Annotated in this window: 52 protein-coding genes (2 of these 52 cut by a window edge); 22 read left to right on the top strand and 30 right to left on the bottom strand. The window is 69.8% G+C overall.

What is annotated here, in order from left to right:
* The 5 genes in view from fxsT to G7043_RS37105 are tightly spaced (at most 55 nt apart) and all read right to left on the bottom strand, a layout consistent with a single transcriptional unit that may run on beyond the window.
* Positions 1–999 carry the 5' portion of an FxSxx-COOH system tetratricopeptide repeat protein gene (gene fxsT, locus G7043_RS37125; RefSeq protein ID WP_166053366.1) on the bottom strand. Its footprint begins 3,264 nt before the window's first position, so only the first 999 of its 4,263 coding nucleotides appear in the window; its start codon is at positions 997–999; its stop codon lies beyond the left edge, outside the window.
* A complete protein-coding gene (locus tag G7043_RS37120; protein ID WP_313888257.1) occupies positions 996–2,024 on the bottom strand; it encodes an AAA family ATPase in 1,029 nt (342 codons plus the stop codon). Before G7043_RS37120 ends, fxsT begins: the two co-directional genes overlap by 4 nt.
* On the bottom strand, positions 2,021–3,520 hold the full coding sequence (locus G7043_RS37115) for a VMAP-C domain-containing protein (protein WP_166053365.1): 1,500 nt from the start codon (positions 3,518–3,520) through the stop codon (positions 2,021–2,023). Before G7043_RS37115 ends, G7043_RS37120 begins: the two co-directional genes overlap by 4 nt.
* Before the next feature lie 55 nt (positions 3,521–3,575).
* Positions 3,576–3,995, bottom strand: coding sequence for an effector-associated domain 2-containing protein (locus G7043_RS37110; RefSeq protein ID WP_166053364.1), 420 nt, complete (start codon positions 3,993–3,995; stop codon positions 3,576–3,578).
* A gap of 5 nt (positions 3,996–4,000) precedes the next feature.
* The gene (locus G7043_RS37105; protein ID WP_166053363.1) at positions 4,001–4,864 is read right to left on the bottom strand and encodes a LysR family transcriptional regulator; all 864 of its coding nucleotides are present in this window, start codon (positions 4,862–4,864) and stop codon (positions 4,001–4,003) included.
* A gap of 74 nt (positions 4,865–4,938) precedes the next feature.
* On the opposite strand from G7043_RS37105, the gene G7043_RS37100 reads away from it, so the two are divergent.
* Positions 4,939–5,556: a dihydrofolate reductase family protein gene (locus G7043_RS37100; RefSeq protein ID WP_166053362.1), complete on the top strand. Its 618-nt coding sequence runs from the start codon at positions 4,939–4,941 to the stop codon at positions 5,554–5,556.
* 84 nt (positions 5,557–5,640) lie between these two features.
* The gene (locus G7043_RS37095) at positions 5,641–8,619 is read left to right on the top strand and encodes a TIM-barrel domain-containing protein (protein ID WP_166053361.1); all 2,979 of its coding nucleotides are present in this window, start codon (positions 5,641–5,643) and stop codon (positions 8,617–8,619) included.
* Here the strand turns inward: G7043_RS37095 and G7043_RS37090 are convergent.
* Entirely contained in the window at positions 8,597–9,298 is a 702-nt protein-coding gene (locus G7043_RS37090) for a FadR/GntR family transcriptional regulator (protein ID WP_166053360.1), read from the bottom strand. The two genes, G7043_RS37095 and G7043_RS37090, sit on opposite strands and share 23 nt — an antisense overlap.
* A 135-nt stretch (positions 9,299–9,433) precedes the next feature.
* Here G7043_RS37090 and G7043_RS37085 point away from each other — a divergent pair, with 135 nt between their 5' ends.
* Genes G7043_RS37085 through G7043_RS37075 form a run of 3 tightly spaced genes read left to right on the top strand, consistent with a single transcriptional unit; the run spans position 9,434 to position 13,436 of the window.
* Positions 9,434–10,714 (top strand): SLC13 family permease, encoded by a 1,281-nt coding sequence (locus tag G7043_RS37085; RefSeq protein WP_166053359.1) that lies wholly within the window; start codon positions 9,434–9,436, stop codon positions 10,712–10,714.
* A 3-nt stretch (positions 10,715–10,717) separates the two neighbouring features.
* A complete protein-coding gene (locus tag G7043_RS37080) occupies positions 10,718–12,121 on the top strand; it encodes an acyl-CoA synthetase (protein ID WP_166053358.1) in 1,404 nt (467 codons plus the stop codon).
* Entirely contained in the window at positions 12,105–13,436 is a 1,332-nt protein-coding gene (locus G7043_RS37075; protein ID WP_166053357.1) for a carboxyl transferase domain-containing protein, read from the top strand. The genes G7043_RS37080 and G7043_RS37075 overlap by 17 nt, the downstream gene beginning before the upstream one ends.
* Here G7043_RS37075 and G7043_RS37070 read toward each other — a convergent pair.
* From G7043_RS37070 to G7043_RS37045, 6 genes are read right to left on the bottom strand one after another with little or no spacing between them, the layout of a single operon-like run.
* On the bottom strand, positions 13,418–13,582 hold the full coding sequence (locus G7043_RS37070) for a hypothetical protein (RefSeq protein WP_166053356.1): 165 nt from the start codon (positions 13,580–13,582) through the stop codon (positions 13,418–13,420). The genes G7043_RS37075 and G7043_RS37070 overlap by 19 nt on opposite strands.
* 15 nt (positions 13,583–13,597) lie before the next feature.
* Entirely contained in the window at positions 13,598–13,900 is a 303-nt protein-coding gene (locus tag G7043_RS37065) for a hypothetical protein (RefSeq protein WP_166053355.1), read from the bottom strand.
* The gene (locus G7043_RS37060; RefSeq protein ID WP_166053354.1) at positions 13,897–15,072 is read right to left on the bottom strand and encodes a cation:proton antiporter; all 1,176 of its coding nucleotides are present in this window, start codon (positions 15,070–15,072) and stop codon (positions 13,897–13,899) included. Before G7043_RS37060 ends, G7043_RS37065 begins: the two co-directional genes overlap by 4 nt.
* Before the next feature lie 5 nt (positions 15,073–15,077).
* On the bottom strand, positions 15,078–15,551 hold the full coding sequence (locus G7043_RS37055; RefSeq protein ID WP_166053353.1) for a cation:proton antiporter regulatory subunit: 474 nt from the start codon (positions 15,549–15,551) through the stop codon (positions 15,078–15,080).
* A 9-nt stretch (positions 15,552–15,560) separates the two neighbouring features.
* The gene (locus G7043_RS37050; protein ID WP_166053352.1) at positions 15,561–16,208 is read right to left on the bottom strand and encodes a response regulator; all 648 of its coding nucleotides are present in this window, start codon (positions 16,206–16,208) and stop codon (positions 15,561–15,563) included.
* Positions 16,205–17,170 carry a HAMP domain-containing sensor histidine kinase gene (locus G7043_RS37045; protein WP_313888256.1) on the bottom strand — a complete coding sequence of 322 codons (966 nt, stop codon included), beginning with the start codon at positions 17,168–17,170 and terminating at the stop codon, positions 16,205–16,207. The genes G7043_RS37050 and G7043_RS37045 overlap by 4 nt, the downstream gene beginning before the upstream one ends.
* A gap of 164 nt (positions 17,171–17,334) precedes the next feature.
* On the opposite strand from G7043_RS37045, the gene G7043_RS37040 reads away from it, so the two are divergent.
* On the top strand, positions 17,335–17,472 hold the full coding sequence (locus G7043_RS37040; protein WP_166053351.1) for a hypothetical protein: 138 nt from the start codon (positions 17,335–17,337) through the stop codon (positions 17,470–17,472).
* Here the strand turns inward: G7043_RS37040 and G7043_RS37035 are convergent.
* Positions 17,450–18,103 carry a winged helix-turn-helix transcriptional regulator gene (locus G7043_RS37035; protein WP_166053350.1) on the bottom strand — a complete coding sequence of 218 codons (654 nt, stop codon included), beginning with the start codon at positions 18,101–18,103 and terminating at the stop codon, positions 17,450–17,452. The two genes, G7043_RS37040 and G7043_RS37035, sit on opposite strands and share 23 nt — an antisense overlap.
* Positions 18,104–18,223: 120 nt before the next feature.
* Between G7043_RS37035 and G7043_RS37030 the strand changes: the two genes are divergently transcribed.
* On the top strand, positions 18,224–19,438 hold the full coding sequence (locus G7043_RS37030; protein WP_166053349.1) for an MFS transporter: 1,215 nt from the start codon (positions 18,224–18,226) through the stop codon (positions 19,436–19,438).
* Positions 19,439–19,740: 302 nt separating this feature from the next.
* On the opposite strand, the gene G7043_RS37025 is transcribed toward G7043_RS37030, so the two are convergent.
* On the bottom strand, positions 19,741–21,213 hold the full coding sequence (locus G7043_RS37025; RefSeq protein WP_166053348.1) for an amidase: 1,473 nt from the start codon (positions 21,211–21,213) through the stop codon (positions 19,741–19,743).
* 3 nt (positions 21,214–21,216) lie between these two features.
* Entirely contained in the window at positions 21,217–22,152 is a 936-nt protein-coding gene (locus G7043_RS37020; protein WP_166053347.1) for a patatin-like phospholipase family protein, read from the bottom strand.
* A gap of 215 nt (positions 22,153–22,367) precedes the next feature.
* On the opposite strand from G7043_RS37020, the gene abc-f reads away from it, so the two are divergent.
* From abc-f to G7043_RS37000, 4 genes are all read left to right on the top strand, one after another.
* A complete protein-coding gene (abc-f, locus tag G7043_RS37015) occupies positions 22,368–23,966 on the top strand; it encodes a ribosomal protection-like ABC-F family protein (RefSeq protein WP_166053346.1) in 1,599 nt (532 codons plus the stop codon).
* A gap of 40 nt (positions 23,967–24,006) precedes the next feature.
* Positions 24,007–24,894 carry a hypothetical protein gene (locus G7043_RS37010; RefSeq protein WP_166053345.1) on the top strand — a complete coding sequence of 296 codons (888 nt, stop codon included), beginning with the start codon at positions 24,007–24,009 and terminating at the stop codon, positions 24,892–24,894.
* 78 nt (positions 24,895–24,972) lie between these two features.
* Complete coding sequence (locus G7043_RS37005; RefSeq protein WP_166053344.1) at positions 24,973–25,722, top strand: DUF899 family protein; 750 nt, start codon at positions 24,973–24,975, stop codon at positions 25,720–25,722.
* Between the two features lie 423 nt (positions 25,723–26,145).
* A complete protein-coding gene (locus G7043_RS37000; protein ID WP_166053343.1) occupies positions 26,146–27,462 on the top strand; it encodes a cytochrome P450 in 1,317 nt (438 codons plus the stop codon).
* Between the two features lie 55 nt (positions 27,463–27,517).
* Here the strand turns inward: G7043_RS37000 and G7043_RS36995 are convergent, their stop codons facing one another.
* Positions 27,518–30,013, bottom strand: a complete 2,496-nt coding sequence (locus G7043_RS36995; RefSeq protein ID WP_166053342.1) for an FtsX-like permease family protein — start codon at positions 30,011–30,013, stop codon at positions 27,518–27,520.
* 3 nt (positions 30,014–30,016) lie between these two features.
* The gene (locus tag G7043_RS36990; RefSeq protein ID WP_166053341.1) at positions 30,017–30,748 is read right to left on the bottom strand and encodes an ABC transporter ATP-binding protein; all 732 of its coding nucleotides are present in this window, start codon (positions 30,746–30,748) and stop codon (positions 30,017–30,019) included.
* Positions 30,749–30,973: 225 nt separating this feature from the next.
* On the opposite strand from G7043_RS36990, the gene G7043_RS36985 reads away from it, so the two are divergent.
* From G7043_RS36985 to menC, 4 genes are read left to right on the top strand one after another with little or no spacing between them, the layout of a single operon-like run.
* A complete protein-coding gene (locus G7043_RS36985) occupies positions 30,974–34,210 on the top strand; it encodes a serine hydrolase (RefSeq protein ID WP_313888255.1) in 3,237 nt (1,078 codons plus the stop codon).
* Between the two features lies 1 nt (position 34,211).
* Entirely contained in the window at positions 34,212–35,288 is a 1,077-nt protein-coding gene (locus G7043_RS36980) for a M20 family metallopeptidase (RefSeq protein WP_166053340.1), read from the top strand.
* A complete protein-coding gene (locus G7043_RS36975) occupies positions 35,285–36,067 on the top strand; it encodes a GNAT family N-acetyltransferase (protein ID WP_166053339.1) in 783 nt (260 codons plus the stop codon). Before G7043_RS36980 ends, G7043_RS36975 begins: the two co-directional genes overlap by 4 nt.
* Positions 36,064–37,161 carry an o-succinylbenzoate synthase gene (gene menC, locus G7043_RS36970; protein WP_166053338.1) on the top strand — a complete coding sequence of 366 codons (1,098 nt, stop codon included), beginning with the start codon at positions 36,064–36,066 and terminating at the stop codon, positions 37,159–37,161. The genes G7043_RS36975 and menC overlap by 4 nt, the downstream gene beginning before the upstream one ends.
* Positions 37,162–37,202: 41 nt before the next feature.
* On the opposite strand, the gene G7043_RS36965 is transcribed toward menC, so the two are convergent.
* Together G7043_RS36965 and G7043_RS36960 are read right to left on the bottom strand one after the other, a co-directional pair.
* Positions 37,203–39,203, bottom strand: coding sequence for a neutral/alkaline ceramidase (locus G7043_RS36965; protein WP_166053337.1), 2,001 nt, complete (start codon positions 39,201–39,203; stop codon positions 37,203–37,205).
* A 25-nt stretch (positions 39,204–39,228) separates the two neighbouring features.
* Positions 39,229–40,089 carry an EamA family transporter gene (locus tag G7043_RS36960; RefSeq protein ID WP_242643102.1) on the bottom strand — a complete coding sequence of 287 codons (861 nt, stop codon included), beginning with the start codon at positions 40,087–40,089 and terminating at the stop codon, positions 39,229–39,231.
* A 69-nt stretch (positions 40,090–40,158) separates the two neighbouring features.
* Here G7043_RS36960 and G7043_RS36955 point away from each other — a divergent pair, with 69 nt between their 5' ends.
* Positions 40,159–41,013, top strand: coding sequence for a LysR family transcriptional regulator (locus G7043_RS36955; RefSeq protein WP_166053336.1), 855 nt, complete (start codon positions 40,159–40,161; stop codon positions 41,011–41,013).
* Here the strand turns inward: G7043_RS36955 and G7043_RS36950 are convergent.
* The 4 genes from G7043_RS36950 to G7043_RS36935 form a co-directional block, all read right to left on the bottom strand.
* Positions 40,976–41,818, bottom strand: coding sequence for a phosphotransferase (locus G7043_RS36950; RefSeq protein ID WP_166053335.1), 843 nt, complete (start codon positions 41,816–41,818; stop codon positions 40,976–40,978). The two genes, G7043_RS36955 and G7043_RS36950, sit on opposite strands and share 38 nt — an antisense overlap.
* A complete protein-coding gene (locus G7043_RS36945) occupies positions 41,811–42,485 on the bottom strand; it encodes a DUF1963 domain-containing protein (protein WP_166053334.1) in 675 nt (224 codons plus the stop codon). Before G7043_RS36945 ends, G7043_RS36950 begins: the two co-directional genes overlap by 8 nt.
* 209 nt (positions 42,486–42,694) lie before the next feature.
* A complete protein-coding gene (gene argG, locus G7043_RS36940) occupies positions 42,695–44,140 on the bottom strand; it encodes an argininosuccinate synthase (protein ID WP_166053333.1) in 1,446 nt (481 codons plus the stop codon).
* Between the two features lie 60 nt (positions 44,141–44,200).
* Positions 44,201–44,680, bottom strand: a complete 480-nt coding sequence (locus G7043_RS36935) for a hypothetical protein (RefSeq protein ID WP_166053332.1) — start codon at positions 44,678–44,680, stop codon at positions 44,201–44,203.
* A 77-nt stretch (positions 44,681–44,757) separates the two neighbouring features.
* On the opposite strand from G7043_RS36935, the gene G7043_RS36930 reads away from it, so the two are divergent.
* Positions 44,758–45,579, top strand: coding sequence for a siderophore-interacting protein (locus tag G7043_RS36930; protein WP_207312228.1), 822 nt, complete (start codon positions 44,758–44,760; stop codon positions 45,577–45,579).
* A gap of 114 nt (positions 45,580–45,693) precedes the next feature.
* Here G7043_RS36930 and G7043_RS36925 read toward each other — a convergent pair whose 3' ends face one another.
* Positions 45,694–46,059: an acyl-CoA thioesterase gene (locus G7043_RS36925; RefSeq protein WP_166053331.1), complete on the bottom strand. Its 366-nt coding sequence runs from the start codon at positions 46,057–46,059 to the stop codon at positions 45,694–45,696.
* Between the two features lie 218 nt (positions 46,060–46,277).
* Between G7043_RS36925 and G7043_RS36920 the strand changes: the two genes are divergently transcribed.
* Positions 46,278–47,027 carry an NPP1 family protein gene (locus tag G7043_RS36920; RefSeq protein ID WP_242643101.1) on the top strand — a complete coding sequence of 250 codons (750 nt, stop codon included), beginning with the start codon at positions 46,278–46,280 and terminating at the stop codon, positions 47,025–47,027.
* Positions 47,028–47,030: 3 nt separating this feature from the next.
* Here G7043_RS36920 and G7043_RS36915 read toward each other — a convergent pair whose 3' ends face one another.
* Positions 47,031–47,702 carry a TetR/AcrR family transcriptional regulator gene (locus G7043_RS36915; protein WP_166053329.1) on the bottom strand — a complete coding sequence of 224 codons (672 nt, stop codon included), beginning with the start codon at positions 47,700–47,702 and terminating at the stop codon, positions 47,031–47,033.
* Positions 47,703–47,795: 93 nt separating this feature from the next.
* On the opposite strand from G7043_RS36915, the gene G7043_RS36910 reads away from it, so the two are divergent.
* Together G7043_RS36910 and G7043_RS36905 are read left to right on the top strand one after the other, a co-directional pair.
* The gene (locus G7043_RS36910) at positions 47,796–48,521 is read left to right on the top strand and encodes an SDR family oxidoreductase (RefSeq protein ID WP_166053328.1); all 726 of its coding nucleotides are present in this window, start codon (positions 47,796–47,798) and stop codon (positions 48,519–48,521) included.
* Entirely contained in the window at positions 48,521–49,408 is an 888-nt protein-coding gene (locus G7043_RS36905; RefSeq protein ID WP_166053327.1) for an SDR family oxidoreductase, read from the top strand. The genes G7043_RS36910 and G7043_RS36905 overlap by 1 nt, the downstream gene beginning before the upstream one ends.
* A 3-nt stretch (positions 49,409–49,411) precedes the next feature.
* Here the strand turns inward: G7043_RS36905 and G7043_RS36900 are convergent, their stop codons facing one another.
* A complete protein-coding gene (locus G7043_RS36900; RefSeq protein ID WP_166053326.1) occupies positions 49,412–50,131 on the bottom strand; it encodes a polysaccharide deacetylase family protein in 720 nt (239 codons plus the stop codon).
* Positions 50,132–50,360: 229 nt separating this feature from the next.
* Between G7043_RS36900 and G7043_RS36895 the strand changes: the two genes are divergently transcribed.
* The gene (locus tag G7043_RS36895) at positions 50,361–54,560 is read left to right on the top strand and encodes a hypothetical protein (protein ID WP_166053325.1); all 4,200 of its coding nucleotides are present in this window, start codon (positions 50,361–50,363) and stop codon (positions 54,558–54,560) included.
* A complete protein-coding gene (locus tag G7043_RS36890; protein WP_207312227.1) occupies positions 54,557–55,405 on the top strand; it encodes an immunity 49 family protein in 849 nt (282 codons plus the stop codon). The genes G7043_RS36895 and G7043_RS36890 overlap by 4 nt, the downstream gene beginning before the upstream one ends.
* Before the next feature lie 67 nt (positions 55,406–55,472).
* Here G7043_RS36890 and G7043_RS36885 read toward each other — a convergent pair whose 3' ends face one another.
* The 4 genes in view from G7043_RS36885 to G7043_RS36870 are tightly spaced (at most 51 nt apart) and all read right to left on the bottom strand, a layout consistent with a single transcriptional unit that may run on beyond the window.
* The gene (locus tag G7043_RS36885; RefSeq protein ID WP_313888254.1) at positions 55,473–55,922 is read right to left on the bottom strand and encodes an MOSC domain-containing protein; all 450 of its coding nucleotides are present in this window, start codon (positions 55,920–55,922) and stop codon (positions 55,473–55,475) included.
* Between the two features lie 26 nt (positions 55,923–55,948).
* On the bottom strand, positions 55,949–56,446 hold the full coding sequence (msrA, locus tag G7043_RS36880) for a peptide-methionine (S)-S-oxide reductase MsrA (RefSeq protein WP_166053322.1): 498 nt from the start codon (positions 56,444–56,446) through the stop codon (positions 55,949–55,951).
* A 26-nt stretch (positions 56,447–56,472) separates the two neighbouring features.
* Positions 56,473–57,618 (bottom strand): AI-2E family transporter, encoded by a 1,146-nt coding sequence (locus tag G7043_RS36875; protein WP_166053321.1) that lies wholly within the window; start codon positions 57,616–57,618, stop codon positions 56,473–56,475.
* Between the two features lie 51 nt (positions 57,619–57,669).
* Positions 57,670–57,671, bottom strand: a 2-nt sliver of a protein-coding gene (locus G7043_RS36870; protein WP_166053320.1) for a DUF4062 domain-containing protein. The gene runs 2,908 nt beyond the window's last position; a 2-nt sliver of its 2,910-nt coding sequence is all that appears in the window; its start codon lies off the right edge, out of view; only part of the stop codon is in view: it crosses the right edge, with 2 bases visible at positions 57,670–57,671.

The raw sequence follows: 57,671 nt of genomic DNA, 5'->3' as shown, positions 1-57,671 counted from the left end.
CATCCAGTCCGCGGACAGGCCGAGCACCGGGACGGGAACGGCGTTCCTCAGTTCCTCCGCGGCGATGTCGGCGTCGGGCTGGACGGCTTTGACCTTCAGGTTCCCGTTCGGCGTGCCGGATCTCGGCGCGGACATCCGCACGCGACGGGTCGTGAGCGCGCTCCAGTGCCACAGCCGGTGCTCGAGCACCTGGACGACGGCCACCGGCATCGTCCGTCCCCACTTGGCCAGAAGCCTTGTCGCAGCACCGTTGTGCCATGCCGCGCTGATCGCGTCGGTGAGGACCAGCACCACCCGCCTGCCGGTCGGTTCGACGAGGTGGGACCAGTGCCAGGACTTGCCCGTCGCACCGACCTGCAGCACCAGGGCGTCCGGTGAGTCCTTGGAGCAGTCGAGCTGGTAGTGCCGCACGTCGCGGAAGGCGCCCTGACGCTGCAGCAGTCCCAGGAACTCACGCGCCGTCCGGCGCCAGATGTCCATCGAGGGCCCGATGTCCGTGACGAGCACGACGTCGAACCGCCGCCACGGCGCGGGTTGCCACTCCGGGAGCCACAGCCCGTCCTGCGCGGCGCGGACCGCCGTGCCCTCCTCGTCCAGGACCGTGCGCCACGGCGAGGGCGTCGTGCGCATGAAAGGGCGCAGGGCACGCGCGATGCCCCGTGCCTCGGGCAGCGCGGGGAGGGTCGGCCAGGCGAGCGGAAAGGCGTCGGCTCGAACGGGGATCATGCCGAACCCGGTGTCGTCCAGCAGGTCCGGCTCCGGTGCCGGCTCCTCCGGCACGTCCCGCGAGTCGCCGGTGCCGTCCTCCTCTGCCAGGGCGGCCGGCACCTCCGGCGTGACCTCGTCCGGCGGCGTCCGTTCCGCCGACTCCCGCGGATCCTCCCGCGGCTTGAGCTTTCCGCTGAGCCACAGGACATCGCGCAGCTCGTGATAGGTGAGGTCGGCCGTGCCGATGCCGTCATCGGCCCGTGGCCGGGCGTCCGGGCGGCGTTCGTTCATTCAAGCTCCGCCGACAGCGGATGCCAGATCGCCTTGAGCAGGTCGTTCCAGTCGGTGTCGGACTGGAACGCTCCGGAGGTGGCGAGCTGCGTCGCCAGGTGGACGGCGTTGAGCAGCTGGTCGGACGCCAGACCGCCGAGCTGCCCGCTGCGCTCCAGGAAGTCCGTGATCAGCCGCGCCAGGTCGACGCCGTCCGCCTCGCCGAAGTGGGCCGCGACCATGCCGCCCAACTGGTCGAAGTCCGGTGGGTCGACGTGCAGTTTCAGGCACCGGCGCAGGAACGCGGGCGGGAACTCCCGCTCGCCGTTGCTGGTGATGATGACGATCGGGAACTCGCGGCACCGCACGACGCCTTCCCGCACGACGGCGGAACCACCGCGGTCGGCCGTCAGCACGCGCATCTCCGACTGCCTGGCGGCGAACCGGACGAGCTCCGGGATGTCGTACTCCCCTTCCTCGAAGACGTTGAGCAGGTCGTTGGGCAGGTCGATGTCGCCCTTGTCGAGCTCGTCGATCAGCAGCACCCGCGGCAGCTCGTACGGCAGCAGCGCGGTGCCGAGCGGGCCGAGGTGGATGTAGTCACCGAGGTCGGAGTCCGCGGGGATCACGGGAGAACGGTCCGCCGCGGCCTGCACCCGCCCGATCGCGTCGTAGAGGTAGAGGCCGTCCTTGAGCGCGGTGCGGCTCGTGACCGGCCAGCGCAGCACCGGCCCCAGCCCCAGTTCCCTGGACACGAGATAGGCCAGCGACGACTTGCCGGTGCCGGGGTTGCCGGTCACCAGGAGCGGGCGGCGCAGGTAGATGGCCGCGTTCACCATCGACACCTCGCGCGGGTGCGGCTTTCGCCTGGTCGCTCGCAGCGCGCCGACGCGGCGGTTGCCCTCACCCCCGTCGTCGTGCGGCCGGAAAACCTCTCCAGAGCCGGTGAACGTTCGCCACGGCGGCGGTTCCGGCAGGCTCCGCACCGGCGCGGAGGCCACCTTGCCGGTGCCCTGGTAGATCTGCCATCCGGTGTTCCCGTTCACGCCACCGACATCCTTTCCGGTGGCGCCGGAAACCGCGGCACCACGACTCTCACCGGATCGTCCAGGAGAATGGACAGTTTCTCGCCGACGTGCCCTGGCACGGTGCCTTGTTCGAACGCGGTCACCCGCGCCAACCGGACTCGCTCCAGCAGGTCGTGGGGATCGTCGGCGCCGTGCAGAAGACTTTCGGCAACGGTCATGAACTCGGCCGAATCACATTTCTCGCGATGCCAGAGAATCAGCGGGACACCCGCGCGCAAACCCGCGGCGACTTCATCACGCCCGACCATCTCCGCGGACGGTGGCGCGCTCAGCACCAATGACACCAGCTTCGGTGTGCGCGCGAAGGCCGAGGCGAGTTTCCGCAGTCCGTCCTCGTTCGCCTGCCTGCTCCACCACGCGGATTCGCGCAGCACCGCGCCGGTGTCGCTGAGCTGCGAGAGCAACTCCTCCCACCTGTCGTACCACCACCGGTACCACTTGAGCGTCGCCATTCGTTCCAGGCTGCGCACGACCACCGGGTAACGGCAGCCCATGGGTTCGGGGATCGGGGAATCCGTCTCCCACGGCCACTGGTCCACGTCGAGGTTGATGATCTCGCTCGGCAGCACGAACTCGATGCGGATGTTCGGGCGAAATCGCGCCCAGTCCGCTTCGGCCTCCTCCACCAGTTCGGCGACGCGGGTCTTCACCCTCTCGAGATCGCCCACGTCGTCGGTGCCGCGCACCGGTGACCACTCGGCGGTCTGCCCGAACTGCCGCCAGTGCGACAGCCGGTACTTGTCGCCCGCCGCGCCCTCGCGCTGGACCTGCAGGATCAGGTAGGCGTCCGACCGGGGCTCCGGCATCAGCCTGCCGGGCGTTTCCGCTGCCTCGCGGCGCACGGCGACGAGCTCGGCCGCCAGACCCATGTGGGCGGCCTGCCGGTCGGACCACAGCCGCAGCTCCGCCGCCAGTTCCGCCCGCACCCGCACCGCGAGGTGTTCGACGAAGACGAGTGGCTTGGGAATTCCGCTCGGATCGGCGTTGAGCGTTTCCAGTGCGCGCAGAACGTCGACGTGACCGGCCTCGGCGGACAGGCTCGGCGCCGAGACACCCAGGACCGCGTGGTAGATCTCGGCGACGTCCGGCAGCTCCTCCCCGTCCAGCAGGCGGAAAAGCCGGGCGCTTTCCTGCTGCGACCACAGTCTGGGGGCGGTCATCGCCTGCACGACGTCCCGGAGTGCGACCACGTGTCTGGAGCCTTGTTCGATCCGTTCCAGCACCACCACGAGAGTCGTCAACCCGTCCGGGTGTTGCCGGCAGACCTCGGCCAGACTGTAGAGATGACCGGTGGCGTGGTCGTGTTCCTCGAACGGCAGATCACCGAGTTCCTCACACACCATCCGCGCGACGAGATTGCGTCCACTGCGGTCCTTCAGAAAGGGAATCCGACGCAAGCCTTCCACCAGGGGCCACAACACACCGCGATCAGCGTTCTGTTCCGCCCACGGCATGTGCGGCCTCCTGTTCGAGGTCGGTGTCACTGCAACGCTTCAAGAACGCCGTACGTTACCTAGATTCGGGACGTTCCTCCGTCAGTCGCCGGACCGCGTCAACCGAATGGCGGAGCGGAATCGAATCGCCTTCCAATTCCCGCAGAACGCGGAGGAGGTCGTCGAGACCGCCTTCGAAGTTCCGGCAGGTGGCCACCAGTTCGAACACGTGCAGGCGGGCGCGCTGGTGATGCGGCACGGCATCGGCGATCTCCTGGCGCATCCGGGACAACACCGTGCGACGGCTCGGCTCGTCGCGGATCGACGGAACCGACAGCAGGGCGTCGACCAGATCCGTCACCAGGTCGCCGGTCGTCGGCAGCGGCGGCGGCGGCGAGTGGAGGTGGACGTCGCCGTGGATGGCGCCCGCCTGCACCAGGTGACCGTGCACCTCACCGGACATCGCGTTGGTGGACTGAGCCGGTTCGTCCGTCATGTGCATCAGGCTGGCACAGTCGCCTCGGTGAGCGCGGCCATCACCGCCGCGACACCCGGCGGGTCGGGCGGTTCGCCGTAGGTCGCGATGTGGATCTCACGCCGGAACCCGGTGTCGGTGACGTGAACGTCAGGCCTGCGGTGCGCCTGCAACGCGAAGCCCGGCAGGAGCGCGACGCCCACTCCCGCGGCGACAAGTGCTTGCACCACAACGATCTCGTCGCTGTGCGAGACGACGCGGGGCGTGAAACCGGCGCGCCGGCACACCGCGTCCAGTTCCTCCTGGCACCGGGCGCACCCGCCGATCCACGCCGAGTCGCGGTGGTTCGCGAGGCTGTCGCCGGGTTGCCGGCTGACCAGGTTGATCGAGTCGTCACCGATGTGGACGAACCGGAAGCCGTCCTCCGCGGGGTCGCCGGCGTGCCGGAAGACCAGGGCGACGTCGATCTCACCGTGCCGCAACATCTCCAGCGACTCGGCCGGGTGCTCCTCGAACAGGCTCAGTTCGAGCCCGGGGTGCTTCGCGGACAGCGCGACGGCCGCTCGGGGCACGATCGTGCTCAGCGTGGACGCGTTGGCCGCCAACCGGACCCGGCCCGCCTGCAGGCCCACCTGGGCGGCGAGCTCGGTGGTCGCGGCGTCGACCCTGCCGACGATCTCGGCGGCGCGGTTGGCGAGCAGCAGACCTTCTGGTGTCAGGCGGATGCCGCGGCCGACGCGTTGCACGAGCTTGACGCCCGTGGCGGCTTCCAGTCTCGCCAGGTGATGGCTCACCGACGGCTGCGAGTAGTGCAGCTGCTTCGCCGCCTCGGTCACCGAGCCGTGCCGGGCGACCGCCGCCAGGACCTTCAGGTGCACGAGGTTGAGCACACATCAAGGTTATCAATGTGTTCGGGCCGATGTTGGCATTGGACGTCATACGGCGGCCGTTCCATGCTGGTCGCATGACCAAGGTGACCTGCGATCTCTCGATCTCGCTCGACGGCTACGCGGCCGGGCTGGACCAGACCGAGGACCGGCCGTTCGGTGACGACGGCGGTGACGGCTGGGGCAGCGAGCTCCACGCGTGGATGGAGGACCCCGCGGAGTTCCGGCGCCAGATGGACACGCTCTCCCGGACCAAGGCGTTCATCATGGGGCGCAACATGTTCGGACCGGTGCGCGGTGACTGGGACCGGCCGTGGAACGGGTGGTGGGGCGACAACCCGCCGTACCACGGGCCCGTCTTCGTGCTGACCCACCACCCGCGCGATCCGCAGCCGATGGAGGGCGGCACGACGTTCCACTTCGTCACCGACGGCATCCAGGCCGCGTTCGAACGGGCGCGGGAAGCGGCCGGTGACGGCAACATCTCCATCCACGGCGGGGCTTCCACCATCAACCAGTACCTCGCGGCGGGGCTGATCGACGAGCTGCGGCTGCGGATCGTGCCGATCACGCTCGGCGCCGGCACACGGCTGTTCGACGGCGTTCCCGGGCTGAAGCTGGAACAGGTCGAGTCGCGTGCGGGCAACGCTTTCACGCACGTGACCTATCGCGTGGTGCGCCGAACGGCGTCTTGATCGCTCCACATCGCCGGGCCAAGGTGAGAGGTGTTCACGTCCCTGAACACCTCGGAAGCCGACGGCGTCAGACGAGGAGCACGGATGCGGAAACGCACGACGATCATCCCACTTTTGGCTCTGTTCGGCCTGGTTCTGCCCGCCCCCGCGACCGCTCAACCGAGCAACACGGTCGTGTCCGGGCAGGCCAGGTTCCAGATCCTCTCCCCCACCCTCGTGCGAAGTGAGTTCGCCGGGGACCGAGTCTTCGAGAACGCGTCCACTTACAACGTTGTAAATCGCCACGGCTTTGCTCGCACGCCCTACCGCTCCAGAGTCGAGAACGGCTGGCTGGTCATCACCACCTCGGCGCTGACCTTGCGCTACCGCGTCGGATCAGGGCCGTTCCGGGCGGACAACCTCGAACTCCGGACGGCCGGCACGACCGCGTCCCCGTGGCGGCGGGTGGTCTGTGCGACCGGGCAGCTGTGCGAGGCCGAAGATCAGCACCGGGAGGCCCTGCTCGTCGCGGCCGACCATCCCGGGTACACCGGTGCGGGATTCGTCGCCGGGTTCTCCTACCCCAACAACGGGATCACGGCGACGGTGCGCGCGACCAGTGCGGGCAGGCACCGGGTTGTCGTGAAGTACGCGAACGGGCGCGGCGGCGACGGCAAGCACGAGAACCGCACCCTCGGGCTCAGCGTCGACGGGCAGGCGCCGAGGCAGCTCACGTTGCCCGCCACCGCGGACTGGAACGACTGGAAGCAGGTCGAGGCCGAGGTTGACCTGTCCGCCGGTGAGCACCGCGTCTCGCTGACCCGGCGCGCCGCCGATTCGGGCAATGTCAACGTTGACAGCCTCACCCTGCTCACGTCTGGCCAGCCGTATCCCGCTGACCGGGCCGTCGACGACTGCCGGTTCGGCACCAGCTGCGAGGCCGAGAACGGCGCACTCACCGGTCCGGGCAAGATCGCCGACGAGCACGCCGGGTTCGCCGGGACCGGGTTCGTCGCCGAACTGGTGGGCGGCACGCGGTTGCGCCAGCCCGTGAGCGGGGTTCCGGCGGCAGGCACCTATCCGGTGGTACTGCGCTATGCCAACGGGGTCGGCGGTGACGGCAAGCACGAGCCGCGGACCGTCCTGATCAACGGACAGCCGATCACGGTGCCGGTGACGGCGAACTGGGCGACGTGGGCCACCACGACCGCGCAGCTCTCGTTGCCCGCGGGCACTTCCTCGCTGGACGTCACGTGTCCGGCCACCGGCTGCCACGTCAACCTCGACACGATCGGGATCAACAACCCGGTGCAGCACCTGCCACTCGGCGGCTACCGGCGCTCGTTGGACGGCTACACCGGCAACAGCGGCGATCCCCGGCTCACTCCCGGGCTGATGTACCGCGACGGCTGGTACCTGCTGGACGACACGGGTTCCGCCTACGCCAACGGCACACCGCGGCCGGATCGTGGTGCGCAGCCGTACCAGGACGGCTACGTGTTCGGCTACGGCCAGGACCACAAGGCCGCGCTCGGTGACCTCGCCACGCTGACCGGCGGGCCGAAGTTGTTGCCGCGCTGGGCTTACGGCGTCTGGTACTCGGAGTACATCGACCGGACGGCCGCCGACTACCGCGACCGGATCCTGCCCGCGTTCCGGCAGCACGGTGTGCCGCTGGACGTTCTGGTGGTCGACACCGACTTCAAGGCGCACAACACGTGGAACGGCTGGCGGATGGACCAGTCGAAGTTCCCCGACCCGCAGGGGTTCCTGGACTGGGTGCACCGCGAGGGCATGCACAGCACGCTGAACATCCACCCGAGCATCCAGGGCACCGACCCGGACTTCGCGCAGGCGCAGGCGACCGCGAAGGGCAAGCTGGCCAAGGGATCCTGCGCCGACTGCTACGTGTTCGACTGGGCAGACCCGGACCAGCTGCGCGCGTACGTGGAGCTGCACCAGAAGATGCCCACCGACTTCTGGTGGCTCGACTGGTGTTGCGACGGCTCGGGTTCGTCGCTGCGCGGGGTCACGCCGGACACGTGGATCAACGCGCAGTACGCGAAGATGGGCGCGTTCGCGTTCTCACGCGGGTTCGGCTCGCTGCAGGCCGGTGGTTACAGCGGTTCCGGGCCGCTGCCGACTGGGCCGTGGGCGGAGAAGCGCACCACGCTGCACTTCACCGGCGACACCTCGTCGACGTGGGGCGCGATGAAGGGGACCATCGGGTACACCTCGGCGGAGGGCGTGGCGACCGGGATGTCCGCGATCAGCCACGACATCGGCGGTCACAACGACACCACCGGTATTCGCGGATCGGAGACCTACCTCGACAACGGACAGGTCCGCTACACCACCAAACTGCCGGACGACCTGTACGCGCGCTGGGTGCAGCTCGGTGCGTTCCAGCCGATCACGCGCCTGCACAGCAACCACGGCGACCGGTTGCCGTGGCAGTACGGGCCGGCCGCGCAGGCCTCGGCGACGAAGTTCCTGAACCTGCGTGAACGTCTGGTGCCGTACATCTACACGTTGGCGGAGCAGGCGAACCGCACCGGTGTGCCAGTGGTGCGGCCGGCGTACCTGGAGTACCCGTCCAGCCCGGAGGCGTACTCCACTGTGGACAGTCAGTTCCTGCTCGGGCCGGACGTGCTGGTCGCGCCGATCACCACGCCCGGTGACGTCGGGTCGACGCGGGTGTGGTTCCCGCCCGGTCAGTGGACCGACTACTTCACCGGGCAGGTCTACCAGGGCAACACCTGGGCGACCGTCAGCGCGGGGCTGGACACCATGCCGGTGTTCCTGCGGGCGGGCGGGATGGTGGTCGAGCGTTCCGAGAACGTCGACAACGACGTCCAGAACCCCGCTGGGCCGTTGACCGTGCACGTGACCGCTGGTGCGAAGGGTGAGTTCACGCTGTACGAAGACGGCCGGCGCACCCGAATCGTCCAACGCGGCGACATCGCTCTCGTGCGGTCTTCCAGCGCACGGGACTGGACGTTCGTCGTGCACAAGGCGGACGGGTCCAGCCACGTCGTGCGGGCGAACGGGCGGGCGGTGATCAGTCTTCGGGCACCCAGGTGAGCAGGCGCACCTTCGCGACGGTGCGGACGTGCTTGCGCATGGCGGCGGCGGCCTTCTTCGGGTCGCCCGCCGCGATGGCCTCGCAGATCGCCGTGTGCTGCGCCAGCGAACGGGACGGGCGGCCCGGCTGGCGCAGTGACTCGGTACGGCTCTCGGTGATCTGGCCGGCGATGGTCTTCATGAAGTCGGCGAGCAGTGAGCTGTGCGCGGCGGCGGTGACAGCGGCGTGGAAGCGACGGTCGCCTTCCACGCCGTTGGCGCCCTCGGCGATCTCGTCGCGCATGAAGTCCAGAGCCTGCCGGATGTCCTCGAGCTCGGCGTCGGTGCGGCGTTCGGCGGCGAGCTCGGCGAGCTTGGTCTCGAGTGCCTCGCGGGCCTCCAGCACCTCGGGGAGGCGCTTGCGGCGTTCGACGAGCTGCTCGACCGGTTCGACGTCGAGGGTGTCGCGGACGAGGTAGGTGCCGCCGCCGTGCCGGGCCTCGACTAGGCCCTGGACCTCCAGGACGACGATCGCCTGCTTCACCGACGCGCGGCTCACGCCGAGGCTCGCGGCCAGGTCGCGTTCGGCGGGCAGCTTGTCGCCCGCCTTCAGACCGGCTTCGGTCACGTACGCGCGCAAGCGTTCGAGCACCTGCTCGTACAGGCGGGACTTCACCATCGGCCGCAGTGCCTCGGACATCTGCCCAGGATAACCGGTCAAGTGGCTCAGCCACTAGGCCACCTATTGACAGCTGGTGGACAGAGGGCGGAAAGTGGCTCAGCCACTTGGCCACTGTGTCAGCCTCTAGGACAGCCCCAACGACGGGAGCCCCTGATGTCCGCCGAACTGATCTCGATACTCGTGCTGGTCGTGGTGTTCGTGATCGCCACGACCAGGTCGATCAACATGGGTGCGCTCGCGTTCGCCGCGGCCTTCGGGGTCGGCACGCTGGTCGCGGACATGAAGACCGACGACATCTTCAAAGGCTTCCCCGGCTCGTTGTTCGTCGTGCTGGTCGGCGTGACGTTCCTGTTCGCCATCGCGCGCGCCAACGGCACCACGGACTGGTTGGTGCACATGGCGATCCGGCTGGTGGGCGGGCGGATCGCGTTGATGCCGTGGGTGATGTTCGCGATCACCGGTGTGCTGACGGCGATCGGTGCGGTGAGCCCGGCCGCGGTCGCCATCGTGGCGCCGATCGCGATGGGGTTCGCCGCCAAGTACAGGATCAGCCCGCTGCTGATGGGCGTGATGGTCGTGCACGGCGCGCAGGCGGGCGGGTTCTCCCCCATCAGCATCTACGGCACGATCGTCAACGGCATCGTGGCCAAGGAAGGCTTGCCGGGCAACGAGATCGTGCTGTTCCTGGCCAGTCTGGTGGTGAACCTGCTGATCGCCGCCGTGGTGTTCGTGGTGCTGGGCGGGATGAAGCTGGCACAGCAGCCGGTCCAGGTCCTGGTGCACTCGGGCGGCGGTGGCGACGCAGCCGAGGAAGAAGCCGCATCGGAACGGGTCACGCTGACGGCGCCGCGCATCGCCACGCTGGTCGGTCTGGTCGCGTTGGTGGTGGCCGCGCTGGTGTTCGACCTCGACGTCGGCCTCGCCGCGATCACCGTGGCGGTGCTGCTGAGCGTGGTGTGGCCGGAGACGAGCAAGCAGGCGATCACCCAGATCACCTGGCCGACCGTGCTGCTGATCTGCGGCATCCTCACCTACGTCGCCGTGCTGCAGACGATGGGCACGATCAAGTGGGCGGGCGACTCGGTCGCGGGCGTCGGCGCGCCGCTGCTCGCCGCGCTGCTGATCTGCTACATCGGCGCGATCGTGTCCGCGTTCGCCTCGTCGGTCGGCATCATGGGCGCGCTCATCCCGCTCGCCGTGCCGTTCCTGTTGCGCGGTGACGTCAGCGCGGTCGGGCTGATCGCGGCCCTCGCGGTGTCGGCGACCGTGGTCGACGTGAGTCCGTTCTCCACCAACGGCGCGCTGGTGCTGGCCGGTGCGCAGGACGTCGACCGCGACAAGTTCTTCAAGCAGCTCATGGTCTACGGCGGGATCATGGTCGCGGCAGCGCCGCCGCTGGTCTGGCTCGCCCTCGTCGTCCCCGGAATCTGGTGACTCATGTTCGCTCTGTCCTCCGACCGCGTCGCACTCCGCTTCGGCGACCGCGTGCTGACCCACGCCGAGCTCGGCTCCTGTGCGGGAGCCCTGGCGGGGCAACTGTCCGGGCTGCCCAGGGTCGCGATCTGGGCGACACCGACCATCGAGACGTGCGTCGCCGTGGTCGCCGCGCTGCTGGCCGGGGTGCCCGCCGTCCCGCTCAACCCCAAGGTCGGCGAACGCGAACTCGCGCACATCGTGGCGGACAGCGCGCCGGCTCAGGTGCTCGCGGCTCCCGGTGCTTCTCTGCCCACGGGTCTGGACTCGGTGCCCCGACGGGATGTCACGCTCGACGGTGGCACGTTCGAACCGTTCGTCGGGCCTGACGACGAGGCTCCCGCGCTGATCGTCTACACCTCGGGCACCACCGGTTCGCCCAAGGGAGTCGTGCTGCCGCGCCGGGCCCTGGTGTCCACTTTGGACGCGGTGGCGGAGGCCTGGCAGTGGACCTCCGACGACGTGCTGGTGCACGCGTTGCCGTTGTTCCACGTCCACGGGCTGATCCTCGGCGTGCTCGGCCCGTTGCGACGCGGCGGAACCCTGTGGCACCTGGGCAAGTTCTCGACCACTGAACTCGCGCGTGCCCTGGACGGTGACGCCACGATGATGTTCGGCGTGCCGACGATGTACCACCGCATCGCGGAGGAGGTCGGCTCGAACACCGGTCTCAGCGCGGCTCTGGGCAAGGCTCGGCTGCTCGTGTCGGGTTCGGCGGCGTTGCCCGTGCGCGACCACGAACGGATCGCCGCGGCCACCGGGCAGCGCGTGGTCGAGCGGTACGGCATGACCGAGACCCTGATGAACACCAGCGTGCGCGCGGACGCCGAACGCCGGCCCGGCGCGGTCGGTGTGCCGTTGCCCGGCGTCGAGGTACGACTGGTCGACGACCACGGCGGCGTGCTGGACGAACCCGGTGCGGTCGGCGAGATCCAGGTGCGCGGCCCGAACCTGTTCACCGAGTACCTGAACCGCCCCGACGCCACCGCGGAGGCGTTCGCGGACGGCTGGTTCCGCACCGGCGACGTCGGCACCCGCGACCCGGACGGCTACTACCGCATCGTCGGGCGCAAGGCGACGGACATCATCAAGAGCGGCGGCTACAAGATCGGCGCCGGCGAGATCGAGAACGCCCTGCTGGAGCACCCGGCCGTGGCCGAGGTCGCGGTGACCGGCGAGCCTGACGACGACCTGGGCGAACGGATCATCGCCTGGGTGGTGCCGGCGCGTGAGGTGCCCGCTCAGGAACTGGTCGACCACGTCGCCCGGCTGCTCACCCCGCACAAGCGGCCTCGGGTGGTGCGGTTCGTGGAGTCGCTGCCGCGCAACGACATGGGCAAGGTGATGAAACGTGCCCTCGGGACGTGAGCCGGCCCGCGCGGTGATCGAGCTGGTGGCGTCGGGGTTCGTGGAGCTACCGGACGATCTCGGGCCGTCCGATCCTCTCGGGTGGCCCGGATACGACCTCGCCGTGGCACAAGCGACCGAACGCACCGGCGAGCGCGAGTCGGTCGTCTGCGGCGTCGCGGACATCGGCGGCGTCACGGCGGTGGTCGTGGCGTTCGAGTTCGGTTTCCTGGGCGGTTCCCTGGGAACCCGCACCGGCGCCCGCATCGAGCAGGCGTTCACCCATGCCCGCGAGCGGCGCGTGCCGGTGGTGTCCCTGATCGCGACCGGCGGCAGCCGCATGCAGGAGGGCACCCTCGCTCTCCTGCAGCTGCAACGCATCGCGGGACAGATCGCGCTGACCCGCGAGGCCGGCCTGCCTCACGTCGCGGTGCTGCGCGACCCCACGACCGGCGGCGGCTGGGCCACGCTCGGCGCGGGCGCGGACGTCGTGCTGGGGCTCAGTGGCGCCCAGGTCGGGTTCGCCGGGTCACGGGTGCGGCCGCCCGGTTACTCGGTCACGCACCAGTTCGCGGCCGGCCTGGTCGACCAGCTGGTGCCACCGGACGAGTTGCGCGACCGGTTGGAACGGTGGCTGAAGCTGCTGACCACACCGGCGGCTGAAGCGCCCGTGCCGAAAGCGATGGGCGCGTCGACACTGCCGGAGACCGGTTGGGACGCGGTGTTGCGCGCCCGTGCGCCGAGCCGTCCGCGCGCGAGGGACTACCTCGCCGCCTGCTTCGACTGGCACGAACCGATCAACGGGGACCGCGCGGGCGGCGTCGATCCCGGGGTGTTGTGCGGGTTCGGGCACCGTGACGGCGTGACGATCGCCTATGCCGCACAGTGCGGCACGGCCACGCGACCCGCCGGGTTCCGCACGGCGGCGCGCCTCGTGACCCTCGCGGACCGGCTCGGCATTCCGGTGCTGACGCTGGTGGACACACCGGGCGCGGCCAACGACGCGACCGCCGAGAAGGCGGGTGCCGGGGCGGCCATCGCGGACATGTTCACCGCGATCGCCGCCGCACGGGTGCCGATCACGACCCTGCTGATCGGGGAGGGCGGGTCCGGTGGCGCACTGGCGTTCGCCGCGCCGGATCGGATGTGGGTGACGCCGGACAGCTACTTCGCGGTGATCTCGCCCGAGCTGGCGGCGGCGATCCTGAAGCGTGAGCAGGCGCGGACGAAGGAGACGGCGGACCAGCTGCGGTTGCGGCCGCAGGACCTGGTCGAGCTCGGCATCGCACGAGGCATCGCCGAGCTCGACCAGGCCGGTCAGGCGACGGCGATGTAGGCGAAGGCCAGCAACGAGCTCGGCACGCAGATGGTGACGAGTCCGACCACGCCGTAGAACGGTTCCTTCTTCAGCACCATCGCGCCGATCGCACCGACACCGGTGATGACGGACGCGGCCAGCAACACCATTACGACAATCGACATTCTCAAGTCCTCAGGTCAGGGGTACACGGAGTCGGGAGCCCGCCACGAAGGCGGCGCCCGGCTCGACCACTGAGCTGAAGAAGTCGCGTCGGCGTGAACAGCACCGCGCACCCAGGAGGCCGTCTGAACCTGTGGCGGGCGCGGACCTCCGCAAGCGGAAAGCAGTGCCCAACAGGCGTCCGGCGACGCGGTCGAGGCCACGTGCACGACGGAGACCGGTGCGTTGAGCCCCGATCCCTGCTGGTCGGCCGCGTCGTGCCGGGTGCTCGTGCCGACGAACGCCAGCAGCAGGGCCAGCAGCAGCGCCGGCCACCTCACCGCGCCGCTGCCCGCCTGCGCAGGAAGAACTCGCCGACCGGTTCGACGTACCGCGCGGCGATCGGGCCGATGATCGCCATCAGCAACACGTACGCCGTCGCCAAGGCGGCCAGTTGCTGGCTCACATGACCGGACGCGACCGCGAGCCCGGCGATCACGATGGAGAACTCGCCCCGCGCGACCAGCGCGGCGCCGGTACGAGCGCGGCCCATCGGCCCGATGCCCTGCCGGCGCGCGGCCCACCAGCCGGTCGCCACCTTCGTCAGCGTCGTGACCAGGGCCAGCATCACCGCCATCAACAGCACCGGCGGGATCGTGCGCGGGTCGGTGTTGAGGCCGAAGACCACGAAGAACATCGCCGCGAACAGGTCGCGCAACGGCTCCAGCAGCCGGGTGGCGTTCTCGGCGGTGGAACCGGAGATCGCGATGCCCAGCAGGAACGCGCCGACGGCGGCGGACACCTGCAGCTCCGAGGCGATGCCGGCGACGAGCAGCGCGGAACCCAGCAACTTCAGCAGGAACACCTCGTGGTCGGGACTGTCCACCACAGCCGAGATGACCCGTCCGTACTTCAACGCCACCACCAGGACCACGGTGATCGCGAGCAACGAGATGCCGACGGACGTGAGCCCGCCGAGGAAGCTGACACCCGCGAGCACCGCCGTCAGCACCGGCAGGTACACGGCCATCGCTAGGTCTTCGAACACCAGCACCGAGAGGATCACCGGCGTCTCGCGGTTGCCCAGCCGTCCCAGGTCGCCGAGAACCTTCGCGATGATCCCGGACGACGAGATGTAGGTGACGCCGGCCATCGCCAAAGCGCCGACCGGACCCCAGCCGAGCAACAACGCGACGATCGCGCCAGGGGCGGCGTTGAGCACGATGTCGAGCACGCCGGCCATCCACGACTTCTTCAACCCCGTGGTGAGCTCGGACGCCGAGTATTCGAGGCCCAGCAACAACAGCAGCAGCACCACGCCGATCTCGCTGGCGAGGTGGGCGAACTCCTCGATGCCGTGCAGCGGGATGAGCCCGCCGGAGCCGAACGCGAGGCCGCCGACGAGGTAGAGCGGGATGGGCGAGATGCCGAATCTCCAGGCGAGGCGGCCGAGCAGGCCCAGTCCGAAGAAGACCGCACCCAGTTGGATCAGCGCGATCGTGGTGTCGTGCACGTGCCTCAGCCGCCCGTCAGGATGTCCGCGGCGGCATCGAGTCCGTCCGCGGTGCCGACGACGACCGCGAGGTCGCCATTCTCGAACACGAAGTCGGGACCAGGCGACGGATGCGCGTTGCCCGCACGCACGACCGCGACGATGGACGCGCCGGTGCGGGTGCGCAGCGCGGTGTCGCCGAGCGTGCGGCTCGCGAACGCGGTGACCGGCAGCTGGCGGGTCGTGATCCCGGTGATGTCGCGGTGCTGCCTGGCGAGTTGCGTCACCAGCTGCGGGGCGCCGAGCAGCCCGGCCAGCGTCCCGGCTTCCTCCGGGCCGAGCGGGATCGACGCGGCCGTGGCGTCCGGGTCGTCCTGTTTGGACAGGATGAGCTCGAACTTCCCGTCGCGGTAGGAGATCACGCCGATCCGGCGGCCGGAGCGGATGGAGAAGTCCTGCCTGACCCCTATGCCGGGCAGGGGCGTCACTTCGACGTTCACGCGAGGTTCCTAGGGTTCGATGAGCCCGGCGCGGATCGCGTACCGGGTGAGTTCGAGGCGGTCCTTGAGCCCGAGTTTCTGCAGCAGGTTGGCTCGGTGCCGCTCGACGGTCTTGACGCTGATCACGAGCAGGTCCGCGATCTCCTTGGAGGAGTGGCCCTCCGCGACCAGCTTGAGGATCTCCTCCTCGCGGTCGGTGATCGCGCGGGACGGAATGCCGGCGCCCGCCCGCGCCCGGCTCAGGTAGTCGCGGATCAGCGAGTTCACCGCGCCGGGGTAGAGGAACGGCTCGCCGCGCATCGCCGCCCGGCACGCCTCGACGAGATCGCGGTCGGCGACGGACTTGAGCACGTACCCCGAAGCGCCGGACTTCAACGCCTCGAAGAAGTACTGCTCGTTGTCGTACATCGTGAGGATCAGGATCCGCAGGTCGGGCAGCAGCCGCGACAGCTCGCGCGCGGCCTGCAACCCGGTCAGCCGCGGCATCGCGATGTCGAGGATGGCCAGGTCGGGTTGTTCGCTCCTGGCGAGGTTGATCGCCTCGGTACCGTCGCCGGCCTCCGCGACGACGGTGAGGTCCGGCTCGTTGTCGAGGATCAGCCGCACGCCACGGCGAACCAGCGCGTGGTCGTCGGCCAGCAGGATCCGCACGGTCATGCGCTCACGACCAACCGGACCTCGGTGCCGCCACCCGGAGCCGGGCCGACCTTCAGCTCGGCGCCGACCAGCAGCGCGCGCTCCCGCATGCCCCTGATCCCCGCGCCCTCGGCGTTGTCCCCGAGCCCCCGGCCGTTGTCACGAAGTCGCAGCTCCACTCCGGACGGCCGAGCCCGCAGGCTGAGGTGGACGCGGTCCGCGGCCGCGTGCCGGACGGTGTTGGTGAGACCTTCCTGGGCGACGCGGTAGACGACCAGTTCGGTCTCGGCGTCGAGCGACGGCAGGTGCTTGTCGAACGACTGCTGAACCGTCAGGCCGGCCGAGATCTCGGTCGTCAAAGCTTTGAGAGCGCTGACCAGTCCCAGTTCCTCGAGCACACCCGGCCGCAACCGGCGCGCGATCCGGCGGATCTCGTCCAACGTGCTGCGCGTGGTCTCCTGCGCCTGCACCAGTTCCTCACGCATCGGCCCGGACGACTGGTCCGCGACCCGCTTGAGCCCCAGCAGCACCGCCGTCAACGACTGCCCGACCTCGTCGTGCAGTTCCTGCGCCACCCGCCGCCGTTCGGCCTCCTGCGCCGACAGGGCCCGCGCCGCGCTGTAGCCGCGCTCGGCCTCCAGGCGGTCGATCATGCTGTTGAACGTGGTGATCAGCTCGGCGATCTCCCCGTGCCCCTTCGCGGTCAGCCGCGGCCCCGGCTTGAGCAGGTCGATGGTCGTCATCGCGCGGGTGAGCCGCCCCAGCGGCGCGAGCCCCACGCGGATCAGCACGGCGTTCGCGATCAGCATCACGACCAGCCCGGCCGCGAGCACCAGTACCTCCCCCAGCAGCGCCGGGGTCGACACGGTCACCGGACCGAACACCAGCAGGGCGGCCGCTGCCACCAGCACCAGGGCGTTGAGCAGGAAGATCCGCCCGAACAACGACACGCGCGCCGCCTCTCCGTGATCACTTCCCGCCACGCCTGCGAGGCTGACGGGCGAGGGCGCCACGTGTCCATCCGTGGCAACACCCATGTTCGGCCGGCCGGGCGGGGCGCGCTGGTCAGGGGTTGAGGGGTGGCAACACTCACGTTGAGTGGGACGACGGATCGTCAGGCGTGCGTCACTGACGGATCGTTGGACGCATGGAACGCCAATGGCCAATCCACGTCATCGCGCTGGCACTGGCGATCACCGGCCTGCTCACGCCGCACGCCCTGCTGGTCGCCGCGGGTCTGCTGCTGTCCGGCTCGATCGCGCTCAGGCAGCCCGTGGAACGGTGAACACCCGCAGGAAGGTGTCGAGCAGCTGCTTGCGGCCGCTCAGGTCCACCAGCCCGTCCCGGACCGCGCTCATGATCCCGCGGTAGGACGCCAGCTCGTCGTCGGCGAAGCGGGCGGTGATGGTCAGGTCGGGCTTGACCGGCGCGGCACCGAGCCCGGTCGTCAGCTCGCCGTCGGTGATCACGGCGTGCATCACGACGTCGCGGACGTGGATCTCCCAGGACGCCGACAACGCGGCCGCCTGGTCCGGCTGGAACCTGGCCCGCAGGCTCAGCACCAGCCCTTCCGGCGAGATGACGTCGCCCGGTTGCGGCTCCCCGAGCTGGGTCGAGCCCCAGCGGGCGAGGGCGAGCAGGGCCGGTTCCAGACCGCGGCCGGCCGCGGTCAACGCGTAGACGACACCGCGCTGCGGCGCCGGGGCCACCTGACGCTCCACGATGCCGGCCTGTTCGAGTTCCTTGAGCCTGGTGGCCAGCACGTTCGTCGGGATCCCGGCCAGACCGGTCTGCAGCTCCGTGTAGCGACGCGGCCGCACGACGAGGTTGCGCACGATCAGCAACGCCCACCGCTCGCCCACGAGCTCCAGCGCTCGGGCGAGACCGCAGTACTGACCGAAGTCACGTCGCTTCACGCACTCAGCGTAGCAAGCTTGCAGATGCGTAGCCAGCATCGTAACCAGAAGCACGCTTGCAAAAATGAAGTGAGCATGTTTACCGTCGTTGCCCTCACCCCCGAACGTGAAGGAAGTGCGATGACCGCGCTGCTCGAACGCACGAACACGGCCGTGCGGCGGCCGTTCCTGTCACGCGGTGTCGGCTTCGCGGGCATCTCGACGGCGATGGTCGCGATCCTGGTGGCGGCCGGAGCGCCGACCCCGTTGCTGCCGATCTACCAGCACCAGTGGGGATTCCCGCCATGGGTGCTTACGCTCGCGTTCGGCGTCTACGCGTTCTCGCTGCTGGTCTCGATCGTCGTGATCGGATCGCTGTCCGACCACATCGGACGGAAGCCGATGATCATCGGCGCGCTCGCGCTCGATCTGGTGGCGATGCTGATGTTCCTGGCTGCGCCCTCGATCGGCTGGGTCATCGCCGCGCGGGTCGTGCAGGGCGTCGCCACGGGCGCGGCGTCGAGTTCGCTCAGCGCGGCCGTCGTCGAGCTCGCGCCGGAGCGGTTCAAGAAGCTCGGTGCCCAGATGACCAGCATGGCGCCGCTCGCGGGGCTGGCGATCGGCGCGCTCTTCGCGGGTGTGCTGGCCGAGTTCGCCACCGACGCGCCCTTCGCGGTCTGGCTCGTGCTCGCCGTGCTGATCGCGGCGCTGACGGTGTTCGCGCTGTTCACGCCGGAGACCGCGACGCGCAAGCCGGGCGCGCTGGCCTCGTTGAACCCACGGATCTCACTGCCGGTGCGGGTGCGCGGGCTGTACTGGACGGCCGTGCCGGGCATCGTCGGCGGGTTCATGACGATGACGCTGTTCATGGGACTGGTGCCGGCCCTGCTGGTGGCGGTGTTCGAGGTGCGCAGCCCGATCCTCGGTTCGCTGCTCGCGGCGGTCGCGCTCGGCACCGCCACCGCCGGTTCGGCGCTCACCAGCCAGGTGCGCCCGCCACGCCTGCGGAGCACCGGGACGAGCGCGATGATCGTCGGCGCGGTCCTGTTCGTCGGCAGCATCGGCGCCACGTCGCTGACGCTGCTCTGGGCCGCCGCGATCATCGGCGGGGGCGGGATCGGCCTCTCGTTCGCCGGCACCACCCGAGGGCTCGTGCCGGAGGTCGCGCCGCACGAACGCGCGGGGCTGTTCACCGCGATCTTCTTCGTCGGCTACCTCGCCATGGGCAGTTCGGCCATCATCGCGGGGCTGTTCGTCGGTGTCGTCGGCGCGGCGGCCGCGGCGGCCGGTTTCGGTGTCGTGACCGCGATCGTGACGCTGGTCGGGGTGGTCGCCGCCCGGCTCGACCGGAGCTGATCCGGTCGGCGCGGAGCGGCTGCGGTTCCTCTGAACAGGCCGCCAGAAGTTGTGTCCGTTACTCGCCCGGCGAACCTGCGCCGGGTCCTGATGGCGTCTGCAAGTACCACCAACCCAACATCAACAGGCACTCTTCTACTACCAACATGCCTGTTCTGGACGCAGGGCACGGCGACGCTTCGACGGGTCACGGACGGGTTGGGTGTAGTCCACGGCGATTCGATCAAGAGTTGGTGGTGCTTGCAGACGCCACTTGGCACCAACGAGACCCTAGGTTTCGGACAAGAGTTCTGGCCAGGTGCTCAGTTCATGACCGGTTCCCGGTCGGCCCACGGCAGTGCCTCTTCCAGCTGGGCGGCCAGCCGGATCAGCAACGACTCCCCGGCGAGCGGCGCCACGAACTGGACGCCGAGCGGCAGTCCGTCCGCGGTCCAGTGCAGCGGCACCGAGATCGCGGGCCGGCCGGTGATGTTCGCGAGTTGCGTGTAGGGCACCCAGCCGAGGTTGTCGGAGATCATGTCGTCGACGAGTTTGGTGTGCCGCAGGAACTTCGCCGTGCCGGTCCTGAGCAGCACGTCGGTCGCGCGCTGCAGCGACACCGGCAGGTCGAACGCGCCGACCTTGGGCGGCGGGGTCGCGAGCGACGGCGTGAGCAGCAGGTCGTACGACTCGAAGTACGTGCTCAGCCGGCGGGTGTGCTCGTGCCTGCGCTGCACCGCGTCCACGTAGTCGACGCTGCTCGTGGCCCGGCCCAGTGCGGCCATGAGCAGCGTGTCCCGTTCGAACGCGACGTCCGGCGCGCCGGTCAGCCGCTTGGCGTCGGCGACCTTCCACGCGAGGTTCACGAACCAGGTGAGCAGGAAGTCCTTGGCCAGCGCGGCGTCGTCGAACGGCGCTTCGGGCAGTTCCTCGACCTCGTGACCCAGCTCGGTCAGCACCCGTACCGCGGACTCCACCGCCGCGTACGCCTCGGCGTGCGGCTTCGGGTTGATCGCCGACGGCACCCGGACACCGATCCGCAGCTTGCCCGGCGCCTCGCCGACGCACGACGCGAACGACGCCGACGGCATGCCCGGCGTGTACGGCCCCGACGGCTCGCCGCCGCAGATGACGTCGAGCATCGCGGCCGTGTCGCGCACGGTCCGGGACACCACGCCCTGCACCGCCGCGCCGTGCATCATCTCGGCGGTCTCCGGGCCGAACGGGGTGAGCCCTCGCCCCGGCTTGAGCCCGACGAGTCCGCAGCACGCTGCCGGAATCCGGGTCGAGCCGCCACCGTCGTTCGCCCCGGCACAAGGCACGATCCCGGCCGCGACCGCCGCGGCCGACCCGCCAGAGGAACCACCGGGAGTCCGTTCCAGATCCCACGGGTTGCGCGCGGGACCCCACACGGTCGACTCGCTGATCGCCTTCGCGCCGAACTCCGGCAGGTTCGTCTTGCCGAAGATCACCAGGCCCGCGTCGATCCAGCGCTGGACGACGGTCGAGTGCTCGGCGACCCGGTACGACCGCAGCGACCGCGACCCGTTGGAGGTCGGCAGTCCCGCGTAGTCCTGGCCGAGGTCCTTGATCAGGAACGGCACCCCGGCGAACGGTCCGGTGAGGTCGTCCGACCCTTCGGCGGGGACGTCGCGGACGATCGCGTTGAGCCGCGGGTTCACCGCCTCGGCGCGTTCCCTCGCCGCTGCCAGGAGTTCAGCCGCGGACACCTGCTTGTCCGCCACGAGTCGCGCCAGCCCGGTGGCGTCGTACTTCCGGTACTCGTCGAAGTCCACGCGCTACGGTAACGCGCCGACTGCCGCCCCGAGCTCGTTCTTCCCCGCCCGGATGCCGGTGTCGACGACGCTGCGCAGCACGTCCGGGCGCCGTTCGGTACGACCGACCTGCAGGCTCCCCAGCGGCGGGCGGATCTGCAGGCACGCCGGATGGGCCGCCAGCAGTTCCTCCTCCTCGATCCTGCCTTCCTTGCGGCGCAACCACGCCTCCACGACACCCGGTGCGTGCCGGGCCAGCCAGCGCGACAGCACCATCCGTTCACTGCGCGACGGCGACATGGGGATCTCGTCGGTCCGCACCGTGCGCAGGACGACGAGATGCGTGGCCTTCTGGGCCAGCGCCGACCGAACCGGGACCATCTCGCTCATCCCGGCGTCGACGTACGGGCGGCCGTCGATCAGCACCGGTGGTCCGGTGAGGAACGGCATCGCGGTGGACGCCCGCAGCGCGGCCTGCAGGCTCGGCACGTCGTGGATCAGCCCGTGCAGGTCGGCGGAGTCGCCGGTGAGGGCGTCGGTGGCGATCGGGTGGAACTCGACCGGGCTGTCCAGGATGTCCTGGAAGCCCATCGGCACGACCTGGGTGTAGATGGTGTGGATGAGGTGCCGGGTGTCCACGACGGGTTGCCGGCGGAACGCGCGCATCGGGTTGATGGTGGTGCGCATGACGGCCGGGTCCCACCACGCGTGCTTGCTGCTGTCCGCGCGGCCGCACAACAGCCAGGCCGCGTTCAGCGACCCGGCCGAGCTGCCGTAGACCGCGTCGAACATCGGCAGCAGCCCGAGTCGTTCGATCGCGACGGTCATGCCGCTCGAGTAGGCACCGCGCGAGCTTCCGCCTTCGATCAGCAGCACCAGACGTGCGTCGTCGGTGCGCTGGCCCGGCTTGCTGTCGTGCTGCTTGCGGTCACGCAGCAACTGGAGAACGGCTTCGGTCACCGACCCAGGTTATGTCGGCGCCCTCGCGGCGGAGCAGCTGCTAACGTGGACACCGGAGAGATCATCGAACGAGGAGCTCGACGTGCTGGTGGGTGAAGACGACATCTCAGGGTGAGCCCTGGATGTGACAGGCCATCGAACCCGGTGGCCGTTTCGTCGTCCCCATTTCCACTCGCGCGGTCTCATCGCGCGCAGCACATCCCGAGGTCTCACCCATGTCCATCGTTCTGTCGAACCTGTCCTTCGCGTGGCCGGACAACACCCTCGTCTTCGACGGTCTGTCCGCCACGGTCCCGGACGGCCGCACCGGTCTCGTCGCCCCCAACGGCGCCGGGAAGTCGACGCTGCTCAAGCTCGTCGCGGGAGAACTGCGACCCGCCGCCGGCAGCGTGTCCGCCGACGGCGTGCTCGGTTATCTCCCGCAGGACCTGCCGCTGACCGCCGAACTGACGGTGGCCGAGGTGCTCGGGGTGGCTGCGGTGCTGAGCGCCATCAGGGCCGTCGAGTCCGGTGACGTCGGCGAGGAGCACTTCACCACCATCGGCAACGACTGGGACGTCGAGGAACGCACCCGCGCCCAGCTCGACCGGCTCGGTCTCGGCGAGCTCGCGCTCGACCGGCGGCTCGGCACGCTCAGCGGCGGTCAGATCGTCTCGCTCGGGCTCGCGGCGCAGTTGCTGAAGCAGCCGGACGTGTTGCTGCTCGACGAGCCCACCAACAACCTCGACCTGGAAGCCCGCCACCGGCTTTATGCCGTGCTCGACGACTGGCGCGGCTGTCTGCTCGTGGTGAGCCACGACCGGGCGTTGCTCGATCGGATGGACCGCGTCGCGGAGCTCGACGGCGGCGAGATCCGGTTCTACGGCGGCAACTTCACCGAGTACGAGGAGGCCGTGGAGGCCGAGCGCGAGGTGGCGGAGAAGAACATCCGCAGCGCCGAGCAGGAGGTCAAGCGCGAGAAGCGGGAGATGCAGCAGGCCCGCGAACGGGCCGCGCGCCGTGCGTCGAACGCGCAGCGCAACCTGTCCAGCGCCGGTCTGCCGAAGATCTTCGCGGGCACCATGAAACGCAACGCGGAGGTGTCCGCCGCCAAGGCCGACGGCACGCACGCGGCCCGGCTCAGTGCCGCGAAGACCCGGCTCGACCAGGCCGAACGCGCGTTGAAGGACGACCAGAAGATCAGCCTCGAACTGCCGCAGACCGCCGTGCCCGCCGGCCGCACCCTGTTCGACGGCTCAGGGGTGCGGGTGCGGGATCTGTTCAGCGGGCTGGATCTGTCGATCCGCGGTCCGGAACGGATCGCGCTGGCCGCTCCGAACGGCGCCGGCAAGTCGACGCTGCTGCGCGTCATCCACGGCTCGTTGACGCCCGACAGCGGTGAGGTGAAACGCGCCGACGGACGGGTCGCGTACCTGTCGCAACGGCTGGACCTGCTCGACGACGCCCGCACGGTGGCGGAGAACCTGGCTGCGTCCGCCCCGGCGCTGCCTCCCGCGGACCGGATGAACCTGTTGGCGCGCTTCCTCTTCCGCGGCGCGCGGGCCCATCTGCCGGTCGGCGTGCTGTCCGGTGGCGAGCGTTTGCGGGCCACGCTGGCGTGCATCCTGTTCGCCGAACCCGCGCCGCAGCTGCTGTTGCTCGACGAACCCACGAACAACCTCGACCTGGTCAGCGCTGCGCAGTTGGAGAGCGCGCTGAACGCGTACCGGGGCGCGTTCGTCGTCGTCAGCCACGACGAACGGTTCCTCAGCGAGGTGAAGATCGACCGCTGGCTGCGACTGGACGGCGGCAAGCTGGTGGAGTCCGCGCGGTAAGTCGGTGGACGGGCACCGGATGATGGTGCGGGGGTTCGAAATGATGGTGTTCGAGTGCGTGGCGTGTGGTGCCGCGCTGACCGCGCCGGTGCGGCAGGTCGCGCTGCCCGATCACGCCGATCATGAGGCCTGGGACGGCGGCGGGACCACGTCGGCGCTGCTGGAGTCCGGTACGTACGCCGCGGGTCCGGAGCAGATCGCGGTCGCACCCGCCGACGTCCGCGATCTCTCGTGGATCGAGGGCCGGTTCGAGGGCTCCTGCTGCGGGCTGGCCGGTCGCCGCACGCCCAACCTCGCCTGCGCGTGCGGGCGCGAGGTCGCGGCCCGCGTCGACGACTGCGACCGGTGGCGGGTGGTGTGGCTGCAGGCCGGTGCGGTGCGGGCCGTCGGCACTGCCGAGCCGGTCGCGGTCTGGGAGACGTTCGACTGGGGGACCGTCCTGGTCGACGACGCGGACCTCTCGTGGCACGACCGCGTGCGGGTCTCGGCGGGGCTGGCGCTCGCGCACGTGCTGATCGCGTCGGAGGGCGCACCCGTGGCCGTGCCGGACGGGCCCGTCGCGGATACGTTCCGGCGCCATCTCGACGAACTGCTGCCGCCAGGACCGCCCGCGAGAACCCTCGCCCTGGCAGGACCGGACATGCCGGGCGAAGCGGACATCGTGCTGGTGCCCCGGCATCCGCAGACCGGAGAACCGTGGCCCGCGGCGGGGACGGTCGTGCCGATCTCCGCCGAGCTGTGGAAGTGGCTGGCCCACGAGGAGGATCACCCGGTCATCCCCGCCACCGGTGGCCGGTGGCCGTACCTCATCGAAGACCCGTTGCCCCGGCGTCCCAAACGGGTCGAGCTGAGCTGGTGGACGATGCGGCTGGAAGTGCGGTCGCTACCTCGGGTGCCGTGGCTTCCACAAAATTTCTACGACCGCTGACCCGACCATGTCGAAGTGCCGGCGACGGCTACGACTCCTCTGTGCAAGCGCGAAAACCGCACTCCACGGAGGACAACCATGACCGGACAGCCGCCCATCGCCGACCTGGCCACCTGGCAGCGGGCCCGCGACGAGCTCCTGATCCGCGAGAAGGCCCACACCCGCGAGGGTGACGCGATCGCCGCGGCCCGGCGCCGGCTGCCGATGGTCGAGTTCGACGGCAAGGTCGAGATCGTCGGGGCCGACGGGCCGGTGCCGTTCCTGGACCTGTTCCAGGGGCGCGACGAGCTCGTCGTCTACAAGCACATGTGGTGGGACGGCGCGCCGCACCAGGGACAGTGCGAGGGCTGCACGCACGTGCCGTGGCACTTCGACGACGCCTCCTACCTCAACGCGCGCGGGGTCTCATTCGCCTTCCTGACCGTGGGCGCCTGGGAGGAGGTGGCGCCGTTCATCGAGTTCATGGGCTACTCCCAGCCCTGGTACTCGGTGCGCGGCGTCGAGGGGCCGATCGGTGGGGACATGGGCCACTTCACCAGCTATCTGCGCGACGGCGACCGGGTGTTCCTCACCTACTCCACCACCGGACGCGGGACCGAGCGGGTCAACGGATCGCTGGGGCTGCTCGACATGACCGTGCGCGGACGCGGTGAGACGTGGGAGGACCACCCCGAGGGCTGGCCAGAGGCCCGTCCGGCCGGGTGGTTCTGGCGGACGAACGCGGACGGCGACTCCAGCTGGGGCGAGGACAGCCGGCCTGTTCCGCAGTGGACCCGGCCTGGAGCGACGCCGGTGACGACGCTGGGCCGACACGAGCACTGCCACTAGAGGTTGATGAGGGGAGCTTTCATCAACCTCAGGTTTGGGAAAGCTCCCCTCATCAACGTAGTGACGGAGTGGTCAGCGGGGCTTGGTCGCGTAGGCGAGGACGCGGCGTTTGGGCTGGTGGACTCCAGGCCGGGCGGGAGGCCGAGCACCCGCCTCACCAACTCGTCGGCGGTCGATGAGTCGGTCCGGTCGGCGTACCAGCGGTCGAAGTCCTCTGCACTCGTCACTGTGCCGACCATGCCAGAATTCGGTCGCTGAGCACCCTGTTCAGAGTCGTGCACTGGTTTTGACGAACGTCTGGACCAAAGTATGACGGCGCGTTAGGCCTGGGTATGACGACGTGCGAGCAGCGGCGTCGTTATTGTCCGTTCCGGTGGTCGTCAGCAACACGTCACCCTTTTCCGCCGAAGGGACAGCCGCGTCATGAGGGACGTTCTGCAGTCAGCAACAGATGTCCGGTCCCGCGTCACCGGGTGGATGGGGCGGCGTTTTCTCGCACACCTCAGCAAGACCGGGTTCGACCTCGGGTCGTCGTGGTTCGTGCCCGCGCGCGTGCTGGCACCGCTGCGGCGCAACGGTTTGAACCCCGTGCCCGAGCTGGCCCGGATGCACGCCCACGGGCCGGTGACGCGGTTGCCGCTGCCGGTGACGGTGTGGCTCGTGACCGGCTACGAGGCGTCCAAACGAGTGCTGGTCGACAGCGAGTCGTTCAGCAACGACTTCGGTCACTTCCGCGAGATGGGCCTGTTCGCCGACGAGGCGCCGGGCGGTCTCGGGTTCAGCGACCCGCCGGAGCACACGCGGCTGCGCAAGGTGCTGACGCCGGAGTTCACCATGCGGCGGCTCTCCCGGCTCATCCCGCGCATCGAGGCGATCGTGGCGGACCAGCTCGACCTGATGTCCATGAAGGACGGACCGGTCGACCTCGTCGAGGACTTCGCCATGCCCGTGCCGGCGCTCACGATCTGCGAGCTGCTCGGCGTGCCCGCGAGCGAGCGCGAGGAGTTCCAGCGCCGCAGCGTCGCGCGGTTCGACCTCGGCGGCGCCGCCACGGCCTCGCTGTCCGCGGTGTCGGAGTCGGTCGTCTACTTCCGCGAACTGGTGCGCACCCTGCGCGCGGCCCCCAACGACGGGCTGCTCGGCGAGCTCATCCGCAAGCACGGTGACGAGCTGGACGACGACGAACTGGCCGGTCTGGCCGACGGACTGCTCACCGGCGGGTTCGAGACGACGGCCAGCATGATCTCGCTCGGCACGCTCGCGATGCTGCGCGACCCGAGCCTGCTCGCCAAGGTCCGCGACGACGACGAGGCCATCGGCGGGGTGGTCGACGAGCTGCTGCGCCACCAGTCCGTGGTGCAGGTGGCGTTCCTGCGCATCGCCCGCAAGGACACCGACATCGCCGGCACGAAGGTGCGCGCCGGCGACATCGTGGCGTGCTCGCTGACCCAGGCGAACCGCGACCCGTCCGTCTACCCCTCGCCGGACGACATCCTCGCGGAACGGTCCGCGGGCCAGCACCTCGCGTTCGGCTACGGCGCACACCGGTGCATCGGCGCCGAGCTCGCGAAGATGGAGCTGCGGATCGCCTACCCGGCGCTCGTCCGCCGGTTCCCCGAGATGAGGCTTGCGACGCAACCGGGCGACCTGTCGTTCCGCAAGCTCTCCATCGTCTACGGGCTGCACAAGCTGCCGGTCCACCTCGGCAGCCACAACAGCCCTCTCCAGCAGGGGATCTGATGTTGATGAGGGGAGCTTTCCCAAACCTGAGGTTGATGAAAGCTCCCCTCATCAACTACTCACGGAGACCGATGGTGTCGATCGGCTTGGCGCGCAACGACAACCGCGTGGCCACGGCGATCGACACCACTCCGAGCAACGCCGCCCCGGCGAGCACGCCCAGGTACACCCAGATCCCTCCGGCGGGCAGCGGCACGCCGGTGAAGCCGATCGACAGCAGGGTCAACGGCAGCGCGCCGACCAGCGAGCCCAGCACCGCGGCGAGCCCCACGGTCACGACCGCTTCGGCGCGCATCATCCGCACGACCTGACGGCGTCCGGTGCCGACCAGGCGCAGCAGGGCGAACTCGCGGCGCCGTGCCGCGGTCGACATCACGAGCGTGTTCGACACCGAGATCGCGACGTACCCGAGGATGACGCCGACGGCGACCAGGTTGAGCAGGAACTGGGTCCGCTCGTCGCTCCGGTCCTGTGCCGCCACGCCACCGGTGACGGTCAGGCCCGGATAACGGCTGGTCAGCTCGCGCAACGCCGTGACGTCACCGGACTTCACCAGCACGGCGCTGTCCATCCCGGCGGTGGTGTGAGCGCGGGCGTCGGCCGCGGAGAGCACGTGGTCGCCGAACGCCAGGTCGTGCTCGTAGGTCGCGACCACCCGCAGCTGGGCGGGCCGGCCGTCGGCGAACCAGAACTCGACGGTGTCCCCGACCTCCTTGTCCTCCCAGCTCGCGTGCGCCTTGCTCAACGCGACGGTGCCCGGGACCAGGTCCTTCAGGTTGCCGGACACGACACCGAGGTCGACCGTCCCACCCGCGGTGGCGTCCAGGCCGTTCGCCGCGCCGCGGTTCACGTCGACGCTGTCACCGGTCTTGCTGGCGGTGATCACCTGCGTGCGCACCAACGACGTGGCGGTCACGCCCGGCATCTGCCGCACGGCGTCGACGACTTCGGCCGGCACACCCGCCACACCGGTGATCACGTGATCCGCCGTGACGGACCGGTTCGTCTCCTGTGCCACGGCCGCGGTGAACGTGGTCTGGCTGTAGTAGTTCACCACCGCGAACCCGATGGCCAGCATCAACGGCGTCACCGCGGCAGCGAGGCGCCGGGAGTTCTTGACGACGTTCGCGGAGGCCATGTATCCGCTCACGCCGAGCCTGCTCAGCGCCGGTGCGAGCAGCCGGACCGCGCCGCCGACCACCCGCGGCCCGACCAGCGTGAGGCCGATGATCAGCACGAGCGTGGCCATGACCGACATCGCCGCGCCGAGCTGACCGCGCAGGAACAGCGGAACCGTGGTCGCGGCCGCGCCGATCGCCAGCAGCACCCAGCCGATGACCAGCCGAACCCGGCCGACGTCCTTGCGCTGCACCGCGGCCTCGCCCAGCGCCTCGACGGGGTTGATCGAGGACGGGCGCCGCGACGCGCTCCAGGCCGCCAGCCGGGCCGCGCCGACGCCGATCAGCAGTGCGGCGGCCAGCGGCAGCGGGCTGATCGAGAGCGCGAAGTCGGCCGGGACCACACCGATGTTCGCGAACGCCGTGCGCAGCCCGAGGCTGACCGCGATGCCCAGCAGGCTGCCGATCACCCCGGCGACCAGCGAGACGACCGTCGTCTCGACGCCGATCAGCTTGCGGATCTGGCGCGGGGTGGCGCCGACGGCCCGCAGCAGGGCGAACTCGCGGCGGCGTTGCTCGACGGTCAGCGCGAGCGTGCTGGCCACGACGAAGATCGCGACCAGGACCGCGTAGCCGCCGAACGAGCCGGCGATGATCGCCAGGATCGACTTGCTCTGGCTGACGTCGTCGAACTCGGCGGCGCTGCGGTCGGCGCCGGCCGAGACCGTGACGCGGTCGCCGGCGAGGGCGGCCTCGATGCGGCCGGCGACGTCGCCGTCGGCGAGCACTCCGATCGCGTTGACCTGGTCCGGGTGGCCGGAGAGGGCGGTGGCCGTCGCCGAACTGAAGAACAACGCGGCCTGGCGCTCTCCCTTGCTTTCGACCACTCCGGTCACGCGATAGGTCACCGGCGCGGAGCGGGTCATGATCCGCACCTGACCACCTGGCGCAACCCCGGCGCGTGCCGCCAGCCCCGCGTCGAGCACCACCTCGTCGTTCCCGTTCGGCGCCGTCCCCTCCTTCACCGTGAACGGCGCCAGCACAGCCGACTCCCAGTTGTGCCCGAGCGACGGCCTGTCCGCGAGCGCCTGCCCGTCCGGCCCCACCACCACGGCGGGGAACGTCAGCTCGGGCACCGCGGCCCGCACGCCCGGCACCGCGGCGATCTTGCCGACCAGCGCGGCGGGAACGGCCGGCTGCTCGGCCGCGTGCTCGAACGCCAGCACGTCACCGCCTGGTGGGCGCACCGTGCGATCGCCGGTGACGACGACGTCAGCGGCCGCGTAACGCTGGGTGGGCACGCCGCCGCGAAACCCGGACTCCATGAGGATTCCGCAGGCCGCCACCAGTGCGGTACCGCAGAGAATGGCGACGAAAGCGCCGATGAACCCGCTGGTGCGAGCTTTGACGGTCTGCCAGGCGAGGTCCAGCATCGCTTACCACTCCCCCAGGTGCGTCATGCGCTCGGCGACCTTCTCCGGCGTCGGCCCGTGCAGCTCACCGGCCAGCCGTCCGTCGGCGAGGAACAGCACACTGTGCGCGGCGGACGCGGCCACGGGGTCGTGCGTGACCATCAGCACGGTCTGCCCCATTTCGTCCACAATGGACCGCAGCAGCGTCAGCACCTGGTGCGCGGTCCGCGAGTCCAGCGCACCGGTCGGTTCGTCGGCCAGCACCACCTCGGGCCGGGCGACCAACGCCCGTGCGATCGCGACGCGCTGCTGCTGGCCACCGGACAGCTCGGCCGGGTGCCGGTCCAGCCGGTCGGTCAGCCCGACCCGGCCGACGACCTCGCTCAGCCACCCGCGGTCGGCCGACCGACCCGCCAGGCGCAGCGGCAGGGTGATGTTCTGCCGCACGGTCAGCGACGGCAACAGGTTGTAGGCCTGGAAGACGAACCCGATCCGGTCGCGCCGCACCTCGGTCAGCTTCGCCTCCTTCAACCGGCCGAGGTCGGTCTCGCCGAGCAGCACGCGCCCGGACGTCGGCCGGTCCATGCCCGACGCGCAGTGCAGGAAGGTGCTCTTGCCCGACCCGGACGGTCCCATCACCGCGGTGAAGGTGCCCGGCCGGATGCCGACGGTCACCTCGTCCAGCGCGGTGACGGCGCCACCACCCGAGCCGTACACCTTCCGCACCGCCTCCAGCGACAGCGCGTCTGCCCTCATCACGTTCTCCTTGGCTCGCAACGACTTCTGCGAAGAACGTAATTTCGGGGCGCTCAGAGATCGATCACGCAGGCTGCCCGGACGAAGGTAGAGCCTGCTCCACCCCGAAAGGATGGTTTCGTCCGTCCCGACAGATCCGGACCCGCGGATTCGTCGATCAGGACGAGGCGCCCGCGGGGGCGCCGACGCTAGCGTTGGCCCGAGCTGACGAGGGGGATCCGCATCGTGACGACCATCGAGGACCTGTACGGCTGCGCGCTGCCCGAGGAGCCGGCGCTCTCGCCGGACGGCACCGAGATCGTGTACGTGCTGCGCACGACCGACCGCGAGGGTGACCGCGACGAGCGAGCGCTGTGGCGGGTGTCCGGTGCCAAGCCGAAACAGCTCACCAGGGGGAAGTCCGACACGGCACCCGCGTGGTCGCCGGACGGCGGCCGCATCGCGTTCCTGCGCGCCCAGGACGGCCCGGCGCAGGTGTGGCTGCTGCCCGCCGACGGGGGCGAGCCCGAGCAGGTGACGTCGTTGCCGCTCGGCGCGGGCGCGCCGGTGTGGAGCACGGACGGCACCAGGCTCGCGTTCTCCTCGCCCGTCGACATCGCGGACGCCGAGGCGCCGATCGTCACCGAGCGCCTCGACTACAAGTCCGACGGGTCCGGGTACCTGCGCTCCGTCCGCGCTCACCTGCACGTGGTCGACCTGGAAAGCCGTGAGGTCAAGCAGCTCACCGACGGCGACTGGCACGCCGGCACGCCCGCGTGGTCGCCGGACGGCACCCGGCTCGCGTTCACGGGGGCGCTGGACGAGGACGCCGACCTGACCTTCCGGGTGCCGGTGCACGTCGTGAACGTCAGCGGGAAAGCGAGGCCGGAACTGGTCGGGCTTGCGGACGGACAGGCCGCGACGGTCACGTGGACCGCGGACGGCCTGCTCGTCACCGGCCGGACCTCCGCCGACGCCGGGCACCTCAGCCTGCTGCACCTCTCGCTCGACGGCGAGGTGCGGAACCTGTCGGCCGCGCTGGACCGCAACGTCATGCCCGGCACGTCCGGCTATCCGGGCGGCCTTCCCACGCTCACCGCGGACGGCCGCACCGTGCTGTTCTGCGCCCGCGACCGCGGCTGCACCCAGCTCTACGCCGTGGACCTCGACGGTGGCGAGCCGAGGTTGCTCGTCGGCGGGGATTCCCGGGTCGTGGCAGGACTTTCCGCCGGCGACACCGTCGCGGCGATCGTCCTCGGCACCGCCACCTCGTACGGCGAGATCGCCACGGTCGACCTGGCGAGCGGCGAACTGACCGTCCACACCGAGCACAACAAGGCCGAGCTGTTCGTCCGCGAGGAGCGCGAGTTCACCGTCTCGGACGGGACGGTCGTGCACGGCTGGCTCGTGCGCGACCCGGAACGCACCGGTCCGTTGCCGCTGCTGCTGGACATCCACGGTGGCCCGCACAACGCGTGGAACGGCACCGCCGACCCGATCCACCTCTACCACCAGGTGCTGGCGCAGCAGGGCTGGGCGATCCTGCTCCTCAACCCGCGCGGCAGCGACGGCTACGGCGAAGCCTTCTACCAGGCGGCGCTCGGCGCGTGGGGCAAGGCCGACGCCGACGACCTCCTGGAGCCGATCGACCAGCTGGTGGCCGGGGGGCTGGCCGATCCGGCGAAGCTGGCGGTCACCGGGTACAGCTACGGCGGTTACCTGACCTGCTACCTCACCAGCCGTGACACCAGGTTCGCCGCCGCGGTCGCCGGCGGTGTGATCAGCGACCTGACCAGCATGGCGGGCACGTCCGACGGCGGCCGCCACCTGACCGAACTGGAGCTCGGCGGGCCCGGTGAGCACATCGCGGAACTCTCCCCGCTCACGCTCGTCGACGACGTCCGCACGCCCACGTTGATCTACCAGGGCGCCGCGGACGACAGGTGCCCGGTCGGCCAGGCCGAGCAGTGGTTCACGGCGCTGCGCCAGAACGACGTGCCGGCCAAGCTCGTGCTCTACCCCGACGAGTCGCACCTGTTCATCCTCAGCGGCAAGCCCTCGCACCGCGCGGACTACAACCGCCGCGTCGTCGACTGGGTGCGCGAGCACGCCGAGAAGCGCGTGCCGCTTGACGCGAAGCATTGGCAGCGCAGGCTTTCCGCGCTCGCGAAGAAGCACGGTCTTCCGGGCGCGGCACTCGGCATCCTGCACCACGGCGAGATCGTCCAGGCGCACCACGGCGTGCTCAACACGTCGACCGGTGTGGAGGTCACCGACGACTCGGTCTTCCAGATCGGCTCGATCGGCAAGGTGTGGACGACGACCGTGGTCATGCGGCTCGTCGACGAGGGCCTGCTCGACCTCGACGCGCCGATCGTCGACGTGCTGCCGGAGCTGACCCTCGCGGATCCCGTGGTGACGCAGAAGCTCACGATGCGCCACCTGCTGACGCACACCAGCGGCATCGACGGCGACATCTTCACCGACACCGGCCGCGGCGACGACTGCCTGGAGCGCTACACGGCCCTGCTGGCAGAGGCCGCGCAGAACCACCCGCTCGGCGCGACGTTCTCCTACTCCAACTCCGGTTTCGCCCTGGCCGGCCGGGTGGTCGAAAAGCTCACCGGCAAGACGTGGGACGCGGTGATGCGGGAGAAGCTCTTCGCCCCGCTCGGCCTCACGCGCACCGGCACGTTGCCCGAGGAGGCGATCCTGCACCGGGCCGCCGTCGGCCACCTCACCAAGGACGGGAAGAAGGAACCGACAGCGGTGTGGATGCTGCCGCGTTCGGTCGGCCCGGCCGGGACGATCTTCTCGACCACCGCGGACGTGCTGGCGTTCGCTCGCCTGCACCTGGAGGGCGGGCTCGCCGCCGACGGCACGCGGGTGCTGTCGGAGGCGTCCGTGCGGGCCATGACCGAGAAGCAGACCGACTTGCCGGACCCGAACGTCATGGCCGACTCGTGGGGCCTCGGCTGGATCCGGTTCGGGTGGGACGGACAGCGGCTGATCGGCCACGACGGCAACACCATCGGGCAGTCCGCGTTCCTGCGCCTGCTGCCGGAACACGGCCTCGCGGTCACGTTGCTGACCAACGGCGAAGGTGCCCGCGAGCTGTACCTGGAGCTGTACCGGGAGATCTTCGCCGAACTGGCCGGCCTCGCCATGCCCAGTCCGTTGCAACCGGCCGCGGAACCTCCGGCCGTGGATTTCGCGCGCTACACCGGCCGGTACGAACGGGCCGGCGCGCTCCTCGACATCACCGAGGGCGAGAACGGGCTGCGGCTGAAGACGACGGTCACCGGTGCGCTGGCGGGTCTCGTGCCCGACCCGCCGGAAATCGACCTCGTGCCGCTCGACGACTCGCAGTTCCTGTACCGCATGACCGAGGACGCGAGCTGGGCGTCACTCGTGTTCTACCCGCTGCCCACCGGTGAGCAGTACGTGCACCTGGGTCTCCGCGCCACACCGAAGGTGTCCTGACATGAACCTGCTCCACACCATCGAGCGGCTCGTGAGCTGCGAGTCGCCGTCCACCGACCTGGCGGCGATCGCCCGCAGCGCGGACGTCACCGCCGAGGTGGGCTCGGCGCTGCTGGGCGCCGCACCGGAACGGATCGTGCTCGACGGCCGCACGCACCTGCGCTGGCGGCTGGGTTCGGGGCCGCGCAAGGTGTTGCTGCTCGGACACCACGACACGGTGTGGCCGATCGGGACGCTCGCGCGGATTCCGTTCGAGGTGCGGGACGGCGTGCTGCGCGGGCCCGGCTGCTTCGACATGAAGACCGGGCTGGCGATGATCTTCCACGCGGTGGCGGCGCTGGACTCCCCGGACGGTGTCACGGTTCTGGTCACCGGCGACGAGGAGATCGGCTCGCCGTCGTCGCGCGGCCTGATCGAGGCGGAGGCACGGGAACACACGGCCGTGCTGGTCACCGAGGGATCGGCGGACGGCGGCGCGTTGAAGACCGAGCGCAAGGGCACGTCCATGTACGAGGTGACGTTGCACGGCCGTGCGGCGCATGCGGGTCTTGAGCCTGAACGCGGTGTGAGCGCGACTGTTGAAGCAGCGCACCAGGTTCTGGCGGTCGCGAAGCTGACGGATCTCGCGGCGGGCACGACCGTCACGCCGACCGTGCTGTCCGCCGGCACCACGACGAACACCGTTGCCGCGCTGGGGAAGTTCATGGTCGACGTGCGCGTCCGCAACCTCGCCGAGCAGCTGCGGGTCGACGAGGAGATACGGGCGCTCCGGCCGGTGGTCGACGGCGCGAAGATCGAGGTGACCGGCGGCCCGAACCGGCCGCCGATGGAGCTCGCGATGTCCGCCGGGTTGTTCGAGGTGGCGTCCGACATCGCCGCCGAGATGGGCATCGAGCTCACCTCGGCCGCGGTCGGTGGCGCGTCCGACGGCAACTTCACCGCCGGCGTGGGGATTCCGACGCTCGACGGGCTCGGCGCGGTCGGCGGTGGAGCGCACGCGGAGAGCGAGCACGTGCTGGTGTCCGAGCTCGTGCCGCGCACCACGCTGCTCGCCGCTTTGGTGAGGGAGCTGACATGACAGTCGTGACGCAGGTGGTCGTCCGTCAGCTCGTTGCGTTCGATGAGCTCGTTGCCACGCAACAGTTGTACGAGTCGATCTGGCGGTCGAGCGGCAACACTCCCCCGGTCACCGCCGAGCTGTTGCGGGCGATGACCAAGGCGGGCAGTTACGTCGCGGGCGCGTTCGACGGCAACGACCTCATCGGTGCGTGCATCGGCTTCTGCTCGCCGCCCGCTCTTGGCACGTTGCACAGCCACATCGCCGGTGTCGCCGCGAGCGCGCGTGGACGCAACGTCGGCTACGCGTTGAAGCTCGACCAACGCGCGTGGGCGCTCGAACGCGGACTGAGCGAGGTCACCTGGACGTTCGACCCGCTGGTGCGCCGCAACGCCTACTTCAACCTGGGCAAGCTCGGCGCGGACGCGACCGAATACCTGCCGAACTTCTACGGCCAGATGCACGACGACATCAACGGCGGCACCGAGAGCGACCGGCTGCTGATCAGCTGGCGCGTCTCGTCGCCAGAGGCAGGGCAACCGCGGGTGGTGGCGGCGACGGGCGCGGTCGCGTTGGGGATCTCGTCCGACGGCCTGCCGGTGCGCGGCGTTGCCAGTGGGCAGAGCGTGCTGGTCGCGGTGCCGCCGGACATCGAGACGCTGCGGGCCACGAACCCGGCCGCGGCGCGCGAGTGGCGTCACGCCGTGCGGGACGTCCTCGGCGGACTGCTCGCCGCGGGTGCTCGCATCACCGGGTTCGACAGGTCGGGGTGGTACGTCGTGGAGAGGAACGAGTCGTGAAGCTGACCGGAGTGGAGCTTCGCTGGGTCGAGATGCCGCTGAAGTCGCCCTTTCGGACGTCGTTCGGCACTCAGACCGTGCGCGGGTTGCTGCTGCTGCGTGCCGTCACGGACTCCGCCGAGGGCTGGGGCGAGTGCGTCGCGATGGCCGACCCGGTGTACTCGTCGGAGTATCTGGAGGGCTGCGCGGACGTGCTGCGCCGGTTCCTGATCCCGGCTCTGACCGGCCCGGTCGACGGCGTGTCGGTGGCCCCGCGGCTGGCCCGGTTCCGGGGGCACCGGATGGCCAAGGGCGCGCTGGAGATGGCGGTGCTCGACGCCGAACTGCGCGCGCGTGGCGTGTCGTTCGGCCGTGAGCTTGGGGCTGTGCGTACGCGCGTGCCGTGCGGTGTGTCGGTCGGGATCATGAACTCGATCCCCGAACTGCTGGACGCGGTCACCGGTTACGTCGACGAGGGCTACGTCCGGATCAAGCTGAAGATCGAGCCCGGCTGGGACGTCAAGCCGGTGCGCGCGGTCCGCGAACGGTTCCCCGACGTGCTGCTGCAGGTCGACGCGAACACGGCCTACACGCTCGCCGACGCGCGGCACCTGGCCCGGCTCGACCCGTTCGACCTGCTGCTGATCGAACAGCCGCTGGACGAGGAGGACGTCCTGGCGCACGCCGCGCTGGCCAGGGTGGTGCAGACGCCGATCTGCCTGGACGAGTCGATCACCTCGGCCCGCTCGGCGGCCGACGCGATCAAGCTCGGTGCCTGCCAGATCGTGAACATCAAGCCCGGCCGCGTGGGCGGGTACCTGGAGGCCCGGCGCATCCACGACGTGTGCGCCGCGCACGGGATCGCGGTGTGGTGCGGCGGAATGCTCGAAACGGGCATCGGCCGGGCCGCGAACGTGGCACTGGCGGCGTTGCCCGGTTGCACGCTGCCCGGCGACACCTCGGCGTCCGACCGGTACTACGCGATGGACATCACCGAGCCGTTCGTGCTGGACGACGGGCATCTCGCGGTGCCGACCGGGCCGGGATTGGGTGTGACGCCGCTGCCGGACGCGCTGGACGCGGTGACGGTGAAGACGGAGTGGATTCCGGTGTGAGCCGTTCAGGGGGACCTCGATCGAGGTCCCCCTGATGCCCGTCAGCTGACCGTGAAGCCCGCGGTCGCGCCGGTGAACCCGGTGATCTTGCCGGTCCAGCCGCTCTTCTCGTCGCCGTGGTGCACGATCCGGTAGGTGCCGGCGGGCGTGTCCGCCGGGATCTGCCAGGTGATCGTGGCGTTCGAGAACGCGATGCCGACCCGCTCCCACTTGTAGCGCGTGGACCAGTCACCGTCGTCGGCGACGCGCACCCACTGGCCGTTCACCTGCCGCTGCACCTCCAGGAACGTCCCGTTGCGGTGCAGGTTGTTCTTCGGGTGCCCGGTGACGAACACGGCCGTCACGGTCTCGCCGCGCGTATAGGACGACTTGGGTGCCGACAGAACGTCGCCGTACTTCTTGTCGGCGGGCTTGTCGTCGAGCACGACACCGGTCTGCAGGTTGATGTCGGTGAACGGTGGCTTGCCGGGATTCGGGCCGGGCGGCAGCGTGGAACCGGCCTTCATCGACGCCGCGATCTTGCCCAGCTCCTGCTGGTACGCGGGCGTGGTGTTGCGGCCGAACAGCGTGGAGCCGCCCTCGTACTGCTGCGAGTCGTACTCCTCCGGCGTGGTCACGTACTGGCTGTAGTCGTTGGCGTAGCCCTGGATCAGCACGTTCTGCACCGGCACACCCATCTCGGCTGCCACGGTCCTGCGGATCCGCAGGCCGGCGGTGATCGTGACCTCACCCGGCATGGCGACGAGGTGCAGCTGTCCGATGCGGACGATCTGCAGCGGCACGATGTTCGGCGTCGCACCGATCAGACCCGTTGGCACCAAAGAGGCCTTGGGGAACTGGCAGTCCCGTAGCCACTGCGGGACCTCCATCTGCAACGGCTCGAAGAGCTTCTTCCACGGAGACTGCATGCCCTCGGAGAAACCGGGGATCGCCGGGCCGTCCTCGATGCTGCCCGCGATCGTCGACGCGCCGACGACTCCGGAGCACGTGGTGCCGGGCTTGCCGTCACTCATGAACCGACCCTCGACCTGCACGGCCGACATGTCCACGAACCGCATGCGGGAGTCGACGCCACCCGAGACCGCGGCCTGGGGACCGTTGTAGATCTCCTGCGCCTTGCGGTTCTGGCGCTCACCGATGATCCGGGTGTTCTCCCACTCGTTCTCGGTGGGGCCGGAACCGGGCTTCAGGTTGAGGTTCGGCGACATGTCGCCGGCGTTGGTGTTCGGGAACGCCGCCACGAACCCCGCGGTGTCGTCCAGGTACCGCACGCCCTTGTCGTCGTGCTCCCACTGGTACGCCGCATAACCCTTGTTGTCGGGGCTGATCAGCGTGTTGGCGTTGGTGATCGACGTGTTGTGGGTGGCGAACCAGCTGATCGCGCCGACGTCGTTGCCGGACTGCTTGAACTTCAGCACGGTCATCTGCGGGTCGATGCCGGCGGGGAAGAAACCCTTGTCGGGGTTGCGGTCGAACGCCACCCGCGAGCGGTTCACCGACGCGTTGGTGAGCTCGCCGACGCCGAGGCTGATCGAGCCGGGCTTGAGGTCCTCGTGCGCCTCGACGACCGACTCGGTGATGCCGTCGACCACGGCGGCGAGCGCCTGCGGCTGCATGCCGAGGATCGACAGGTTGTAGGCGAGGTTGTGCGACTGGCCGCCGGGACCGCTGTGCGTGTGGGTGGCGGACAGCAGCAGGTTCTCGCGCGTGTAGGTGCTGCCGTACTTGGCCTGCAGCTTGCCGAGCACGCCCTCCTGGACCGCGCGGAAGATCATCGCGAGGTCGGCGTTGACGTACGCGACCCGCTTGTTCGTGCTCCGGTCGACCACGACGTACGCCCGCGACCGCAGCCGCTGGGCGATGCCCGTCGTCTTCTGGTCGAACTTGGAGTAGCCCATCATGCCGTTCTCAGCGGCCGGGCCGGTGACGTCCGAGATGCCGCGGCCGACGAGGTAGGGCTCGGGTTCTGCCCACGCGAACGGGCCGCTGACCAGCGCGGCTCCGGCCAATGCGGCGACGACCGTCATGACTGCAGTGCGCATGGACACCCCACTAAGTGAAGGGGATTCACATTTCGGAGTGAACGGTAGGTGATCCAGGCCACTTCGAGCAAGTCACCGCGAGTGCGTTGGCCGTGACGACGAGCAAGATTCCCGCCCAATGGTGGAGTGCGAGCTGCTCCCCCAGCAGGACCAGACCGGCCAGCGCGGCCAGCACCGGGTGCACGCTGCACGCCAGCCCGAAGAACCGCGCGGGCACCTTCCGCAGGGCGATCACGTCGGCGGCGTACGGCACCACGCTGCAGAACACGCCCGCGCCGATCGCGTACAGCACTGAAGTCCCGGTGAACTGGCCCTGGGCGATCAGGAACACCGCGACCGGGAGGTAGAGCAGCGCGGACACGCTCGTCGCCGCGGCCGGTGCCTGCAAGCCGGGCAGCCGCTGTCCGACCAGGCGGTTGAGCAGGATGTACGCGGCCCAGCACCCGGCGGCGAGCAGACCGGCGCCGATGCCGAGGTAGTCGCTGCTCGGGCCGGGCAGCACCAGCACGTAGACGCCGACGGCCGCGATCAGCACGAACAGCACGTCCCTGCGGGTGTGCGACCCCGCCAGCGCGACCGCGAGCGGCCCGAGCACCTCCAGCGTGACGGCGAGACCGAGGCCGATCCGGTCGACCGCCGTGTAGAGGCTGAGGTTCATGGTGGCGAACACCAGGCCGAGCGCGATCGTCGGCCACCACTGCGCCCAGGTGAATCTTCGCGGGTTCGGGCGGGCGACCGGCAGCAACACCGCGGCGGCGACGAACTGGCGGACGGCCACGACCCCGGCCGGGCCGATCGTGGCGAACGCGTGGGCACCGATCGCGGCGCCGACCTGGCTGCTGGCGGCACTGGCGGTCATCGTCGCGAATCCACCGAGGCTCTTCATGTCGCCCAGCCTGCGGTTTCCGCGTTGATGCGGGAAATGCATGAACTGCTTCGGCTATACGCTGGACGTATGGATCTGCGACAGTTGCGGGCGTTCGTCGCGGTCGTGGACGCGGGCACGTTCACCGACGCGGCGAAGGAGCTCGACCTCACGCAGGCGTCGGTGTCCCGAGCCGTCGCCGCACTGGAAATGTCTTTGGGCGTACGGCTTCTGCAACGGTCGACGCGTCACGTCGCCCTGACGGCCACCGGCACGCAGGTGCTGGCCGGCGCGCGGCGGGTGCTGGACGAGGTCGCGCACCTGCACCGGATCGCCGAGCAGTCGCGGACCGAACTGCGGATCGGCTACGCCTGGTCGGCGCTGGGCAAGCACACCCGGCGCGTCCAGAAGGCCTGGGCCGCGGCACATCCCGGGCTGCCACTGGTGTTCGTCCAGTCGAACTCGCTGACCGCCGGTCTCGCCGAGGGCGCCGCCGACGTCGCGGTGGTGCGCAAGGCCCTCGACGATCCGCGCTTCGAGACGGAGTTGCTCGGCACCGAACGCCGCTACGGCGTCGTCGCGACGGACAACCCGTTGGCGCGCAAGCGTTCGCTGAAGCTCGCGGACCTCGCCCGGTACGGGCTCGCGGTCGACGACCGGACCGGGACGACCACTGTGGACCTGTGGCACCCCGGCAAGGCGCCCGCCGTCGTGCGCAACACCCGCAGCGTCGACGAGTGGCTGACCGTGATCGCCGCCGGGCAGGCCGTCGGCATGACGTCCGAGGCGACCGCCAGCCTGAACCCACGGCCCGGCGTGGCTTATCGCGCCGTGCAGGACGCACCGCCGATCCCGGTGTGGCTGGCGTGGTGGAAGGACCAGCCGCCGCAGCACCTGAACGACCTCATCACGCTGGCGTGCGAGGCGTACCGGCCCAAGCCTTGAGCCGCTCCAGAGCAGTTCTGACGTAGTGCTCCTGGCCCGAGTCGATGCCGTACAACCCGGAGTCGACCGGTGCCATCCGGACGCGTTCCTCGACGTGCCGCCGCATCCCCGGCCAGGTTCGTCCGCCGTGCCGTTCGTAGGCCTCGATCAGCTCGTCGAGCCGTCCGAACCGCTGCACGAGCCGGCGGAAGTCGGCACCGGGGTCGCCCACGAGCGAGTCGGTCCAGTCGATGACGCCGGACAGCCTTCCGTTGTGCACCACCGTGTTGGCCGGCTTGATGTCGGCGTGCACCAGCAACGACCACGGCGGCCACGGCTCGTCGTCGCCGAGCCACTCCTGCCAGTGGTGCCACAACGCGTCCGGCAGCCCCAGCTCGGCGCGGGCACGGTGGATCTTGCGCGCGATGGTCTCCCGGATCGCGCCGGGCTGCCGCACCTCGACGCCGGTCCGCGCGGCCTCGTCCGGCGGCACCGCGTGCAGTGCGGCGAGAAACCGCGCGATGTCCTCGAAGTACTGGTCCGGCGGGTTTTCCGGGAGGTCGCCGGGCAGCTTGCGGTAAACGGCGACGTGCTCGACCTCCGGCAGCCAGCGCGGCACCGCCACCGGCAGCCGGTCCGCGATGAGGTCGAGCAACGCCCGTTCGGGACCCATGCGCCGCAACGGCCAGTCACGCCGCGGCGCGCGCAAGATCCAGCCCGCGCCGTCGTCGTCCTTCGCGTGCAGCACGAGGAAGTCCGCACCTGTGGTGGCGAACTCGACGGGCCGCAGCCCGAGTTCGGCGGCGAGCTCGTTCAGGTCAGTCAATGAGAACCTGAGCGGGATGGCGGACGTCCTTGGTGCACAGCAGAACGTTCAGGTTGCCCTCGCTCCCGAACTCCCACTCGACGTCGTCACCAGACGGCTCGTGCGTCGCGAGCGACAGTGTCTGGCGTTGCACCGAACCGCACTCCGGGCACTCGAACTCCAGCGGGCCCGACTGCCACCACGCGGTCCAGCCACCGATCTTCGAGCCGCTCGACGTCTCCGGCCACTCCTCGTCCCGCAGGTCCTCGGGACGTTCGACCGGCGTCGGGTACTCGACGTACCGGATCGGCTCGAACACGTTGACGGTCGGGACGTACAGCTCTTCCTGCACCGACGGCTCGGGCTCCTCCTCGATCAGCTCGAACACCGTCGTGGAGTCGCGCCACACCAGCCGCACGTCCGGGCCGTAGGCGTGCTCGGCGTCGTGGTCGAGCGTGCAGAGGAACACCTGCAACAGATCGATGCCGTCGGGGAACGGCAGCTCCGCGAAATCGCGCTGATAGAGCTGCACCGCGCCGACGAACGGTTCGCCGTGTTCGTCGCACGACGGCCACGGCTCGTCGATCGGCCACAGCATCGGGCCGCCGATGTGGCTGTCGGCGTCCGTCGGCTCGCCCTCCAGGGGGTTCAGCAGCACCGCGGGCCTCGCCCAGTCCTGCCTGCCCATCAGTCGACGTGCAGCTTGATCGGGTGCCGCACGTCCTGTGTGCACGCGAACACGTTCAAAGCGCCCTCCCGGCCGAACTGCCACCCGACGACCGCCACATTAGGCGCACGCACGGCCCGAAGTGGTCCGTCTCCTCGTGGGTGTGTTCCAACGGGCACAACAGGACGGGCTAGCCGCCGGCCCCTCGGAAGGGGCCGGCCGCAGCGAAATCAGTCCGTTCCCAGCTCCATGGCCGCCGCGTCGAGCAGCACGTCGGTGTCCGAGACCTCACCGCGCGAGGCAATTGCCTCCGCACCACCGTCGGGCACCTCGCCGATCAGCTTGGTCGGCTCGACCTGGGCCGAGATGAGCGCCGACTGCCGCGTGCCGACCATGCCGAGGCCCGCGAAGAGCTCCAGCTTGGCGCGCGAGTCCGCGATGTCGAGGTTGCGCATGGTCAGCTGACCGATGCGGTCGACCGGGCCGAACGCCGAGTCCTCGGTGCGCTCCATCGACAGCTTGTCCGGGTGGTAGCTGAACGCCGGACCGGCCGTGTCGAGGATCGAGTAGTCGTCGCCCCGGCGCAGCCGCAGCGTGACCTGACCGGTGACCGCGGAGCCCACCCAGCGCTGCAGCGACTCGCGCATCATCAGCGCCTGCGGGTCGAGCCAGCGGCCCTCGTACAGCAGCCGGCCGAGCTTGCGGCCCTCGTTGTGGTACGCCGCGACGGTGTCCTCGTTGTGGATCGCGTTCACGAGGCGGTCGTAGGCGATGTGGAGCAACGCCATGCCGGGCGCCTCGTAGATGCCGCGGCTCTTGGCCTCGATGATGCGGTTCTCGATCTGGTCGGACATGCCGAGACCGTGGCGGCCGCCGATGGCGTTCGCCTCCAGCACCAGGTCGACGGCGCTGCCGAACTCCTTGCCGTTGATGGTGACCGGGCGGCCCTGGTCGAAGCCGATGGTCACGTCCTCGGCCGCGATCTCGACCGACGGGTCCCAGAACTTGACGCCCATGATCGGCTCGACGATCTCGATGCCCTCGTTGAGCAGCTCGAGCGACTTGGCCTCGTGCGTGGCGCCCCAGATGTTCGCGTCGGTCGAGTACGCCTTCTCGACGCTGGAGCGGTAGGGCAGGTCACGCTCGAGCAGCCACTCGGACATCTCCTTGCGGCCGCCGAGCTCGGTCACGAACGCCGCGTCGAGCCACGGCTTGTAGATCCGCAGCGACGGGTTCGCGAGCAGCCCGTAGCGGTAGAACCGCTCGATGTCGTTGCCCTTGTAGGTGGAGCCGTCGCCCCAGATCTGGACGTCGTCGTCGAGCATGGCGCGCACGAGCATGGTGCCCGTGACGGCCCGCCCGAGCGGGGTCGTGTTGAAGTACGCGCGGCCACCGGAGCGGATGTGGAACGCGCCGCACGCCAGCGCCGCGAGGCCTTCCTCGACGAGCGCGGCACGGCAGTCGACGAGGCGCGCGATCTCGGCACCGTACGTGCCGGCGCGGCCGGGGACCGTCTCGATCTCGGGCTCGTCGTACTGGCCGATGTCCGCGGTGTACGTGCAGGGCACAGCGCCCTTCTCACGCATCCACGCGACCGCGACCGACGTGTCGAGACCACCGGAGAAGGCGATGCCGACGCGTTCGCCGGCCGGAAGTGAAGTGAGCACCTTGGACACGTTGAGAATTATGCACGACAATGTATGAGCATGCACGTTGGGGTGGCTGTTACCTACGACTCAGCCGGGATCCAGGTCGTTCGCGCTGGTCAGCATGTGCTCGACACCGCCATCGCGCTCACCGGCCCGCATGGCCGTGATCGCCGCGCACAGGTGCGCCCCGATGTACGGATCCTGCTCCTTGCGCTCGTAGACCTCACTGTGCGCGGGGTCGTACATGGCGTACGACATCGCGGCGAGCAACGCCCGTATGCGCAGCCCGACGCCCTTAGGTGCAACAGCATCGATGATCGGGGTGACACGTTCCCAGACCTCGTCCGGCGGACCGGGCGGGCAGAGCTGGTTGAGCGCGAGCAGGCCGTTCTCCAGCGCACCCATCACCAGCCGGAGCTCGTCGTCGTCCTCCGGCAGCAGGTGCGCGACCCCCTCGGCGTCCCTCTCGTGGTAGGCGATGGCGAGCCGCAGGCCGATCGCCTGGCTGCGGTTCTTCTGCTCAGGCTCGGCGCACCACCACCGTTCCCGCGCGGTCCTGGGAAACATGTTCGCAGTCTGACGATGTGGAGCCGCTTTCGCTCGATGGTTTAGGTAAGCCTAACCAAAGGTGTACGTTGCTCGGCATGTCGCGCTACTCCGCCCTCGACAGGTTCGCGCTCAAGGCCGCCACCAAGGCCGCCGAGCTGATGATGGCCCCGGCCAACCGACGCGAGGTCTTCGACCAGTTCGTCATGACCGTCAAAGCGGTGACCGAACTCAGCGAGCACATGCGGCGCGTGACGTTCCACGCGCCGGAGCTCGCCTCGTTCGCACTGACAGGCCCCGACGAGTACTTCGGCCTGCTCGTCGCGAACGGCCGCGACCTGGTCATGCCGGCCGACGACCGCATCAACGTCCGCTCCTCGCTGCGCGCCATGCCGGAGGAGACGCGACCGGACCTGCGCTGGTACACCATCCGCGCGCACCGGCCCGAGACCGCCGAGATCGACGTCGACTTCGTGGTGCACGGCGACGCGGGCCCCGGCACCCGCTGGGCTCGCCGAGCCGTCGCGGGCGACCAGGCGGGCTTCCGCGCGGGCGGTTCGGCGTACCGGCCGCCGTCCTCCGGCGCGGTGCTGCTGGCGGCGGACGAGACCGCGTTGCCGGCGCTGTCCGCGATCCTCGAGACGGAGACGCGGCCCGTGCAGGTGTTCGTCGAGGTGCCCGACGAGTCGTACCGGACCGACCTCGACGCGGAGTGGGTGTTCCGCGGCTCGGCCGAACCCGGTGCCGCACTGCTGAAAGCGATCCAGGACAAGGCGCTGTCCACTGTGGACTACGGGTGGGCCTGCGGTGAGTCCGGGCTCGCGACCGGGGTGCGGCGGCACCTGGTGAAGGACCGCGGCGTGGACCGGAAGGCGATCATGTTCAGCGGCTACTGGAAGGTCGGCTCGGCCCGGATGTAGGGCCTGCATCGAAGTCTGGGTTCGACGAGAGTCGCGCCTGAGGACCCCCGCAAAGCCGTTTCTGCTGGTGGGCGTCTGCAAGCTACCAACCCTTGATCAAGTCGATTTATGCGCTCACCGGAGCCCCTCGAAGGCAACGCGGTACCAGTCGCTCCACGGCGCGGGCCGGCCCTGAGCATCGACCTTCACGATCACCCGGTGGCCGTGCGCGTAGTGGCCGCAGCGGAAGCCGAACCGGGCACCGGTGGCGCTGATGCGTTCGGCCGTGATCTCCACCGGCAGCACGCCCGGTGAGGTGAAGGCGGTCTGGAACTCGATGTGCAGTTCCTTCACCGCGTAGTTCAGATCAGCGCCGATGCCCAGGTGCTCGAACAGCGCCGACTGGGCCCGTTCCACGTGAACGGGAAAACGCGAATGGTGCAGCGTGCCGTGAGGATCCAACTCGTCGAAGTAGACCGGGCTCTTCCAGTGAAAGCTCACCGCGGCGACTCCTTGGCAACAGGCTCGGCCGAAACTCTAGAAGAAGCGGTGCCAAACGAGAACCCGCTCGTCGATGTGTGATCGATTCCGGCCCGTGGTTGTGAAATTCCCGGACGGCAAAGATTTGGCCAACAAGCTGGACGTGAACGCCGTTCATGTACCACCTTCTGCCTCGCAAGCCTCTCCGGCTCCCCTGCTCTGCGGAATCGAGGCCCCTGTTGAGAAAGAAGCTCCTGCCCGCGCTGGCCGGCGCGGTCCTGATCACGGCGCTGTTCCCGGGAATCGCGCTCGCGGACCCGCCCCAGGCCATCCCCGCCAACTACGAGGAGGCCGACGGAAAGTGGCAACCGGCGTTCGACTACGACGGTGACGGCTGCTACCCGACCCCGGCGATCTCGCCGACCGGTCAGGTGGCGGGCGGCCTGAAGAACTCGGGCGCGCTGAACGGCCAGTGCCACGACCGGTCCGATCTGGACAACACGAACTCCTACAGCCGCAGCAAGTGCAACAACGGCTGGTGCGCCTACCTGTACGACCTGTACTTCGAGAAGGACCAGGCCGTGCCGGGTTGGGACTGCTGCGGCCACCGCCACGACATCGAGCACGTGATCGTCTGGGTGCAGAACGACGTGGCCCAGTACGTCTCGACGTCGGCGCACGGCAAGTACAGCACCTACTCGCGGGACAAGGTGGCCTGGGAAGGCACCCACCCGAAGATCATTTATCACAAGGACGGCGCGAGCACGCACTGCTTCCGCCTCGCGGGCTTCAACGAGCAGGCGGAGAACCACTACGGGGTCTACCAGTACCCCGACCTGGTCAGCTGGAACCGCTTCCCGGCCGGGGTGCGCGACGTCCTGGTGAACGCGAACTTCGGCAGCGCCTCGCTGGCGATCAAGGACGGCGCGTTCAACCACAACCTCGGCATCGCGAAGCCCGCCGGGATCCCGTTCGACCCGAACGCGTGAGGCTCACTTAGCCACGCGGTCGAGCCATTCGGCCAGGAGGGCCCGCTCCGCTGGAGACAGCATCAGGGGCGGGTCCTCTTCCAGTGCCACCCGCAACGCGATCGCCCGGCTCGGGATGTCCGTCGGCTCGTCCGGCGAGGCGTCCGTCGTGATCGCCCTGATCACCTGTTCCCGGGAGAACGTGATCAACCCCAGGTCGCGCTCCGCCTCCGGCGTCGCGATCAACGACAGCACCACGCCCATGCCCGCCGCGTGCACGAACTCCGCGGCCTGCTCGACCGGAACGGTCAACCGGCCCACCGCCGCGATGCCGCTGATGATCTCGCGGAGCATCGCGTCCGCCTCGAGCCGCGACTCGCGCTTGCGCGCCTCGCCGTACATCAGCAGGTAGAACGCGGGTTTCGCCAGACCGAACCCGATGTGCATCTCCCACCCGCGCCGCAGGTCGTCGACCGGGTTGTCACTCACGCCCATCGCGTGCTTCGTCGCGAGGTAGTCGGCGAAGCCGTAGGCCGCGACGGCGTCCAGCAAGCCGTCCTTGTCCCCGAACAGCCGGTAGAGCGTCGGTGCCTGCACCCCCGCCGCCGCCGCGACGGCGCGCGTGGAGACGGCTTCCTTGCCGCCCTCGATCAGCAGGTCGGCCGCAGCCTTCACCAGACGCTCTCTCGTGTCCATGTAACGACGATAACACATCATAGGTAGCGCTGATTCGATAGCGATGATACGTTAATGACGTTAGCAACGGAAACACCAGCTAGGAGTACTGACATGACACGCGTTGCGATCGTGACCGGCGGTTCGAGGGGCATCGGGCGGGCAGCCGCCGAGCGTCTCGCCGCGGACGGCATGGCCGTCGTCATCGTCTACGCCGGCAACAAGATCGAGGCCGACAAGGCGGTTGAGGAGATCAAGGCGGCAGGTGGCCAGGCCATCGCCGCACAGGCCGATGTGGCCGACGAGGTCGCTCTCGGCGCCGCGTTCGACCTGGCCGTCGAAACCTTCGGTGGCGTGGACGTCGTCGTGAACTCGGCGGGCATCATGCCGTTGGGCACGGTCGCAGACATGGACCTCGAAGTCTTCGACCGCATCATGCGCACCAACGCCCGTGGCACGTTCGTCGTGTCCCAGCAAGCCGCACGCCGGCTGCGCAACGGCGGCGCTCTGGTCAACATCTCGTCTTCGGTCGTGGGCCTGCGCTTCCCGCAGTACGGCGCCTACGCCATGTCGAAGGGCGGCGTCGAGGCGCTGACCCTGGTCCTGGCCCGCGAGCTGCGCGGCCGCGACATCACCGTGAACGCCGTCGCCCCCGGCCCCACCGCCACGGCCCTGTTCCTGGAGGGCAAGGACGAGGCGACGATCGACAACCTCGCGAAGCAGGCGCCGCTGGAGCGCATCGGCTCCCCCGGCGACATCGCCGAGGTCATCTCCTTCCTGGCGGGCCCGGCCCGCTGGATCAACGGCCAGGTCGTTCGTGCGAACGGAGGCATCATCTGATGGGCAGGATCGCGGAGAAGAAGGTCGTCGTGGTCACGGGGGCGTCCAGCGGTTTCGGCGCGCTCGCCGTCCGTTCGCTGGCTCGCGCGGGCCACACCGTCTACGCGGGCATGCGCGAAACGCTGGGCCGCAACGCTCCCGCGGTCGCCGACCTCGGCGCGTTCGGTGCCGAGCACGGGCTCGACGTGCACGCCGTCGAACTCGACGTGCAGTCGCAGGAGTCAGCGGACGCGGCCGTTGCGCTGATCATCGCCGAGCAGGGCGGCCTGGACGTGGTGGTGCACAACGCCGGCCACATGGTCACCGGCCCGGCCGAGGCCTTCACGCCGGAGCAGTACGCGGCGCTGTACGACGTGAACGTCCTCGGCACGCAACGGGTCAACCGCGCCGCCCTGCCGCACCTGCGCTCACAACGCTCCGGCCACGTCGTCTGGGTGGGTTCCTCGTCAACACGTGGTGGCACTCCCCCGTACCTGGCGCCGTACTTCGCGGCCAAGGCGGCGATGGACGCGGTCGCGGTGTCGTACCGCGCCGAGCTGCTGCGGTTCGGCATCGAGACCACGATCGTCGTGCCGGGCGCGTTCACCCACGGCACCAACCACTTCGCGCACAGCGGCACCCCGGCCGACGGCGCTGTGGCGTCCGCCTACGAGGAGTTCTACCCGGGTCTGATGGACCAGGTCGGTGCCCGCCTGGCCGAGCTGGAACCGTCGTGGGCCGACGTGGGCGCGGTCGCTGACGCGATCGTTTCGGTCGTGGGAGCGGAGAAGCCGCCGTTCCGCGTGCACGTCGACCCGTCCGACGACGGCGCCGAGGTCGTGAACAAGGTGGCGGACCGCGTCCGCAGCGAGTTCCTCCGCCGGGTGGAACTGGCCGACCTGATCTGATCGTCAGGCCTGGCCGAGGAGCGCGGACACGGTGACGAACCGGTAGCCGCGCTCCTTGAGCTTGCCGATGATCGGCTTGAGCGCCTGCCTGGTCTGGTCGCGGCCCTGGTACATCGGGTGCAGCAGGATGATCGAACCCGGCTTGGTCAGGTTCAGCGTCTCCTGCTCGATCTGTTGCGCGGTGGGCGTTCCCGCGGAGTCCGGCTCGACGTCCCACATGATCGTCTTGCGGTTGTGCTCGCTCAGGTAGTGCGGCAGGGCGAAGAGCTTCTTGCCGTTGGGCGGCCGGAAGTGGATGTCGCCCTGGTAACCGGTCTTGCGAATCTCCGCGTCGGTGTCCTCGATCTCCTTGGCCACCGTGCCGGGCAACACGCCGACCATGCGCTGGTGGTTGAACGTGTGGTTGCCGATCTCGTGGCCGGCGTCCGCGATCTTCCTGCCCAGCTCGGGGTTGTTCTGCAGGTCGCGGCCCATGAGGAAGAACGTGGCTTTGACCTCTTCGGAGTCCAGCGTGTCGAGGACCTGCTGGGCGCCGGCCGGATCGGGGCCGTCGTCGAAGGTGAGCGCCACGACCTTCTCCGTGGTCTCGACGCGGGTCACCAGCTCACCGAAGAACTGGAACGTGCGGGAACTGCTGATGTTCCAGAGTCCCGCGGCGGCGGCGAGCACGACGACGAGGCTGACTGCGGTGATGATCGTTGGCTTGCGGCGTAACCACTTCATGTGATCACTATAGGAACGGCGCGACTGGTCGGACCTGCTCCCCGGCGGACGCCGCCCGCCTGGTCGGCTGTGTCCGTCTCCACCTGATCGGATTACTCCAACTGATTGACATCGCCGAGCTTTGAAACCGGCCGTGTCCGCCTCCCGTCATCGTTGGGCACCGAATGCCTGGCGGAAAACGGGAGGGCTACGCCATGGCTGGTCTTGGCGACGTGTCGCGGTGGTGTCCGTGACCGGACCGAACGAGCTGGTGGTCAAGCCCGATGCGGAACCGGGTGGCCTTGTCAACGCCGGTACCGGTGACAACGGGTGGATGACCGGGATCTCCATCGCGGAGTCGGCGATGGACACGTTCAACGGCGTCAAGGACGGCAACTGGGTCGAGGCGGGCCTCGGGATGGTCGGGTTGGCCGCGGACGCGGCGGCGATGGCCATCGACCCGTTCGGCACGCTGATGTCGTCGGCGGCATCGTTCCTGATGGAACACGTGCAGCCGCTCAAGGACATGCTGGACTGGCTGGCGGGCGATCCTCCGGTGATCGAGTCGTACTCGGCGACGTGGGGGAAGGTCTCCGAGGAGCTGGGCAAGATCGCCGAGGAGTACGGCGCGTTGGTCGCCTCCGGGGCCAAGGGCTGGACCGGCGCGGCGGCCGAGAAGTACCTGGAGAACTCGAAGGTTCACGGGGACGCGTTGACCGGTGCGGCGTCGGCGGCGGGGACCGTGGGCACGGTCGTCGGCATGATGGGCATGGTCGTGGCCTTCGTGCGCGAGATGGTGCGCGACCTGATCGCCGACCTGGTCGGCAAGTTGATCGCCTGGGTGTTGGAAGCCGCGTTCTCGCTGGGCTTCGGGACGCCGGTGATCGTGGCGCAGGCCGTGGCCGCGATCTCCAGGTGGGCGGCCAAGATCGCGAAGATCGTCCAGGACCTGCTGAACACGATCAAGAAGGTCTCCCCGCTGCTGAAGCGGTTGGTCGAGGTCTTCGAGAAGATCATGAAGGCGGTCGGCAAGCTCGCGCGCAAGGTCACCGGGCTGGACGCGCTGAGTTCGGGCAACGTCAGGCCTGGCGGGTTCGTGCAGACCGGACGGCCGGACATCGACGCGCCGTCCGGCGCCGCCGGTCGGGGAGACGACGGCTCGGCCACGCCCAGCTCGGCCACGCCCGATCCGAACGCGCCCAGCCCGAACGCGCCCGGGTCGTCCTCGCCCGGCCCGAACACACCCAGCGCGTCCTCACCCGGCGCGTCCTCACCCGGTCCGAACACACCCGGCTCGGCCACGCCCGGCCCGAACACGTCCAGCTCGTCCGCACCCGGCCCGAACACGCCCAGCCCGGATTCGCCGTCCTCCAACCTCCCTCGCGACACCACCTCGACCTCCAGCACCGGCACCCCGACGGCCGACCCCGCCACCCGGCCAGGACGCAGCGAACCCGCCGACACGCCCACCACGGCGCCGCGTCCCGGGCGCCACCCCAGCAGCACCGACGTCGACGACGTCCCGCGAGGCACCGCGCCCGCTTCCGGCCCGTCCACCACCCCGCGCGACGCCACGCCGTCGGGCGGCCACCGGAGCGGGCCGGCGGGACAGCCGATCACCACCGCCGGTGGTGGAGGTGGCCCCACGACCAGCGGCGGTTCTCACGGCGGAGGCGCTGATGGTGGCGGTAACAGCGGTGGTTCGCCCACCGCGCCGACACCGTCCCGCACCGACAGCACCTCAGCGGCCACGACCGCAGCCCCGGAAGCGCCAAGCCGTCCCGGCCAACCCCACCCCAACGCACCGAACTCCACCCCGCCCGGCACACCCGCCCAGCACCCGACCCACGGCGGTGCACCGTCCGGTGGAGGTGCACCGGCTGGGACTGGATCCGGTGGTGGCGCACCTGCTGGTGGCGGCGCGCGGCCAGGCGGCGGCGGTTGGACCGGAACTCCGGGGAGCCGAGGCGACCTGGGCTCCTCCACGCCGTCGGCCCGCACGCCCGACAACGCCCGCCCGTCATCCGTCAGCCCGTCCGCCGCCTCCACCCCGCACCCGGCCGCCCCTCACGCGGGCCCGCCGGCGCACGGTCCCGGCTACACCAGTCCCACCTCGCCCGCCGCACACGGGGGCCCGGGAAGCGCACCCGGCGGCCAGCCCCCGAGGGCAGTCGATCCCACCCACGCCCGCCCTGGAAGCACCGACCCGTCCAGCTACACACCACCGCACACCAACGCGGGTCAGCCGCCGCAGCGGGGACCGCAGTCGGTCCCGCCGCACGCGAATCAGTCCCACGCAAGCCCGCCACCGCAGCGCGGACCGCAGCACACCGGCCCATCGCGAGCGGGCTCCGGCTCGTCGCGCCCGGACCTACCAGCACCGGGCACCCGCCCCGGTGGAACGCCCCCTGGCCCCCGGCCCGACGGCCCCCGCCCGGCCGGACCACCCGGCACCCGGCCCGCCGGACCGACACCGGGCAACGCCCGCCCGGACGGGCCGGCACCCGGCCCCCGTCCGGACGGCGCACGTCCCAGGGCCGCCGATGCTCCGGCCCGCAACCCCGTGCCACCGCACCAGCACGACGTGCCGGGCACCCGGCCCCACGACACCTCACCGCCACACCACGACCCGCCTCGCCGTGCGCCCGACGACGTTCCGGCACCCCGCCGCGAGCCAGACGGCACGCCCGGCCCACGTCGTGACCCCGAGCAGGGGACCCCACCCCGGCGAGATCCCGACGGCACCGATCCCGGCACCCCGCACAAGGATCCGGACGGCACTCCCCATCGCGACGCGGACCGGCCGGACATCGACGAGGCACACGCCCGTCACGGCGAAAGCACTCCCGCCGGCATCTCGCACCACCGCGGCGACCCGGACATGGGCGACCTACCGCACCGCGTCCCCCACGACCCGCGCTACTTCACCGCCGACGTCCACGTCACCCCCGACGGACGCGCCCGCATCGGCAACCACACCTACACGCCCGAGGAATACGGCGACCTCCTGCGCCGCAACGGCTGGGACGGCAGAACCCCCATCCGCCTCATCGGCTGCGACGCCGGCTCCAACGACTTCGCCAACCGTCTCTCCCGCCACACCGGCGCCGACGTCCTGGCTCCCACCAAACCCGCCTGGACCGATGCATCAGGCCGCGTCTACACCAGCGACGCCGAAATCGGCCCAGACGGCAACCGCCAACCCAAAATCCCGCCCAACGGCGAATGGCAAACCCACCGTCCCGACGGCACCACCACCAAAGCCGGTGACGACGGCTTCGTCCCCGGCACCAAAGACACCGACAAAACCGACCTCGACCCCGCCGGCGCCCGCGACCGGGGCAAGCCGGACGACTCGTGGCAGAAAAAACCGGATCAACCGTCGGGGAAGACCCCGCGAGAGAAGATCGACGATCAGAGCTACTTCGACAAGCACTACATCAAGTACAAGGACAACGACGGCAAAGTCATCATCGCGCGCAGGCCTGGGGCACGCGAGGACTCGGACGGGAAAGAAACGCACCATTTGCGTTGGAGGAACGGCAGGCTCGAGTTCGCCAAGGACGCTCCGCCCCCGTTGCGCCCCGATTTCGACAAGAGCAGGCACGAGCGGTTTGACGAGAACGAAAGGCGGGTGTTGCCGAAGGAGCCGGAGGACGCCCGCACACCGGACCACTCGGACACGTCCGCGAACACCACCGGCACGCCGCAGGACACCGCAACCGCTCCGGAACGACCCAGCACGAGCGGGTGGCGCGAAGAACACCGCGAGCGCATCCGCGTGGCCATGGAGGAGCGCAACGCCGCCGCTGCTCACCACGAGAAGACCTCCAAATCGTTCGATGGCGGTTCGCAGGAGATGAAGGACGCGATGTCCCGGCGGAGGGACGCGGGTGAGGTGCTCGGCGAGGAGGCGGGCGAACTAGCGTTTCGCAACCGGCTGGCCCGCGAGTACGGCGGCGACGTCGACTTCGTGCGGCGCGCCGATCCGGACAACCCTGGCCGCGAAGTGTTCGACGTGGTCGATCCGAACAATCCCGGCGAGCCGCTGGCGACGGTCCGGCCGCTGCACAACACCGGCGCGGGCAGCGGGGAGTTCGACCAGATCTTCGAGATCCACGAACGCGGGGCCGACAACCCGCGCTACGTCATCCAGGAGGCCAAGGGCCCGAAGGGCGAATACAGCGCCCGCACGCTTCCCGACGGCACCAGCGTCAACCAGCTCAGGCGCGACTACATGGAGGACGTGCTCGATGCGATGGCCAACGACAAGGACCCGAACAAGCGGGCCCTCGCGGCTCAGATCGAAATTGCACTGAACGATCGACGAGTGGATTATGTCGAGGTCAGGGCGCGGGTCGATCAGGAAACCGGTGCGAGAACCGCGACATACGCAGGCTTCGACTACAAGCCCGTCAACCTGTACCCCACCACTGGGACGGAATCGTGACAACCTTGCCGCGCCATGAAGTCGACCGCGAGCTGGCCGGGGAGATGATCGCGGAGACATCCGCCATTCTGCCGACGTTCATCGACCAGGTGGAGCGGACCCCGCTCGCGTTGACCTCCGTGCTGCGCAGGTCGCTGAAGCTGGCCGCACTGCGCACGGTGCCCGACCCCACCGCCAAGGACGTGTTGACCTGGGACGACCTGGTCACCGCGATGCAGGCCGCGTCGGCGCTGTTCGCGGTGGTCGACACGTCCGTGGAGTCGATCGAGTACACCGTCGGCCGCAGGATGCGCATCTCGACCACCCCACCGGGCCAGCACAACCGCGCCGGGTACTGGCTCACCGCGACGTGGCTCGCGGTCATCTGCCGCGAGGAGCAGCGGCTGACGGCGCTGGCCTCGGTCCCGGAGGAGGTGATGCGCGCGGCGGACGTCGGCTACGACGACTTCATGTACGCCTGGGTCGACACCCTGCAGACCTTCTTCCGCAACGGTCCGGACCTCGACGCGAAGTTCGCCACGACCGTGGAGCTGGTGAACAGCGCGTCGGACACCCCGCAGGAACTGATCACGCGGTTGATCTACCCGCCCATGGAGCTGCTGTACTACGTGCTCGACCGCGACGCGGACCGGTTCAACGAGTCGTTGGAACGCGCGCTCGACCTGCACCGGCAGCACTGGTCCGCTGCTGACCGGGCGACGAATCCCGACGGTTTCATCGCGCTGGCGCCGCTGGCGATGGCCGTGCTCGCCCAAGAAGTGGGCATCGAAGTGCGCGTGGAGTCCGACTACCTGCCCCGGTACCTGCTGTCCGGCGCCTGGGTCGGCGAGACCCCGACCTCCTGAGGCCGGCTCGGTGGTGGCGCTGTCCTGTCCCCCACTACGGCCGTCGTCTGCGTGCGGGACAACTCCCTCACGCGCCGACCACGTCGAGCGCCGCTCTGCCGACGCGCAGCACCCCGTCATCGAGCGGCACCGTCCGGATGCCACCCTTGCCGCGCAATCCCTTGAACGCGCCCGGAGCGATGACCACGTCCATCCAGGCGCACGGGTTGGCCTGCCGGTGGACCTCGAACCGCACCGGCCCGTCGCCGGTGTCGAGACTGAACACGGTGCCGCGCGGCAATGAGTCCACGTCGAACCCGCGCACGACGATGTTCCGCCGGGCCACCAACGGATCCACCGACCAGGGATCGAGCGACTCGGCGGCGAGCACCGTGACGGCGGCGTTGCGATGCGCCGGGTGGTTGAAGTACCTGTCACCGACGATCCCGAGGCCGGCCCGCAACTCCACGTGGCCCTGCGAAACCGGCCCCGGATCGGGACGAGGGCCGTCCGACGGACGACCCTCGTAGGCGTGCACGGGTGAAGCGTGCAGCGCGACGATCTCTACTTCTCGCCGAGCTGCCATTCCGGCCTCACGTAGTGGCACGTGTAGCCGTTCGGGTAGCGCTCCAGGTAGTCCTGGTGCTCCGGCTCGGCCTCCCAGAAGTCCGACGCCTGGGTGACCTCGGTGACGACCTTGCCCGGCCACTTCCCCGAAGCGTCGACGTCCGCGATCGTCTCCTCCGCGACCTTCTTCTGCGCGTCGTCGGAGTAGAAGATCGCCGAACGGTAGCTGGCGCCGATGTCGTTGCCCTGACGGTCGCGGGTCGACGGGTCGTGGATCTGGAAGAAGAACTCCAGGATCTGCCGGTAGCTCAGCTGCTCGGGGTCGAACACGATCTCGATCGCCTCGGCGTGGTTGCCGTGGCGGCGGTAGGTGGCGTTCGGCGTGCTGGGGTCGCCGGTGTAGCCGACGCGGGTGGAGACGACTCCGGGGTGGCGGCGGAACAGGTCCTGCATGCCCCAGAAGCAGCCGCCCGCGAGAACAGCCTTCTCCGTCACAGTGGTTCTCCTCTGATGCTCGGTGTTCACTCAGGGGAACGTTCGGGGGCGGGCTCATCATCCCCGTCAGGTTGTGACGTATCCATTACGGGCACCGACCTCGCCTCGATGACCTCGCCCAGGTAGCGCAGGACGACGGCCACGGCCGCGGCGACCGGCACCGAGAAGAACGCGCCCGCGATCCCGTAGATGCTGGTACCCGCGGTGACCACCAGCAACACCACCGCCGCGTGCAACCGCAGGCTGCGCGACTGCAGGATGGGCTGCAGCACGTTGCCCTCGACCTGCTGCACCACGATCACGATGATCAGCATGATGATGGCCGTCGTCAGACCGTTGCTGACCAACGCGACCAGCACCGCCAGGGCGCCGGCGATGAACGCGCCGATGATCGGGATGAACCCGCCGAGGAACGTCAGCGCGGCCAGCGGAACCGCCAGCGGCACGCCGAGGATCACCAGGCCCAGCCCGATGAACACCGCGTCGATGAGCGACACGACCGCCTGGCTGCGGATGAAGCTGCCGAGCGTGACCCACACCCGCTCCAGCACCGTCGTCACGTGCCCGCCCGCACGCTCACCGATGAGCCCGCGCAGCCACGGCGTGAACCGCATGCCGTCCTTGACGAAGAAGAACGCGAGCAGCAGCGCGACCAAACCGGTGACGACACCGGACGTCACCGCGCCGGCGCCGGTCAGCAACCCGTTGGCGATCGACCCGATGCTCGACTTGACCTGCTCGACGCCCTGAGCGATCAACCGGTCGAGGTCGGTGTCCTTGAGGTTGAACGGCGGCCCCGAGGCCCAGTCCTGCAACTGCGTGATGGCCTTCTGCGCGCTCTGCGCGATCTCCGGCACACCGGACGCGATCGACGTGGAGATCGCCGCGATCACCCCGCCCAGCACCGCCAGGCCGACGATCAGCACGATCGTCGCCGCCAACGCCGAGTTGAACCCCTTGGACATCAACCAGCGCGCCGGCGGCCACAACACCGTCGTGATCAGCAAGCCCAGCAACACGGGCATCACGACCACCCAGAGCTGGCCGATCACCCACACGACCATCCAGAAGCCGAGCGCCGCCAGCGCCACCCGCAGACTCCACCGCGCGAGCCAGCTCACGCCGTGCCCGATGGCCTCACCCTTGTCCGCCCACCTGCGTTCCCGTTCCACGCCGCACAGTCTGTCCTGATCTAGCCCGAACGGGTGGCAGACCCGCCGTTTTC

The sequence above is a fragment of the Lentzea alba genome (assembly GCF_011067745.1).
GTDB lineage: Bacteria > Actinomycetota > Actinomycetes > Mycobacteriales > Pseudonocardiaceae > Lentzea > Lentzea alba.
The sequence above is the reverse complement of the archived record's forward strand: the minus strand, read 5'-3'. Positions and strand labels throughout refer to the sequence as shown.

Coding starts and splice junctions, on each gene's coding strand:
- G7043_RS36995 (WP_166053342.1), bottom strand. CDS start 30,013: ATGCTGGACCTCGCCTGGCAGACCGTCAAAGCTCGCACCAGCGGGTTC.
- G7043_RS37000 (WP_166053343.1), top strand. CDS start 26,146: ATGAGGGACGTTCTGCAGTCAGCAACAGATGTCCGGTCCCGCGTCACC.
- G7043_RS36915 (WP_166053329.1), bottom strand. CDS start 47,702: ATGGACACGAGAGAGCGTCTGGTGAAGGCTGCGGCCGACCTGCTGATC.
- G7043_RS36980 (WP_166053340.1), top strand. CDS start 34,212: ATGAACCTGCTCCACACCATCGAGCGGCTCGTGAGCTGCGAGTCGCCG.
- G7043_RS36975 (WP_166053339.1), top strand. CDS start 35,285: ATGACAGTCGTGACGCAGGTGGTCGTCCGTCAGCTCGTTGCGTTCGAT.
- G7043_RS36910 (WP_166053328.1), top strand. CDS start 47,796: ATGACACGCGTTGCGATCGTGACCGGCGGTTCGAGGGGCATCGGGCGG.
- G7043_RS37100 (WP_166053362.1), top strand. CDS start 4,939: ATGACCAAGGTGACCTGCGATCTCTCGATCTCGCTCGACGGCTACGCG.
- G7043_RS37090 (WP_166053360.1), bottom strand. CDS start 9,298: ATGTCCGAGGCACTGCGGCCGATGGTGAAGTCCCGCCTGTACGAGCAG.
- G7043_RS37115 (WP_166053365.1), bottom strand. CDS start 3,520: ATGCCGTGGGCGGAACAGAACGCTGATCGCGGTGTGTTGTGGCCCCTG.
- G7043_RS36990 (WP_166053341.1), bottom strand. CDS start 30,748: ATGAGGGCAGACGCGCTGTCGCTGGAGGCGGTGCGGAAGGTGTACGGC.
- G7043_RS37070 (WP_166053356.1), bottom strand. CDS start 13,582: ATGTCGATTGTCGTAATGGTGTTGCTGGCCGCGTCCGTCATCACCGGT.
- G7043_RS36905 (WP_166053327.1), top strand. CDS start 48,521: ATGGGCAGGATCGCGGAGAAGAAGGTCGTCGTGGTCACGGGGGCGTCC.
- G7043_RS37010 (WP_166053345.1), top strand. CDS start 24,007: ATGATGGTGTTCGAGTGCGTGGCGTGTGGTGCCGCGCTGACCGCGCCG.
- G7043_RS37095 (WP_166053361.1), top strand. CDS start 5,641: ATGCGGAAACGCACGACGATCATCCCACTTTTGGCTCTGTTCGGCCTG.
- G7043_RS36960 (WP_242643102.1), bottom strand. CDS start 40,089: ATGAAGAGCCTCGGTGGATTCGCGACGATGACCGCCAGTGCCGCCAGC.
- G7043_RS37050 (WP_166053352.1), bottom strand. CDS start 16,208: ATGACCGTGCGGATCCTGCTGGCCGACGACCACGCGCTGGTTCGCCGT.
- G7043_RS36930 (WP_207312228.1), top strand. CDS start 44,758: ATGTCGCGCTACTCCGCCCTCGACAGGTTCGCGCTCAAGGCCGCCACC.
- G7043_RS36955 (WP_166053336.1), top strand. CDS start 40,159: ATGGATCTGCGACAGTTGCGGGCGTTCGTCGCGGTCGTGGACGCGGGC.
- G7043_RS37040 (WP_166053351.1), top strand. CDS start 17,335: ATGGAACGCCAATGGCCAATCCACGTCATCGCGCTGGCACTGGCGATC.
- G7043_RS37080 (WP_166053358.1), top strand. CDS start 10,718: ATGTTCGCTCTGTCCTCCGACCGCGTCGCACTCCGCTTCGGCGACCGC.
- G7043_RS36935 (WP_166053332.1), bottom strand. CDS start 44,680: ATGTTTCCCAGGACCGCGCGGGAACGGTGGTGGTGCGCCGAGCCTGAG.
- G7043_RS36965 (WP_166053337.1), bottom strand. CDS start 39,203: ATGCGCACTGCAGTCATGACGGTCGTCGCCGCATTGGCCGGAGCCGCG.
- G7043_RS36900 (WP_166053326.1), bottom strand. CDS start 50,131: ATGAAGTGGTTACGCCGCAAGCCAACGATCATCACCGCAGTCAGCCTC.
- G7043_RS37030 (WP_166053349.1), top strand. CDS start 18,224: ATGACCGCGCTGCTCGAACGCACGAACACGGCCGTGCGGCGGCCGTTC.
- G7043_RS37110 (WP_166053364.1), bottom strand. CDS start 3,995: ATGACGGACGAACCGGCTCAGTCCACCAACGCGATGTCCGGTGAGGTG.
- G7043_RS37005 (WP_166053344.1), top strand. CDS start 24,973: ATGACCGGACAGCCGCCCATCGCCGACCTGGCCACCTGGCAGCGGGCC.
- G7043_RS37085 (WP_166053359.1), top strand. CDS start 9,434: ATGTCCGCCGAACTGATCTCGATACTCGTGCTGGTCGTGGTGTTCGTG.
- G7043_RS36945 (WP_166053334.1), bottom strand. CDS start 42,485: ATGGGCAGGCAGGACTGGGCGAGGCCCGCGGTGCTGCTGAACCCCCTG.
- abc-f (WP_166053346.1), top strand. CDS start 22,368: ATGTCCATCGTTCTGTCGAACCTGTCCTTCGCGTGGCCGGACAACACC.